Annotated in this window: 50 protein-coding genes and 1 tRNA gene (1 of these 51 running past the window's edge); 28 read left to right on the top strand and 23 right to left on the bottom strand. The window is 42.0% G+C overall.

Features of this window, described 5'->3' with window-relative positions:
• Window positions 1-428: 428 nt before the first annotated feature.
• Window positions 429-1,883, bottom strand: a complete 1,455-nt coding sequence (locus T530_RS0108520; protein WP_027728647.1) for a hypothetical protein — start codon at window positions 1,881-1,883, stop codon at window positions 429-431.
• Window positions 1,884-2,119: 236 nt separating this feature from the next.
• On the opposite strand from T530_RS0108520, the gene T530_RS13960 reads away from it, so the two are divergent.
• A complete protein-coding gene (locus T530_RS13960) occupies window positions 2,120-2,902 on the top strand; it encodes an Rpn family recombination-promoting nuclease/putative transposase (RefSeq protein ID WP_051537904.1) in 783 nt (260 codons plus the stop codon).
• Window positions 2,903-3,101: 199 nt separating this feature from the next.
• Here the strand turns inward: T530_RS13960 and T530_RS0108530 are convergent, their stop codons facing one another.
• Window positions 3,102-4,331, bottom strand: a complete 1,230-nt coding sequence (locus tag T530_RS0108530; protein WP_027728648.1) for a hypothetical protein — start codon at window positions 4,329-4,331, stop codon at window positions 3,102-3,104.
• A 171-nt stretch (window positions 4,332-4,502) separates the two neighbouring features.
• Between T530_RS0108530 and T530_RS0108535 the strand changes: the two genes are divergently transcribed.
• Window positions 4,503-6,254: a hypothetical protein gene (locus tag T530_RS0108535; protein WP_027728649.1), complete on the top strand. Its 1,752-nt coding sequence runs from the start codon at window positions 4,503-4,505 to the stop codon at window positions 6,252-6,254.
• Between the two features lie 157 nt (window positions 6,255-6,411).
• On the opposite strand, the gene guaA is transcribed toward T530_RS0108535, so the two are convergent.
• Window positions 6,412-8,289 (bottom strand): glutamine-hydrolyzing GMP synthase, encoded by a 1,878-nt coding sequence (gene guaA, locus T530_RS0108540; protein ID WP_027728650.1) that lies wholly within the window; start codon window positions 8,287-8,289, stop codon window positions 6,412-6,414.
• Window positions 8,290-8,447: 158 nt separating this feature from the next.
• On the opposite strand from guaA, the gene T530_RS0108545 reads away from it, so the two are divergent.
• The 6 genes from T530_RS0108545 (at window position 8,448) to T530_RS0108575 (ending at window position 14,292) form a co-directional block, all read left to right on the top strand.
• The gene (locus tag T530_RS0108545; protein ID WP_027728651.1) at window positions 8,448-9,395 is read left to right on the top strand and encodes an ABC transporter substrate-binding protein; all 948 of its coding nucleotides are present in this window, start codon (window positions 8,448-8,450) and stop codon (window positions 9,393-9,395) included.
• 96 nt (window positions 9,396-9,491) lie between these two features.
• Window positions 9,492-10,490, top strand: coding sequence for an ABC transporter permease (locus tag T530_RS0108550; RefSeq protein WP_027728652.1), 999 nt, complete (start codon window positions 9,492-9,494; stop codon window positions 10,488-10,490).
• A complete protein-coding gene (locus T530_RS0108555) occupies window positions 10,490-11,275 on the top strand; it encodes an ABC transporter ATP-binding protein (RefSeq protein ID WP_027728653.1) in 786 nt (261 codons plus the stop codon). The genes T530_RS0108550 and T530_RS0108555 overlap by 1 nt, the downstream gene beginning before the upstream one ends.
• Before the next feature lie 68 nt (window positions 11,276-11,343).
• Window positions 11,344-11,417 (top strand) — tRNA-Ala (locus tag T530_RS0108560).
• A gap of 592 nt (window positions 11,418-12,009) precedes the next feature.
• A complete protein-coding gene (locus tag T530_RS14800; RefSeq protein ID WP_051537905.1) occupies window positions 12,010-13,107 on the top strand; it encodes a hypothetical protein in 1,098 nt (365 codons plus the stop codon).
• Between the two features lie 30 nt (window positions 13,108-13,137).
• Window positions 13,138-14,292 carry a GGDEF domain-containing protein gene (locus T530_RS0108575; RefSeq protein ID WP_027728654.1) on the top strand — a complete coding sequence of 385 codons (1,155 nt, stop codon included), beginning with the start codon at window positions 13,138-13,140 and terminating at the stop codon, window positions 14,290-14,292.
• A gap of 57 nt (window positions 14,293-14,349) precedes the next feature.
• On the opposite strand, the gene T530_RS0108580 is transcribed toward T530_RS0108575, so the two are convergent.
• Window positions 14,350-15,435 (bottom strand): hypothetical protein, encoded by a 1,086-nt coding sequence (locus T530_RS0108580; protein WP_027728655.1) that lies wholly within the window; start codon window positions 15,433-15,435, stop codon window positions 14,350-14,352.
• Window positions 15,436-15,606: 171 nt separating this feature from the next.
• Here T530_RS0108580 and gpmI point away from each other — a divergent pair, with 171 nt between their 5' ends.
• The 3 genes from gpmI (at window position 15,607) to T530_RS0108595 (ending at window position 19,986) form a co-directional block, all read left to right on the top strand.
• Window positions 15,607-17,265, top strand: coding sequence for a 2,3-bisphosphoglycerate-independent phosphoglycerate mutase (gene gpmI, locus T530_RS0108585; RefSeq protein ID WP_027728656.1), 1,659 nt, complete (start codon window positions 15,607-15,609; stop codon window positions 17,263-17,265).
• 166 nt (window positions 17,266-17,431) lie between these two features.
• Window positions 17,432-18,022: a TMEM165/GDT1 family protein gene (locus T530_RS0108590; RefSeq protein ID WP_252507360.1), complete on the top strand. Its 591-nt coding sequence runs from the start codon at window positions 17,432-17,434 to the stop codon at window positions 18,020-18,022.
• 269 nt (window positions 18,023-18,291) lie between these two features.
• Window positions 18,292-19,986 carry a SulP family inorganic anion transporter gene (locus T530_RS0108595; protein WP_027728658.1) on the top strand — a complete coding sequence of 565 codons (1,695 nt, stop codon included), beginning with the start codon at window positions 18,292-18,294 and terminating at the stop codon, window positions 19,984-19,986.
• A gap of 269 nt (window positions 19,987-20,255) precedes the next feature.
• On the opposite strand, the gene T530_RS0108600 is transcribed toward T530_RS0108595, so the two are convergent.
• Together T530_RS0108600 and T530_RS0108605 are read right to left on the bottom strand one after the other, a co-directional pair.
• Complete coding sequence (locus T530_RS0108600; RefSeq protein ID WP_027728659.1) at window positions 20,256-21,635, bottom strand: sensor domain-containing diguanylate cyclase; 1,380 nt, start codon at window positions 21,633-21,635, stop codon at window positions 20,256-20,258.
• 204 nt (window positions 21,636-21,839) lie between these two features.
• Window positions 21,840-23,420 carry a glucose-6-phosphate isomerase gene (locus T530_RS0108605; protein ID WP_027728660.1) on the bottom strand — a complete coding sequence of 527 codons (1,581 nt, stop codon included), beginning with the start codon at window positions 23,418-23,420 and terminating at the stop codon, window positions 21,840-21,842.
• Between the two features lie 328 nt (window positions 23,421-23,748).
• On the opposite strand from T530_RS0108605, the gene T530_RS0108610 reads away from it, so the two are divergent.
• The 6 genes from T530_RS0108610 (at window position 23,749) to T530_RS0108635 (ending at window position 29,187) form a co-directional block, all read left to right on the top strand.
• A complete protein-coding gene (locus tag T530_RS0108610) occupies window positions 23,749-24,195 on the top strand; it encodes a PTS sugar transporter subunit IIA (protein WP_009103194.1) in 447 nt (148 codons plus the stop codon).
• 79 nt (window positions 24,196-24,274) lie between these two features.
• Window positions 24,275-24,766 carry a hypothetical protein gene (locus T530_RS0108615; RefSeq protein WP_027728661.1) on the top strand — a complete coding sequence of 164 codons (492 nt, stop codon included), beginning with the start codon at window positions 24,275-24,277 and terminating at the stop codon, window positions 24,764-24,766.
• 158 nt (window positions 24,767-24,924) lie between these two features.
• Complete coding sequence (locus T530_RS13970; protein ID WP_081773706.1) at window positions 24,925-25,704, top strand: transglycosylase SLT domain-containing protein; 780 nt, start codon at window positions 24,925-24,927, stop codon at window positions 25,702-25,704.
• 257 nt (window positions 25,705-25,961) lie between these two features.
• Window positions 25,962-26,582, top strand: coding sequence for a winged-helix domain-containing protein (locus T530_RS0108625; protein ID WP_051537907.1), 621 nt, complete (start codon window positions 25,962-25,964; stop codon window positions 26,580-26,582).
• A 154-nt stretch (window positions 26,583-26,736) separates the two neighbouring features.
• Complete coding sequence (gene serC / locus T530_RS0108630; protein ID WP_027728663.1) at window positions 26,737-27,873, top strand: 3-phosphoserine/phosphohydroxythreonine transaminase; 1,137 nt, start codon at window positions 26,737-26,739, stop codon at window positions 27,871-27,873.
• A gap of 96 nt (window positions 27,874-27,969) precedes the next feature.
• On the top strand, window positions 27,970-29,187 hold the full coding sequence (locus tag T530_RS0108635) for a 3-phosphoglycerate dehydrogenase family protein (protein ID WP_038074216.1): 1,218 nt from the start codon (window positions 27,970-27,972) through the stop codon (window positions 29,185-29,187).
• 137 nt (window positions 29,188-29,324) lie between these two features.
• Here the strand turns inward: T530_RS0108635 and T530_RS0108640 are convergent, their stop codons facing one another.
• Window positions 29,325-31,211, bottom strand: coding sequence for a methyl-accepting chemotaxis protein (locus tag T530_RS0108640; RefSeq protein WP_027728665.1), 1,887 nt, complete (start codon window positions 31,209-31,211; stop codon window positions 29,325-29,327).
• Between the two features lie 110 nt (window positions 31,212-31,321).
• Here T530_RS0108640 and T530_RS0108645 point away from each other — a divergent pair, with 110 nt between their 5' ends.
• The 3 genes from T530_RS0108645 (at window position 31,322) to rny (ending at window position 34,335) form a co-directional block, all read left to right on the top strand.
• The gene (locus T530_RS0108645; protein WP_197018261.1) at window positions 31,322-31,813 is read left to right on the top strand and encodes a dCMP deaminase family protein; all 492 of its coding nucleotides are present in this window, start codon (window positions 31,322-31,324) and stop codon (window positions 31,811-31,813) included.
• A 15-nt stretch (window positions 31,814-31,828) separates the two neighbouring features.
• On the top strand, window positions 31,829-32,680 hold the full coding sequence (locus T530_RS0108650; protein WP_027728667.1) for a YitT family protein: 852 nt from the start codon (window positions 31,829-31,831) through the stop codon (window positions 32,678-32,680).
• 122 nt (window positions 32,681-32,802) lie between these two features.
• Window positions 32,803-34,335 carry a ribonuclease Y gene (rny, locus tag T530_RS0108655; protein ID WP_027728668.1) on the top strand — a complete coding sequence of 511 codons (1,533 nt, stop codon included), beginning with the start codon at window positions 32,803-32,805 and terminating at the stop codon, window positions 34,333-34,335.
• A gap of 89 nt (window positions 34,336-34,424) precedes the next feature.
• Here rny and T530_RS0108660 read toward each other — a convergent pair whose 3' ends face one another.
• The 11 genes from T530_RS0108660 to T530_RS0108710 are packed head-to-tail and all read right to left on the bottom strand — an operon-like array spanning window position 34,425 to window position 45,386.
• Window positions 34,425-35,276 (bottom strand): 1-acyl-sn-glycerol-3-phosphate acyltransferase, encoded by an 852-nt coding sequence (locus T530_RS0108660; RefSeq protein WP_027728669.1) that lies wholly within the window; start codon window positions 35,274-35,276, stop codon window positions 34,425-34,427.
• 20 nt (window positions 35,277-35,296) lie between these two features.
• Window positions 35,297-35,872, bottom strand: coding sequence for a hypothetical protein (locus T530_RS0108665; RefSeq protein ID WP_027728670.1), 576 nt, complete (start codon window positions 35,870-35,872; stop codon window positions 35,297-35,299).
• A gap of 1 nt (window position 35,873) precedes the next feature.
• The gene (locus T530_RS0108670; RefSeq protein ID WP_027728671.1) at window positions 35,874-36,329 is read right to left on the bottom strand and encodes an ASCH domain-containing protein; all 456 of its coding nucleotides are present in this window, start codon (window positions 36,327-36,329) and stop codon (window positions 35,874-35,876) included.
• Between the two features lie 12 nt (window positions 36,330-36,341).
• Window positions 36,342-36,641, bottom strand: a complete 300-nt coding sequence (locus T530_RS0108675; RefSeq protein ID WP_027728672.1) for a hypothetical protein — start codon at window positions 36,639-36,641, stop codon at window positions 36,342-36,344.
• Window positions 36,642-36,654: 13 nt separating this feature from the next.
• On the bottom strand, window positions 36,655-37,443 hold the full coding sequence (locus T530_RS0108680; RefSeq protein WP_027728673.1) for a hypothetical protein: 789 nt from the start codon (window positions 37,441-37,443) through the stop codon (window positions 36,655-36,657).
• A gap of 9 nt (window positions 37,444-37,452) precedes the next feature.
• Window positions 37,453-38,505 carry a sugar ABC transporter substrate-binding protein gene (locus T530_RS13975; RefSeq protein ID WP_051537908.1) on the bottom strand — a complete coding sequence of 351 codons (1,053 nt, stop codon included), beginning with the start codon at window positions 38,503-38,505 and terminating at the stop codon, window positions 37,453-37,455.
• 39 nt (window positions 38,506-38,544) lie between these two features.
• A complete protein-coding gene (locus T530_RS0108690) occupies window positions 38,545-40,113 on the bottom strand; it encodes a response regulator (RefSeq protein WP_027728674.1) in 1,569 nt (522 codons plus the stop codon).
• Window positions 40,106-41,656, bottom strand: coding sequence for a sensor histidine kinase (locus T530_RS0108695; protein WP_027728675.1), 1,551 nt, complete (start codon window positions 41,654-41,656; stop codon window positions 40,106-40,108). Before T530_RS0108695 ends, T530_RS0108690 begins: the two co-directional genes overlap by 8 nt.
• Window positions 41,653-42,630, bottom strand: coding sequence for a substrate-binding domain-containing protein (locus T530_RS0108700; RefSeq protein WP_027728676.1), 978 nt, complete (start codon window positions 42,628-42,630; stop codon window positions 41,653-41,655). Before T530_RS0108700 ends, T530_RS0108695 begins: the two co-directional genes overlap by 4 nt.
• Window positions 42,631-42,642: 12 nt before the next feature.
• Entirely contained in the window at window positions 42,643-45,075 is a 2,433-nt protein-coding gene (locus T530_RS0108705) for an AAA family ATPase (RefSeq protein WP_051537909.1), read from the bottom strand.
• Window positions 45,075-45,386, bottom strand: a complete 312-nt coding sequence (locus tag T530_RS0108710) for an ATP-dependent Clp protease adaptor ClpS (RefSeq protein WP_252507361.1) — start codon at window positions 45,384-45,386, stop codon at window positions 45,075-45,077. Before T530_RS0108710 ends, T530_RS0108705 begins: the two co-directional genes overlap by 1 nt.
• Before the next feature lie 65 nt (window positions 45,387-45,451).
• Between T530_RS0108710 and T530_RS13980 the strand changes: the two genes are divergently transcribed.
• Genes T530_RS13980 through lptB form a run of 4 tightly spaced genes read left to right on the top strand, consistent with a single transcriptional unit; the run spans window position 45,452 to window position 48,231 of the window.
• Window positions 45,452-46,288 (top strand): rhomboid family intramembrane serine protease, encoded by an 837-nt coding sequence (locus T530_RS13980; protein WP_051537910.1) that lies wholly within the window; start codon window positions 45,452-45,454, stop codon window positions 46,286-46,288.
• Window position 46,289: 1 nt separating this feature from the next.
• The gene (lptC, locus tag T530_RS0108720; RefSeq protein ID WP_027728679.1) at window positions 46,290-46,841 is read left to right on the top strand and encodes an LPS export ABC transporter periplasmic protein LptC; all 552 of its coding nucleotides are present in this window, start codon (window positions 46,290-46,292) and stop codon (window positions 46,839-46,841) included.
• On the top strand, window positions 46,838-47,497 hold the full coding sequence (locus T530_RS13985; RefSeq protein ID WP_038074221.1) for an LptA/OstA family protein: 660 nt from the start codon (window positions 46,838-46,840) through the stop codon (window positions 47,495-47,497). Before lptC ends, T530_RS13985 begins: the two co-directional genes overlap by 4 nt.
• Complete coding sequence (gene lptB / locus T530_RS0108730; protein WP_027728680.1) at window positions 47,494-48,231, top strand: LPS export ABC transporter ATP-binding protein; 738 nt, start codon at window positions 47,494-47,496, stop codon at window positions 48,229-48,231. Before T530_RS13985 ends, lptB begins: the two co-directional genes overlap by 4 nt.
• A gap of 35 nt (window positions 48,232-48,266) precedes the next feature.
• On the opposite strand, the gene T530_RS15315 is transcribed toward lptB, so the two are convergent.
• Window positions 48,267-48,392 carry a hypothetical protein gene (locus T530_RS15315; protein WP_256380939.1) on the bottom strand — a complete coding sequence of 42 codons (126 nt, stop codon included), beginning with the start codon at window positions 48,390-48,392 and terminating at the stop codon, window positions 48,267-48,269.
• A 235-nt stretch (window positions 48,393-48,627) separates the two neighbouring features.
• Here T530_RS15315 and T530_RS13990 point away from each other — a divergent pair, with 235 nt between their 5' ends.
• The 3 genes from T530_RS13990 to T530_RS0108750 all read left to right on the top strand — a co-directional run bounded on the left by T530_RS13990 (window position 48,628) and on the right by T530_RS0108750 (window position 52,593).
• Window positions 48,628-50,073, top strand: a complete 1,446-nt coding sequence (locus T530_RS13990; RefSeq protein WP_051537911.1) for a hypothetical protein — start codon at window positions 48,628-48,630, stop codon at window positions 50,071-50,073.
• Between the two features lie 133 nt (window positions 50,074-50,206).
• Complete coding sequence (locus T530_RS0108745) at window positions 50,207-51,910, top strand: AMP-binding protein (RefSeq protein ID WP_038074281.1); 1,704 nt, start codon at window positions 50,207-50,209, stop codon at window positions 51,908-51,910.
• A gap of 2 nt (window positions 51,911-51,912) precedes the next feature.
• Entirely contained in the window at window positions 51,913-52,593 is a 681-nt protein-coding gene (locus T530_RS0108750) for a tRNA-uridine aminocarboxypropyltransferase (protein ID WP_027728682.1), read from the top strand.
• Between the two features lie 113 nt (window positions 52,594-52,706).
• On the opposite strand, the gene T530_RS0108760 is transcribed toward T530_RS0108750, so the two are convergent.
• The 3 genes from T530_RS0108760 to trxB are packed head-to-tail and all read right to left on the bottom strand — an operon-like array spanning window position 52,707 to window position 55,932.
• Complete coding sequence (locus T530_RS0108760; protein WP_027728683.1) at window positions 52,707-54,458, bottom strand: glycoside hydrolase family 3 protein; 1,752 nt, start codon at window positions 54,456-54,458, stop codon at window positions 52,707-52,709.
• On the bottom strand, window positions 54,445-55,008 hold the full coding sequence (locus T530_RS0108765) for a hypothetical protein (RefSeq protein WP_027728684.1): 564 nt from the start codon (window positions 55,006-55,008) through the stop codon (window positions 54,445-54,447). The genes T530_RS0108760 and T530_RS0108765 overlap by 14 nt, the downstream gene beginning before the upstream one ends.
• Window positions 55,009-55,017: 9 nt before the next feature.
• Window positions 55,018-55,932: a thioredoxin-disulfide reductase gene (gene trxB, locus T530_RS0108770; protein WP_027728685.1), complete on the bottom strand. Its 915-nt coding sequence runs from the start codon at window positions 55,930-55,932 to the stop codon at window positions 55,018-55,020.
• Window positions 55,933-56,092: 160 nt separating this feature from the next.
• On the opposite strand from trxB, the gene T530_RS0108775 reads away from it, so the two are divergent.
• On the top strand, window positions 56,093-56,590 hold the full coding sequence (locus tag T530_RS0108775) for a DUF2147 domain-containing protein (RefSeq protein ID WP_027728686.1): 498 nt from the start codon (window positions 56,093-56,095) through the stop codon (window positions 56,588-56,590).
• A gap of 275 nt (window positions 56,591-56,865) precedes the next feature.
• Here T530_RS0108775 and T530_RS0108780 read toward each other — a convergent pair whose 3' ends face one another.
• On the bottom strand, window positions 56,866-57,671 hold the 3' portion of the coding sequence (locus T530_RS0108780) for an MATE family efflux transporter (RefSeq protein WP_027728687.1). 538 nt of this gene lie beyond the right edge of the window; the window shows 806 of its 1,344 coding nt (coding positions 539-1,344); the start codon falls outside the window, past its right edge — the gene reads right to left on this strand; it ends in the stop codon at window positions 56,866-56,868.

The following is a 57,671-nucleotide window of genomic DNA, read 5'->3' on the forward strand; positions in this document are numbered from 1 at the left end:
AATTTTCTTTGCATTTTTCCTCCAAAAGTGTCCAACTTTTGGGGTTCAGTTCAAATTCGCAGTTCCCTAACGGTCAGTCGTCCGCTGCGCTCCCGACCGCTCCGCGCTGCTCATTTCTCGGCGCAGTGCAGTTTTACAGTTACTTGAATAATGGATGTGAAACTAAAAAAAAAGCTTCCGGTCGCGGGTCGCAGGTCAAAACCGCGCTATATAGCGCTACATGCTGGTTGTGGCAAAGAAACCATATAACGGGCCTGACTTCGTCAGACCCACCACAACCAGAATGTTTTTGCCCCGCGTCCCGCTCCCTTGCGCTTTTTTTTATCAGGCTCACTACAAAGTTATTCTATATCTTTTCATCGTCAATGCCCCTAATAAGTCTTCCCAAGTTAAAGCGAGCGGCCGGCGCTTCGCGCCGGCCGGGGAACTTAATTAGCACTTGGCAGTGGAATACGCTCATCTGTCAACCAAGTTGATAACTTTGATTTAAGTGATGTTGCCCCAAATGTTCCTTCTGCCGTAATATGACTATCTGGAGAAGAAGGGAAACTTTCATGATAAGTATCTACCCCGCTTAACCAATAACTATCTGATAATGTGCAAGGAAATGCTGTAAGAGCTCCATTTAAATCTTCCAAATCAAAATAATAATAATTAGTATAATTATTCATCATATCATATGCTCTTCCACTCCCCTGCCGCAATTCATATTTTGTTTCAGTACCATCTTTAGTAAGCACATAATTTGAACCACATGGATTATTAATTTTTTCAACTTTCCATCCATTTAAGTTTCTTAAGAATTTTAATGAATACTTAAAATTATCTTGATGTAATTCCGTCCAGCCGTTTTCTATTGCCTTCCATTTTACAAAATACCCTTCTGAATCAAAAAACATTAATCTCTTATTATTATCATTATCCTCCGAAGTATTTTCGTATTCACTATAAACAGAGCTATAGTCATTTGAATTTATATAAATTGATTTTTTTTCAATTTTATCCTCGTTTGGTTTATTTTCATACGCATAACCTTTTATTCCACTGGATGTTATTTTCATATCCCACCATTTAATAATATCCATATTAGAGTCTTGAAGTGGATTTCTAACACTCAGTTCTTTTTTTGTTTTTCCAGAAGAAGAGCAGTCAAATCTTACATAAGAATGTTCATTATTACCTCTTTTATGGCCTTCATCAGTATTTTTGTTTGTCATATAAAGCACTGTATCTAAAGTATCAATAGAATTTTTTGTACATTTCAAAACAGAATCATATACACCTTGGAAATGATTAGCATCGATTTGCATAGCATAAACTTCAACTCTAGAGAAAATATAGGCTATGTTTTCACTTGAATCGTAATCAACTTGAAATGCTTTAAGTAAAATTTTCATACCTACATTGTTTTCTATCTGATAAGTACCAATAACTTCATCAGTAAAAAGTTGCCCAAATCTTAAATTTCCAATTGCATCAGCTATTTCACCCTTAGTCATCTTAAGAATACACTGTGTTGTACTTACCTCACCAGAAAGGATTTTGTAAGTATATTCTTGCTCTCTATAGAAGCCTGCACCTGTAAAGCCATCATAATTACCATCAGTACTAGTAGGTACAGGAGTAAGAGCACTGGAATCAACTGTAACTGTATTATTCGTATCTATTGTAAGAGTATAATTGACAGGTACGGCGGTTCTTGCACTTTGATTACTAGAGATTTTTACATTTGTATCCAGAGCATTAATTACAGCTCTTGGACTCGCAAAAACATCAGTCTTGCTTCCTCCGCCCGCATCATCACTCATGTTAGCACAGCCGGCAAAAGAGAATAAAAAGGAAGAAATTAAAAGGATTGTTAAAAGGCAGGTTTTGTTTTTCATAAGACACCTCCGATGGTTTTAACCACAGTAAACGGGCTTGGCCCTAAAAAGCTGCAACGCAGCCTTCGCTCACTTTTTTGATTGAGATGTCGTTTCTATAGAGAATTATCTTTCCCAAATTTCATTCTGTCAAGAAATATTTTAATAAATTGTTATATTTTTTTTCGATTTTTTATCCTCTTCATTTCCGAAATTTCAAAGTCTGCGGATATATTAACTATAGAAAGGAGATTTTTATGGGAAATATTAAACCAGTTGAAGAATTAAAATTTTCGGATAACTTCATGTTTAATCAGGTTATGCAGGATGACAGTACTTGCATCGGACTTTTGGAACGGCTTTTGAAAATTAAAATTGATCACATTGAACGGGTTCAATTAGAAAAGGAGATAAAACCATATTACAGTTCAAAAAGTGTAAGGCTTGATGTCTATGTAAAGGATAGTGATAAAGTTTATGATATTGAGATGCAATCCAGAGATTACGAAGATCTTCCCAGAAGGTTGCGATATTATCAATCCATGCTGGATGCAAATGCCTTGGTAAAAGGACAGCGATATTCTGAACTGTATGACAGTTTTATTCTATTTATATGTAAAAATGACCCTGTTGGTGTTGGTTTTCCAGTATACACTTTTCTTGAAACATGCCAGCAAAATAAAAATATCCTTTTGGAGGATGGAACTCACAAATATTTCTTTAATGCTGATGCGGCTGAAAAGGAAAAAGATGTTGAAATCCGCAATTTTCTGAATTATATTAAAACAGATGATGCTTCTGATGAGTTTACCAGAAAGATTGATGATATGGTAAAACGTATAAAGCAGAATGAAGAATTCAAGGAGCAGTACATGTTTGAATCATTGGCGTTACAGGATGAACGCAGATGGCAAAAAATTCAAGACGCTGTCATAATTGTAAAAAAATATGGAGCAAGTCCTCTTGAAGCTGCTAAAGATTTAGATATAACAGAAAAAGAAGTTCTTAAGGCTCTTGAAAAAGAAAAGCAGAAAGCTTAATTTGTTCCCGTAAATGAATTGACTTGTTCCTGTATGTGACCTCGCGTACAGGAACAAGTCTCTTTAAATACAGCAATAAATGACTGTGCATACAGGAACAAATCTCTTCACACACGGCAATAAGAGAGCATAAATACAGCAACAAATTATCTTAGTCATACCCGTGCCCTCTGTTACAATTTCTACGAAATTATGAAGATTAAACAGGAAGATTAGGTAAGTTATTCTGCCAGAAAGTAAAGATTGAGTTTATCCATTTCCATAAGGAATTAAAAATTTCACCAAAATTATTTCTGACTTGAGAATTCAAAACAAAAGGAATAATAAATATCGTTCCCAAAAAGAATATAAGGCATTTCTTTTTTATTGTTTTTCTCTTGAAGCCTAAAGAAAATTGAAGTGTGAGCAGAAGTAATAAGGCTATAATCAGTAAGGAACCTATAAATATAATTTTATAGGTTTGGCTGGAAAGTGTTTTTGAGAATTCAATCAGAGGAATCACAATTGAGGTAATTATTAGAAGTAATAATGAAACTGATTTTTGAACATCTTTTTTTGAAAAAATAATGCATAGCTTAAGCATAAAGAATGCAAAAAAATAATCAAAAAATGAAAGTTTAAAAATCGCTTCTATTAACGCATATATAGAGTTTAAATTTTTATTTAATTCTTGATTAAAAGCAGGAATACTAATTTTTAATAAAATAACAATAGCAGTTAAAAGAGATAAATCTGCACATAAATCTATTGCATTACAGATAAAACTTAGGAGAATATTTTTTTTCTTTTCTTTAAGATTTGATGTTTCAGATTTTTTTTCATATTCTGCTTTTTCAGATTTATTTCCTTTCTTTGATGATGTAAAAAATTTTGTAATTTTGTTGGAAAAGTTTTTTAAACTGATTTCAAAATTATCTGTAAGGATTGAAAAAAAATCTGGAATATTCAGAAGTTTCAATATTAATTTATGTTCGTTTGCTCTTGTGACAAAATTCTGCTCATTAAAATATCCTGTAAAATAATCCCGGACAATTTTTTCGAGTTCAGCAATCTCTTCTTTTGGGAAATCTGTTGGAAAAAGAAAAATGTATTCTGTAAGTCCGGTTTTCAGATGTAATTCATTTGCAATTCCATCTGTTTTGGCAAATGCAAGCTTAAAATCTGTATTTGCCTTACTTAAAAAATTACAGTTACATTGAGAACGCTCAATATTTTCACCATCATTTCCGCTCACTTCAATAGTTGAAAAATTCCATGCAAAACCTTGTTTTGTAAACAGAAATCCTCTCTCCCGTACCGGAACAGAACATGCTCTTCCTGCCCATATTGCTAAAAGGATTTTATCATCAGAAGGAAGCTGATAATATTGTTTTATTACCTTCTCTGCATTATCTGAAAATTTTGTCTGAAAAATAAAATCATTCTTCATTATAGAACTTCCTCTTCTTAAAGACTTAAATAAAAATATCTGTTATATAAAATATATTAACCCGTATTTTTAGGGATTGCAAATAAAACTGCCGGCCCTTAAATCGCAAAATAAGTTGAAAACCAAGGCTTTCTGAACTATAATTTTACTATTACACGTTTGGAGAACTGAATGAGTGACGAATTAGATCCTGAGATTTCTGCTTTGCTGGGAAGTAGCGGTGGCGCGGCTTCTGATGCGGAGCCTGTTGAAGACCTGATTGAAGATGTAGAGACTCTTGACGATGACGTTGGTGCTGGCAGCAGTTTTGGTAGTGATTTTGGTAATATGTTTGGAGCAAGTTCCGGACAGGCAAGACCGGCTTCAGCTTCCAGCGGGCCTCGTACCATTCATGATGTTGACCTTAGTAAAACTGAATTCAATAAGCTGGAAAAGCTTGTAAATGATACTCCTTCCGACGTATACGACGATCCTAAATATTACAAAACCTGTCTGACAGGCGAAAATAATATGGCTCAGCGTGTTCATCAGCTTTTAACTAAGTATTTGACTACAACTGATCCTAAAGACCGTTCGGTTTTCCGTCAGCAGATTATTACAGCATACTGGGAACTTTTGCGCGGTATGGTTGGAAAAATGTCCAGCATGTCGACTCCGCTTCCTAAACGAATGCTTGTCCGCTACGGAATCATTCTGCCTTCCCTCTTTAAGCCGGAAAATAAAGAATTCTTTTCTAAGATGATTCTGGAAAACGTAACTGGCGAGCCTGTTTTATACGTTGATGAATGGTTTAAGGAAATCGCTGCCGGCCGTATGTCAAATTCGGCAACTGATGAAGCTAAAAAGCCTCGCGCGCCTGAAAATTCTGAGGCTGCAAGCAAGGAAGAGAAGGCCCGATTGCAGCAGTTGAAGTCAAAGAACTCCGGCCGCCTTCAGAGCGCTGAAAATATTCTTAACATCAAGGAAAATGAGCGTAAGGCTATCGAAAATGAGCTTATCCGCGATATCCAGCAGATTTGTACTCATGCCGCCCTTTACGGAATGGAGCCTCATACTGCAGAACTGAATGAAGAGCAGAGAAAACTCTTCCCTGTAATTGCTGATTTGATGCGCCGTCTTTCCCGCAATGATAAGGAATTTTCTAAGGCATTTGCAGAATATAAAGAAGCAAAGGGCACTTACGAAAGCGTTGCAAGTAAAGTTCAGGCTGCGGGGGGTGAAGACGAAGAATCTAACGATACAGAAGCAGTTAAGCTTGAATTTGAAACTTACCGCCAGATGGCAAAGATGACTGTAGGTCGCCGCGGTAATCAGTTCCCTCTCTTTACCCGCGAATTCTTCCATTGTACAGAAAACGGAACCGGTATGCGCGAAAACGTAATTGAAGTTTTGCGCTGGATTGAATCGCTTGATCCGGGTGTTTTCGTTCGTATGCATAAGAATGTTGGTAACCGCATTGTGCCTTATGTTCTTCTTGCGCCAACTTACGGTGACCGCGGCTTCTGCTGGGAACCTTTTGACCGCTACAACCGCGTAACAAGCCGAGGCCGTATCGTTGTTCCTATGTACCCTCGTGATTTGAAGATTGCAGTTCTTACAGCAGTTGCAGATTTGCGCTGGCAGGTTGCAAAGGAAAAGGCTTCTTACTACTGGATGGAGGAAGGTCTTACCGGTCAGTATTACCAGCACGTTGAGCAGCTTAAGCTTAAGGGTGATTTGAAGGAATTCTTTATTGAAGATTATATCCTATGGATGACAAAGGAAAGTACTGGTGTTCAGCGTCTTGATAAGGACGTTCGCGGTATTTTCTGGCGAAACATGCCTTTCCCGAAAGAGCTTAAGGAAGATTTGCGTAAACGAAGTCTTGTTTATGATGAATTGTGCAAGAAAGACCTGAACCGCGAGATGTCTGACGGTTATTAGCCGATAATAAAAGCGAGCTTTTGGCTCGCTTTTTTTTATGCAGTTCGGAGAAGTGTTGGAGCCGGCTGCGCTAGTCTTGCCGGCGAGCGGTTCTATCGATGAACCTAAAGCGACCCGCTGTCGCAGCTCGCTTTTTAACGGTTCTTCGATTTTACGCTTATTCCCACCCGAAAGTTGCAGGCGGCTTGTTTGTGGCGTCAAAGTAGAGGGCATCTACAAACGGAAGTTCTGCAATCTTATGAACAATGGCGTTCATTACTTCTTTTGGCAGAAGTGCAAAGCGGGCTGTCATTACGTCTTCGCTGATTACCGGACGCAGAACGAATGTTGCGTGCTCGGCGCTGCTTGCGTATGGAAGGTCGATTGTTAAGTGCTGGAAAATCTTGTTGTACCAGCCTGAATTATGAAGTTCTGTAAGAACGATGTTATCAACCTCGCGAAGCTGGTCTAGGCGGCGGCGGTCGCAGTAGCCTTCCTGAAGTTTAAGATCGCTGTCTGCAAGACCGGGACGCTGGAAAAGCTTGATACAGGTGCGGTTGATGTATTTTGCGCTGTTTGTAATGGAAGAAGAACATGCTTCAACCTTTTCGCGCTTGTCCGGCAGGTGGTAGAAGCCGTCGCCTTCATCAGCAAATGTAAGAAGAGCCGGGAAGCGGTAAGTTCGGAAGTCGCCCTGAACACCAACAGAGCGCACTGGAAGAACTGCTCGCTTAAGCTCTTTTGTGCAGTTTGGACAGAACATGTCCAAGGTAACGCTTTCAAGTTCCCTGGTTGCTGCGAGCAGTTCTTCATCATCTTTTTTAGACCATGATTTTCCGTCGTTACACAAAACGTTGATGGAAAGTCCAGGTCCCGGGAAAGGATGACGCATAACAAGCTCGTCAGAAAGACCGAGTTTTTTACCGATATTGCGGACTTCGTCCTTGTACAAATCGCGGATTGGCTCAATAATCAGGCCTTTTGCAATCAGCTCCTGAATTCCTGCAACGCGGTTATGGTGAGTTTTGATTGTGTGAGAGTTTTTAGTTCCGCCCGACTCGATGATATCCGGGTACAAAGTTCCCTGTGCAAGCAGCCAGCTGTCATCAAGATTCTGGCGGGCTGTAACTTCGTTGCGGACAGTGATGAAGTTTTCGCCGACTGCCATACGTTTTTTCTGAGGATCAGTAAGACCTGAAATTGCATTAAGGAAGCTTTCGCTTGCGTCTTCTACGATGAAGTTTGTAAATCCGAACTTGCGGTAAGCTTCTGCTACCTTGTGGCTTTCGTTTTTGCGCATAAAGCCGTTATCAATGTGAAGGCCGAGAACTCTGTTCTGACCGAGGGCTTTATTCAAAAGTGCAAATGTGATTGTTGAGTCAACGCCGCCGCTGAGGAAGAGAAGAACGTTACGGCCGTCAGCATCTTTTTTGATGTTTTCAAGAATTACCTGAAGAACAGTGTCCTGATCCCAGTTCTTTTCCATGCCGCAGAAGTGAGCAAAGTTTTCAAAAATCTGATTTCCGCAAGGAGTATCTTTTACTTCGCAGTGGCACTGAAGGCTGAAGCGTTTTTTACTAAGATTCTGAAGGGCTGCGTAAGGACAGTCTTTTGTTGTTCCGACAACTTCAAAACCCTCGCCCGGCTGCAAAACTCCGTCCTGATGGCTCATCCAAACCTGCTGGCTTGGCTCAATTCCTTCAAAAAGCGGTGATTTTACACCGTCTTTAAGATTAAGCTGGGCAAAACCAAACTCGCCTACATCAGCCTTTCCAACTTTTCCGCCGTAAGATTTTGCCATAAGCTGATGACCGTAGCACAAGCCAAGAATAGGCAAGTCCAGTGATAAAATTTCTTCATTAAATTCTGGAACATTTTCTTCATAAACAGAAGAAGGTCCGCCACTCATAATCACGCCCTTTGCGTTTTCAAAAACGTCCAGGCTTGCAGACGGAAGTGCGATTTCTGAATAGTAGCCCAGCATACGGAATCTTTTTGCAATCAAGTGCGCATACTGGCTTCCAAAGTCTAAAACAACGATTTTTTCGCGAGCCATAAATGTCCCCTGTGAATAAAATTATCCTATTGTAGCAAAAAACAAAATTCTTTACAAAGTAAATTTTCAGGATTTTCAGGCTGCAAAATATGAGAATACATTGTCGTAACTTTAGTAATACTGTATAGTTTAAGTAAAATTTCATTTGGAGGAAAAGAATGAAAAAAATCGTTTTGACAGCTCTTGCAGCAGCACTTTGCCTTTCTTCATTGAGCGCAGCAAAAGCTAAAAAAGAAAAGTTAATTAAAATCGGCGTAATTCAGCTGGTAGAACACTCAGCTTTGGACGCAAACTACAAAGGATTCGTAGACGGTCTTGCAGAAGCAGGATATGTTGACGGCCAGAACATTAAAATCGACTATCAGAATGCTCAGGGTGAACAGGCAAACTGCGTTACAATCGCAGAAAAACTCATCAACAACCGCAGCGACTTGATTTTTGCAATCGCAACTCCAGCTGCACAGGCTGTTGCAAACCTTACATCTTCTATCCCTATCCTTGTTTCTTCAGTTACAGACCCTGAATCTGCTAAACTCGTAAAATCAAACAAGGCTCCTGGAACAAACGTTTCCGGAACTTCTGACCTTACTCCATGCGCTGCTCAGATTACCCTTCTTAAAAAGCTTGTTCCATCTGCAAAAAAAGTTGGAATTCTCTTCTGCTCTAACGAACAGAACTCTTACTTTCAGGCAAAACTGGCAGAAGATGCCTGCAAGAAAAACGGTCTTGATTTTGTAGAAGCTACAGTTTCTAACTCAAACGAAATCCAGCAGGTAACACAGAACCTCTGCGGAAAAGTTGACGCAATTTACTGTCCAACTGACAACATGATGGCAGCCGGTATGACACTTGTAAGCCAGATTGCAACTGATAACAAGGTTCCTACAATCGTTGGTGAAGAAGGTATGGTAAAAAACGGTGCTCTTGCAACTTACGGTATCAACTACTATGAGCTTGGAAAACAGACTGCAAAAATGGCAGTTGAAGTTCTCCGCGACGGAAAGAAGCCTGCTGACATGCCAATCCAGTATCTGGACAAGTGCGACCTTTCTGTAAATGAAGCAACTGCAAAAAAACTTGGAATTACAGTTCCAGCTGATTTATAATTTTTAGATTTTATTCTATAATGTCGGGCGGATGTTCTGCTTTATAATAACAGCAGGCTTCCGCCTTATTCATTTTAAAAGTAAAAGGAAAAATCTATGCCAATATTGTTTGCTATGGAAGGCGCAGTTTCCCAGGGTATTTTGTGGGGACTGATGACTTTGGGTGTTTACCTTACCTTCAGAATTTTGAATGTTGCCGACATGACCGTTGACGGAAGTTTTGCGGCGGGCGGTGCGGTTACAGCAGTTCTTATCATCAAGGGAATGAATCCTGTTCTGACTTTGCTTTTTGTTTTTATTGTTGGATGTATCTGCGGTCTTGCAACAGGTTTTATGAATACAAAGCTTAAAATCAACATTCTTCTTGCAAGTATTCTTACTCAGATTGCCCTTTATTCTATTAATATACGCATTATGGGAAAGGCCAATACTCCGCTTTTGGGAAGCCCTACTATGATGTCAGGCCTTCGTGATTTGACTGGCGGCGCCTTGAACAATACCCGTTCTTCTTTGATTATCGGTATTGTCGTAATTGCCGCTATCATCGCGCTCATGTACTGGTTCTTTGGAACTGAATACGGAAGTGCAATCCGCGCAACTGGTTCTAACGAGCACATGGTTCGCGCAATGGGTGTAAACACAAACAATACAAAAATCGCAGGCCTGATGATTTCTAACGGTATGGTTGCAATGAGCGGAGCCCTTGTTGCTCAGAGCCAGGGCTATGCTGACGTTGGAATGGGAACCGGTACAATCGTAGTTGGTCTTGCCAGCATCATCATCGGTGAGGTGATTTTCGGAGCTCACTTCGGTTTCTGGTACACTCTCCTTTCTGTTGTATTCGGTTCTGTTATTTACAGAATTGTAATTGCTGTTGTTCTTCAACTTGGTTTGAAATCAACAGACCTTAAGCTTTTGACAGCCCTGATTGTTGCAATTGCACTTTCCGTTCCAGTTATAAAGACAAAAATTGACCGTCGCCGCCGTTCTCTTCCGGGCATGAATCTTGAAGATGAAGCAAATACCCGCCACAAAGACGAAGATTTAAGACGTGCAGAAGATGATACTTCTAAACTTATTCCGGAGGTAAAATAATGCTTAAGCTTTTTAATGTTTCAAAAACTTTTAATCCGGGAACTGTTACAGAAAAAAAGGCTCTCCGCGGTATCAACCTTGAACTTGAAGACGGTGATTTTGTAACCGTAATCGGAGGAAACGGAGCCGGAAAATCTACTCTTTTAAATCTGATTGCAGGCGTTCACTACACAGACACTGGTTCTATCTTCCTTGACGGAATGGATTTGACAGGAAAGCCTGAATACTTCCGCGCAAAATATCTTGGCCGCGTTTTCCAGGACCCTATGCTGGGAACTGCAGCTAACATGGAAATTCAAGAAAACCTGGCAATGGCAATGCGCCGTGGTAAAAAACGCGGTCTTGCATGGCACATTCAGAACTCAGAAAAAGAGCTCTACCGCGAAAAGCTCGCTTTGCTCGACCTTGGTCTTGAAAACCGCCTTACAGCAAAAGTAGGACTTCTTTCGGGCGGTCAGCGCCAGGCCCTTACACTCTTGATGTCTACTTTGCAGAAGCCAAAGGTTCTTCTTCTGGACGAGCACACTGCTGCCCTTGACCCTAAAACTGCAAAAAAGGTTCTTGAGCTTACAGAAGAGTTCGTTCAGAAAGATCACCTTACAACCTTCATGGTAACCCACAACATGAAAGACGCCCTCCGCTACGGAAACCGCCTTATCATGATGATGGAAGGTCAGATTGTATTCGACGTCCGCGGTGAAGAAAAGAAAAAGCTGACAGTTGAGGATTTGCTTGCCAAGTTCAACACCAGCGGCCAGGTAAGCGACAAATTAGTTTTAGGCTAATTTTTTCAAAAATCCGCTCCAGACCTCTTGATTAATTCCCCAAGATTTTATATATTAATTTCACCTTCGGGGAATTAGCTCAGTTGGCTAGAGCGTCGGCTTTGCAAGCCGAATGTCAGGGGTTCAAATCCCCTATTCTCCAGATAGATTTTTAAAGGGACACTTGAATTAAGCAAGTGTCCCTTTTAGTTTTTAAATCCACTTACATGAACCAGGCTGGAGAATAGGGGATTTGAAGCGGAATGAGCGCCGAGCAGGTGCGAGGAAGAGGCGCCATGGATGGCGCCGGAAGCGAATGGAGACGGCGTGGAAGGAGCAGCCGGGAGGGCTGCGACTATAACGCCAAATCCCCTATTCTCCAACTAAATATTTTAAGAAGCACCTGCAAATGACTGCGGGTGCTTTTTTAATTTTAAAATCCACTTACATAAGGGACAAATCGCAAGCATAGCTTGCTCCGAGCGTTTTTATCGTAAATCCTAAAACAGCCCGCTGCCGCAGCCTGTTTTTTAACGGATTTTCTATTTTATGCTGGATTTGAAGCGGAGTGAGCGCGCCGACAGGCGAAAAGCTGCCATGGATGGACGCGGAAGCGAACGCAGACGGCGTGGAGGAAGCAAACACGATGTTTGCGACCGTAACGCCAAATCCCCTTATAAACAATCCTTTTCCCCCTACATACCATAACAAAGAATTCTATTCAAAGCGCCTCATACTATGCTATACTTTTCTAAATGCCAAAGTTTCCTGTAAAGCGACTTTTCAAATTAGAATACATCCTCATCTTCTTTTCTTTTATAACCTGCCTTACTACAGAGATTTTCAAACACAACACATTGGAAAGCTTTACAAAAATTGATAACGATATCAGGGAACTTCAGATTTTATATAACGATCCAAGTAAATCATCAGCCTACAAAGACGAACTTTACTCCAAGATTATGGATGAATGCCTTCCTTATATCTATTTTTCAACAGAATCAAAACACAAATTAATAAGAATACTTGAGCTTTTCAAATACGACGCAGTTTCATGGAACACAAACCATCAGAATGCAAAATATTTTACAAATCTTGTCGTAGCCTTTCATGCTGATATAAAAAATACCCAAAGAGCAATCCTTTTCGGCTTTGACAGCATGCTTTTCTGCTCTGTTTTTCTTTTATTCCTGGCAACAATTGTACTTATTTCAAAACGTTCAGAAGCAAAGACTCTTCCAAACCAGGAGCCTTATCAGGATTATTCAAAAAAATCCCTCTCATCAAAGCAGATTGTTGCTTACGCGCTTTTTACAGCATTCGCCATAGGCTTTAATTATCTGACATCCTTTATCCCAAGAAATGTTTCTGTGCCGCTTTATCTAGACTCAACAATGACAATGGCTGTTTCAGCCCTCTGCGGAATATCTTTCGGAATAATCTGCGCAATCATTTCAAACGTAATTCTTTTCCTTTCAAATTCAGTCTTAATTCCATTTGTCCTATGCCACATCCTTACTGCAGTGCTTGCAGGACTGACCTTCCGCCATCGCAGAAACAGAACTCAAAACGCAAGACTCACTTTTGATGTTTTTTTGTGGGCCGGAGTCTGGAGCGCAATCACCAACGGCCTTTTAGGTGATATCATGGCAAATCACATGTTTGACACATCAACAGCCTCTCCAATTCTGGACGGTTCGGTTTTAGGACTTTACGTAGTTTTCAACAATCTTACAATTGCAACATATTTAAGCGGACTTTTCACAAACATTTCTGATAAATTATTCAGCGCGTCAATCAGTTTCATCATCTACGCATTAATCAGTAAAAAAAATAAAAATATTTTTAGATAATTCCATAATTAATGTTATAATTAACTTACTGTGGATTACGCGTGGATTATTCAAATTAACAGTTTAAATCTTGTTACTCTGGGAATTATTTTATACAGTGTCTGCAAAAATTATGACCGCCAGATTCGCCAGCGATATTTTATTAATGCGCTTGTAATCGCAATGATTTCCTTTTCTGCTGATATAAACTGGGGCTTAATCGAAGGAAAATTCATCAACGAACCAAGGATTGCCAACTTCCTTACAAATTCCACTTACCTGATTTCTACAATCATTTTGAGCTACTGCTGGTTCTGCTACGTTGAATACGCTCTTGGCGCCTCTTTTATGAACAACAAACTTGTTCGCAAAATTATCACAATTCCAGTTATCATCATCGTAATCGGGGTAATTCTTTCATATTTCAACGGTTTCTTCTTTTATATTGATGAAAATAATATTTACAGACGCGGAAATTTCATCATCCTTCATACAGCCTTCTGCCACATCTACACAATTTTTACGACAATCCACGCTGTAATCCGTTCGGTAAAGTGTAAAATCTATCTTAAGGCAATCGAATATCGAATTCTTGCAATGTTCCTCTTCTTCCCTTTTGGAATCGGCATTATTCAGATTTTATTGCCCAATATTCCGACTGTAAGCTCTGGAATCACGCTTTCTTTCCTTTATATTTACATCGATTTGCAAAACCTTTTGATTTCGGTTGATACACTTTCCGGCCTGAATAACCGCACCCAGCTTTTGCGCTACCTTGGAGCCCGCCTTAAATCAAATCCTCTGGAAGGCAAGCTTTACGTTTTTATGCTTGATGTAAACAAGTTTAAGAAGATTAATGATACTTACGGTCACGTTGAAGGTGATAACGCCCTTATCCACTGTTCGAATGCCCTCAAAAAGGCAAACAAAGACAGCAACAATTTTATTGGTCGTTATGGCGGTGATGAATTTATCATTATTGCAGATCTTCAGAGTGACTTTGATGCTGATTTAATCTGCGAAAAAATCCGCAATGAGCTTGCTAAAATCTGTAAGGAAGAAAAAATCCCTTACGACCTTTCTTTAAGTTTTGGCTATGCCTACTACAAAAAGGAAATGCACACCATGCAGAGTTTTATTGCCGCTGCCGATGAAAAGCTCTACGAAGCAAAGAAAGCCCGCGACTTAGCAGTAAAGCACTCATAAAAAAAGGCATTGCCAGAATAATCCAGCAATGCCCTTAATCAATCCTTCAAACCTTAATTAAAGAACCTTCAGTTTATACTTCCATACAAACGGAATAGTAAAGCCTTTGTAACCTCCATTCTTGCTAAGATAGAAGCGAGCACCAGCTGTAAATGTTCCAACTTCTGTCTTGAAATCAAAGTTCGGATAAATAATAAATGAGTGACTATTTTTTATCGTTTTACGAGTTTTGTCAGCGTTATAAGCAATTCCTCTACACGAAATTGTGAGCTTATCATTTACATCATATCCGGCAAAAAGAACCGCACAATATGAATTGTATTTATCTCCATCAACATCTTTCTGCTCAACAAATTCTTCTGTTGTAGAATTGTAAGACTTACCTGTAATATCATATAAAGCATCAGCAGCAATAAAAAGACCAAAATCAGCAAATTTATAGCCCACTGATAAAATTGCAACATGCTCACAGTTAGGAAGATAATCATAAGCCATGAAATTATATGAGTAACCAGCATTTAGAGTAAGATTTTCAACCGCAAGAAGTCCTACATAAGCACTGATAGAACGATTATTGTTAGTAGTATCTTGTGAAGTTACTCCAATAGCAAAGACATTCGGAAGTGTATATGAAGCACCAAGATTTAAATCTAAATATGATTCATACCCCGTTCCTGCAGAAAGCTGAAATCCAGCCATATTAAAAAGGACAGCTGCTCCGTTATTGCCGCAAAGTTTTGAACTTACATGATTATCATCTAAAGCCTGCAAATATCCGTGTTTCATTGCCCATTTTGTAAAAAAGGCATTTCCAAGCATAAAGTTCAGAGGCTGAACAGGACGAAAATCAACATATCCACGTGTTTGAATTGCGCTATTTTTTCCATCCTTATTTCCGCTTCCGTTAAAATCAAGTCTCACTCGAGAATCAATATATTTCGAAGTAACATCAAGCTGCAGTCTGTCTGATATATGGGTATCTTCTTTATCTCCCGATCTGTCAAAAATAAGGAAATCATCACCACTCAAACTGTCCGTATTTCCTCCAAAGCTGTTTGTAACACTTACACTTTGAGCTGTAACAGAGAAGGTCATTACTGCAAATATTACGACCGATGAAATTAATTTTGTTAGTTTTTTCATATTATCTCCTGTTTGAGCAGGTTCTATGCCCGCTAGAGTGAAATATAACAATATTTTATCATACCTTTTTGGAATTACCAGTATTTTTTTTCACTAATTGTAAAAGCCCCCCGTTTTCATTAAAATTGTTTTGTTTTAATAAGAGTAAAGATTATTAAGGAGATATTTTTTATGGCAGACACAATGCATGCTTTGGAAAAAAATCCAAACTGGAAAGGTCGTCGTGGTCCTGTTGTCCTGGTAATTATGGACGGCGTTGGATATGGTAAATATGAAGAAGGTGATGCAGTAAAGGCTTCTAAGATGAAGTATCTGGACTGGTTCACAAAAAACTGCCCTCACACAAAACTTAAAGCTCACGGAACTGCTGTTGGTCTTCCAACTGATGATGATATGGGTAACTCTGAGGTTGGTCACAATGCTATGGGTTGTGGCCGCGTTTTTGCTCAGGGTGCTAAGCTTGTTGGTGAATCAATTAAATCTGGCAGCATGTTCGAAGGTGCTGTATGGAAGAAGCTTGTAAAGAATGTTCAGGATAAAAACTCTACATTCCACCTGATTGGTCTTGTTTCTGACGGAAACGTTCACTCTCACATTGATCACCTTAAGGCTATGATTACTCAGGCTCACAAAGAGGGTGTTAAGACTCTCCGCGTACATGCACTTTTGGACGGACGTGATGTTCCTCCTACAAGCGCTCTTGAATATTTTGAACCACTTGAAAAATTTCTTGCTGAATTCAGCGATGTAGACTATCAGATTGCTTCTGGTGGTGGACGTATGTACATCACTATGGACCGCTACGGTGCAGACTGGAGCATGGTAGAGCGCGGATGGCACGCTCACGTTCTGGCTGACGGCCGTCAGTTTGCAAGCGCAACAGAAGCTATCAACACATACCGCAATGAAAACGCCGGCCTCCTCGACCAGGATATGCACGAGTTTGTAATCGCAAAAGACGGAAAGCCTGTTGGTCCAATCGTTGACGGCGACAGCGTAATCTTCTTCAACTTCCGTGGTGACCGCTCTCTTGAAATTACTGCTGCATTCGAAGAGGATAACTTCCCTCACTTTGACCGCGTACGCCGCCCTGCTGTTGAATATGCAGGTATGATGGAATACGATGGTGATAACCACAAGCCGGCTCAGTTCCTGGTAAACCCACCAAGCATTGACCGCACAATGGGTGAATATCTTACAAAGTCTGGTGTTCATCTTATGGCAATTTCTGAAACTCAGAAATATGGTCACGTTACTTACTTCTTCAACGGTAACCGCCCTGGTGAATTCGACAAGAATCTTGAAACATACGTTGAAGTTCCATCAGATGTTGTTCCTTTCGAGCAGCGCCCATGGATGAAATGTGCAGAAATTACTGACAAGGTAATCGAAGCAATCGAAAGCGGAAAATATGACCACATTCGTCTTAACTACCCTAACGGCGATATGGTTGGACACACTGGTGTATTCAACGCTGTTGTATGTTCTATGGAAGGTATGGACCTTCAGCTTGGCCGTCTTAAGGCAGCAATTGAAAAGGCAGGCGGTATCCTCTGTCTTACAGCTGACCACGGAAACTCAGACGATATGTACGAGCACAAGAAGGACGGTTCAGTTGCTATGGGCGCTGACGGCGAACCAAAGCCAAAGACAAGCCACTCATTGAACCCAGTTCCAGGTATCATCTACGACCCAGAGTACAAGGGAGAATATGATACAGAAAAACTCAATGAAGGTTTAGGAATCTCTTCTTGGCCTGCAACATTGATGACTTTGATGGGCTTTGTTCCACCTACAGATTATGACAAGTCTATCATCAACTTGAAGTAGACGATAATCGAAGAACCTAAACTTAACTGCAACAGTGGTTCGTAAGTTCGAAGAACTTATTAAGCTGCTTGCAGCGACGTTTAGGTTCATCGATAAAACGTCTCAAGCGGCGAGACTAGCGAGCCGCACCCACTCCCCACCTGGCATATTATTAGTTATTATGGAAATGGCAATTTTATTTTTTTCTGTACTGGCAACAGAATTTATTGCAGAAATGGGCGACAAAACCCAGCTCATGCTGATTGGACTAACTTCAAAATATAAAATCCACGACATTACAATCGGAACTCTTGCGGCAATCCTCATCCTGAACGCGCTTGCAGTTTTAGCGGGCGGCTTTCTGAATCAGATTTTAAATCAATGGCTTTGGGCAGTAAAGTTTGCAGCCGCCCTTGCCTTTTTATATTTTGCCTTCAGCACTCTCCTAAAAAAAGAAGATGAGGAGGAAGAAGGCGGCGAGTCAAAAATCCGATTTGCCCCCCTTGCAGTTTTCTGCACCTTCTTTATGGCAGAACTGGGAGACAAAACTCAGCTGACCGCCGTAACTTTCGGCGCCAACTACGGCCTTGCCCGCGCCTCTATCGTATGGCTTGCCTGTTCGATTGGATTTTTCCTTGCAGACTTCCTTGGCATGCTGGCAGGCCTGCTGCTGAAGAAAAAGTCCCCGGAGAAGGCACTGAAATTTATCTCCTTCGCCCTCTTCTTCGTATTTGGTATTTTGACCGCCTGGGAAGGCATTCTTTTGTTAATGAAATAATAGCCACAGATGGGACACAGATTTGCAATGGTTAAAAACTTATTCTTCAACTTCCAAATCCTCTCAACCATTGCTTAACTTGCGCAGGGCGCAAGTTGTAGGATAATCCGTGTCCTATCTGTGTGTATCTGTGGCTAATTTTACAACAAGCTGTATTCCCGCATTCTCGGCGGAGCAAATTACGGTTCTGCCCGAAAGCACACACTAGCATTTGTAAACATTTCCTGTCTATTGTCAAAAACATCAAAAAACATCATATTATTCCTACTATGTACAAACCAGAACTATTAAATTCACTTAAATCTTACAGTGGCAAACAGTTCCTTACCGACTTCATCGCCGGTATCATCGTAGGAATCGTTGCTTTGCCGCTCTCAATCGCATTTGCAATCGCAAGCGGCTGCAGCCCTGAAACAGGACTGTACACAGCCATCATCGCAGGTTTCTGTATTGCAGCCTTTGGCGGAACCCGCGTTCAGATTGGAGGACCAACAGGTGCCTTCACAGTAATCATCTATGCAATCGTAAACAATCCGCAGCTTGGAATCACAGGACTAGCAACCGCAACCGTTCTTGCCGGCATCATGCTGATTTTGCTGGGCGCCTTCAAAATGGGCGGTCTTGTAAAATTCATTCCATATACAATCGTAGTTGGTTTCACAGCCGGAATCGCAGTAACAATTGCCAGCGGACAGATCGGCGACTTCTTCGGCATGAGCCCTAACTTCCCTATGAACGTTCTCGGAAAAGAATATCTTAAAATGCCTGGAACCTTCGCCGGAAAAATCAGTGTTTACGCCGCTTCTATCGGCACAATCAATCCATATTCAATGTGTATGGCAATCATCAGCCTTGTAGCCCTCTTTTTGTGGCCAAAGGTAACAAAAAAGATTCCGGGCTCACTGATTGTAATCATCGCAGCCACTGTAATTCACGTAATTTTGAACAAAAGCTTCGGCTTCGAAACAGTTTTGATTGGTGACCGCTATAAGATTCCTTCAGGACTTCCAACTCCTGCCCTGCCTTCCCTCAGCCTTTCAACAATTCAGACTGTATTCCCGACAGCAGTTTCAATCGCAGTTCTTGCCGCAATCGAATCGCTCCTTTCGGCAGTAGTTGCAGACGGTATGATTGGTACAAAGCACGACTCTAACAACGAACTTATCGGCCAGGGAATTGCAAACGTTCTCAGTCCTCTTTTCGGAGGACTTCCGGCAACCGGTGCAATCGCCCGAACAGCAACAAACATCAACAACGGCGGACGCACACCAGTAGCAGGCATGATTCACGCAGTCGTTCTTCTTTTGATTATGGTTTGCTTTGGAAAATACGTTGAATACATTCCGATGGCAGCCCTTGCAGCAGTTTTGATTCAGGTTGCATGGAACATGGCAGGAATTCCTGCAATCCGCGCCCTTATTAAAGGACAGAAATCAGACATCACAGTTTTGACAGTAACTTTCTTAATCACAGTTTTCGTAGACCTTACTTATGCAATCGGCGTAGGCCTCATCTTCGCTGCCTTCTTCTTCATCAAGAAAATGATTGACCTTTCAGAAGTTCAGAGCGGAAACCGCACCGTTGTAACAGGAATCCTTGGCGACGGCTCTACAGAGCAGATTGAACTTCCAAAAGGTGTTCTCGTTTACGAAGTTGACGGTTCACTTTTCTTTGGAACAGTCCGCAAGTTCGAATATGCAACAGAACGCGCCGGTTCAGACTGCAAGGTTTTGATTCTCCGTATGCGCAACACAATTTACATCGATGCCGGCGGTCTCCGTGCCCTTGAACAGTGCAAACAGGCCTGCGACCGCAAAGGAATCACAATCATCCTTTCGGGCATCCACACCCAGCCATACATGCTCTGCGAAAAAACCGGCATGGCAGACAAAATCGGCCGCGAAAACATTTTCGACAACATCAACGCCGCCCTTGAACGAGCAAAAGCAATCGTTGGAGCTTAGGAATATTGCAGGTGTCAGTTTTGCTTGTCAAAACTGATGTTCGGGCTGGAAAAACCGCAATTGCAAAGTTCATTTTTAGCCCGAACAGGCCAGTCTTAACACCAAGTCGCAATTCGCAGTTCCCTAACGGTCAGTTGCGGCAAAAATTGCCGCAACCGCTTCGCGCTGCTCATTTCTCCGACCAGGTGACTATTTAAAATAAAAAATCCGCGCTCCCAGGTTCTTACAACACGGGTAAACGCGGATTCTCAATAAAAATCAGCATCATTTCAGCATCTTCTTGCTACTTCATTATGAGTCTTGTAGAATTTATCCTTATCATCATACATAGCTTCATCAGCAAGATGCATTGCCATGCGGAGCTTGCCTGCATCCTCTGTCCAGTGAGAACCGATTGCAAAGCAGACATCATTACCATAAGAAGATTTTTTCTTGATTTCCGAAACCTTCTTTTCAAAATCAGCTTTTTCCGCACCCGGAACAATTACAACAAATTCATCACCGCCGGCACGATAAATCTCATCATCCGGGAAAACTTCCTTAAGGAGATTAGCAGCATTCTTCAAAAGCTTATCGCCCTCTTCGTGACCGTAATTATCGTTACAGGTTTTAAGGCCGTTCAAATCGGCAAAAATAATTCCAAAAGGAGTGCGAACCTGCATTTTATGGGAAATATGCCAGTCAACCCGGGCATTCATTGCATTTCGGTTTTTAATTCCTGTCAGAATATCAATATTGCTCATATATTCCAGCTTTTCCAGCATCAGATTGTTGGAAATCTCTGCAGAAAGGAAGAAGGCCGTAAGAGTTATGAATTCCTTAATTTCAACGAATTTTTCAACATCAAAATTAGTAGCAAAAAGCACACCGATAATCTTTTTTCCCTGCATTAATGGAACAAGAACAACACTTTTTACTTCAGCCCCCCTGAGACTTTTTGCCCAGACAGGATTTATTTTTTCAAGCTCCTCAAGATCATGCTCATCTTTTACAAAAATAGAATCACGATCTTTAAGCATTCTTACCCAGGAATAAACAACATCCTTACTAAGATACTTCATAAAGTCGTCAATAGTAGCTTCATCATTGCGGTATTTAGAACACAAAGGAGCTACCTTATCTGCTTCTTCATCAATCATAAAAATAACGGAGCAGAAGGAATCAGTTTTCTCCTGAATATCGGCAATAACCTTGTTCATTGCTTCAATAAAATTGTCAGCACCACGAAGATTTATACAAGTCTGTACGACAAAGTTTGCAGATTCCATAGAAAGGTCAGACATAAGCTGGGCATCAGGATTTTTTGTAAAGTAAAATGTAAAAACCATGTAGCTCAACCTGTCAGTGTCAACAGAAGAATCAAGCGGAATGTAAGTGCCGTCTACCCAGGTATCCATGGATTTTGTATCAACATAGGCATGCAGATGCTGCTTCAAAACAGCACAGCGATAACAGAAGGCTTCATAATTGGGTTCTTTTGGAATAATATCAGAGTAAATTGCATTATCATAAAAATTCGGTTGAAGAGCTTTATATCCAGAATTACCGGCAACAAAGCGGATATCGCCATACTTACCTTCTTCTTTTTTTTCTACCGAAATAACAACTGCAGCCTGAGAAAAACTGTCTACTAAAGCTTGAAAATCCATATTACTATTATTATAGTCCCATTTTTCAAATCTATCAAAAAAAATTATTTCAAAAAAAAATGGGCGAGATACCTCACCCATTCGCTATTCGGAGTTTGCTAGCGCGCAGTCGTCCGCTTACGCGTCCGACCGGCTTCGCCGCTCCTCATATCTCGCGCCAGCTGCCTCTTAAATATGACAGCCAGACACTCCTATTTGTTTTACTTAAATCAGCAATCTTGCGTAAGCCTTAAGAGCACCATCCATCTGACCGCTCAAAACAGTCTTAGCAAGCTTCTTACCAAGCTGCACACCTTCCTGATCAAAACTATTGATATTCCATACAAAGCCCTGGAACATTACTTTGTTTTCATAGTGAGCAAGCAAAGCTCCAAGAGATTTTGGATTCAAATCTTCACCGTAAATCAAGCTTGATGGGCGTTCACCGGCAAAAGCCTTGTTAGGGTTTTCATCGGTTTTTCCACATGCAAATGCGATAATCTGAGCAGTTACGTTAGCGCAGAGTTTTACCTGGCTTGTAGAACCTTCGATTACAACATCATCACCTGTCTGATTCTTCTTGAATGCAATGAACTGCAAAGGAATAATGTCAGTTCCCTGGTGTAAGAGCTGGTAGAATGAGTGCTGACCGTTTGTTCCAGGTTCACCAAAAATTACAGGACCTGTTACATAGTTAATCTTCTCACCAAAGCGGTTTACAGATTTTCCGTTTGATTCCATATCAAGCTGCTGAAGGTGTGCAGGGAAGCGGCTGAGAGCCTGTGAATATGGAAGAATTGCTGTTGAAGGGAAGTTCTGAACATTGCGCTCGTAAACACCAATCAAAGCGTCGAGCAAAGCTGCGTTCTTTGTGATGTCTTTATTCAAAGCAAGTTTATCTTCTTCTGCAGCACCATCAAGGAATTCCTGGAATACTTTTGGACCAAAGGCAAGGCTCAAAACAGCTCCACCTACTCCAGAAGTTGAAGAATAGCGGCCTCCAATGTAATCATCCATATAGAAAGCTGCCATGTAGTCTGGGTTGTGAGCCAAAGGAGATGTTTCAGAAGTAACGGCAATCATGTGCTTTGATGTATCAAGACCAGCTTTTTTCAGGTAATCTTTTACAAAGCTTTCGTTTGTAAGGGTTTCAAGAGTTGTTCCTGATTTAGAAACAAGAATGAAAATTGTCTTAGACAAATCAAGTGATTTTGCAACAGCAGAAGCATCATCAGGGTCAACGTTAGAAATGAAGTGAGCTTCCATTTTGAAAGTGCCGTTTTTCTTTGCCCAGTTTTCAAGAGCAAGGTACATAGCACGTGGACCAAGGTCAGAACCACCGATACCAATCTGACAAACTGTTGTATATTTTTCGCCTTTTTCGTTTACAAGTTTTCCTGAGTGAACGTCATTAGCAAAATCAGCAATACGTTTTACTTCGTTGATATAGAACTCACGTTTGTTTACACCGTCAGCAACAACGTCTTTTCCAAGCTGTCCGCGTGTAAGCTGGTGGAGAACCATGCGTTTTTCGCCAGTGTTGATTACAGAACCGTTAAGCAAATCCTGATACTTTTCTACAAGCTGAGCTTCGTCTGCAAGTTCTGCAAGAGTTTTAAGGATCTGTTCGTTAACCTGTTTAGCAGCATAATTATAAGTAAGACCGCCGCCCATCTTTACAGAATAGTCAGCAACGCGTTTTGCTGCATCAGAAGATGAAAGTTCTTTTGCAACAGAAACCATACCTTTAAGTGACTGAAGTTTTTTCCAGGCAGAAAGTGAATCTGCATTTGTCCAATTAATCATATATTGCCTCTAAATAAATAATGATTTGTCGAGAAAAACTCGTAAGTAAAAGTAATATATAGGAAATATTAAGAAAATTCTACATTTTGGAAGAAAAAATGGCGCGAGTGAAGGCGTGAATTCGGACTGCATTGCAGGGTGCGAGCGAAGCGAGTCAGATTCCTTATACCCTGCACCCGCAGTCCGCAAGACACACCGTAACGGGAGCCATTTTTGTTCTAAAACTTGGTAAAAGACATTTTATATAACAATTATTTTTAATTTAATTCATATATTTTTAACCCGTTTTTTCTTGACAACTTCACTATCTAGAAATACTATTAAAGGTATGGATTTGAGAACAGTATTAACAACAGACACAGTAAACCTTCACCTGAAGGGAACAACTAAAGAAGAAATTGTAGACGAGATGCTTGAAGTGCTTTATAAGGCAGGAAAAGTAACAGATAAAAACGCTGCACGCGAATGTGTACTTGACCGTGAACGCAAAATGTCTACAGGAATGAAACATGGAATCGCAATTCCACACGGAAAGACAGATACTGTTACAGACTTGGTTGCCTGCATCGGTATTTCTGATAATCCTGTTGATTTCGATTCATTGGATCAGGAGCCATGCCGCATTTTCATCATGACACTCTCTCCTGTAAATAAGACAGGTCCACACCTTCAGTTCCTTGCTGAAGTAAGCCTTTTGTTCAAGAGCCCTGAAAAACGTCAGGAAATCTTGAATACTCAGGATAAAGCTGAAGTTATCAGAATTCTTACTGAATAGTTTTCAGCCATTTTGAATATGAATTTCACAAGCCTTTGCGTATTTGCGCAAAGGCTTTTTTTTTGCTATACTCCTGCGCATGAAACTGGAAGCCTTATTTAACGTAAGTAACAATAAACTCTTTTGGATTAAGGACAATTCTCCTGCCGACTCTGACTCTTTTGAAAAAATCAGCATTAAATGGTCACAGGTAGAACTTGATGATGAAGTTTACAACGAAGAATTCCTTGCAAACCTCCGCGACCAGCTTAAGGCCCTGGATGAAGCAAACAAATTTGCAATCCTGATTCCAGAAATTGACCGGCCATATGAGACTCCAGTTCAGAAAGAAGCTTTTACTAACGCGATGAACCATGCAGCCCGCCGCGTAAAAGACTGCGTAAGCGTTGCAGGCTTTTTACTCCCTGAAGCTTTACTAAAAGACGGACTTTCTGCCGGAAAAGCAGCTGCAGATTTTATGGAAACTCTGGCTGTAAAACACGCGCAGTATGTTTATTTTACAAAATCAGATGACATCAAAGCTCTCAATCTGGCAGAAGATATTTCAAAATCAAACGTTGTAGTACTATAAAACTACATTATTTGCGAAATATTACACTATTTGCAAATATATTCCAAAAAAAATATAAAAAAAACGAAATTTTCACTAAAATTCACTTGATTTCTTTTTGCGAATATGGCAATATATAAATCGTTCTGACGAAGAACACCAATTAAGAAAGGTAACTGATGATGTACGGAAACGATGATTCAAACTTTAAAGTTTCTTCAATGTTTGCCGCTTCTTTAGGACTTATCCTGGTTGTTGCAGCACTTCTCGTTTATTTCCTCTTACCAGCGGATAAAAATAACGAAGCAGAGGAAACAATAACTCTTGCTAATCTTTCGGAAGAAACCGAAGACGAGCTTACACTAGCGTTTCAGGATTATTTTTCTGAATACACAGTTAAAAAGCTCAACGATAATACTGATAACGGTTTGATTTTGTACCGTCAGCCGCTTTCAAAAGCTGCAGTAGAATGGTTCTACTATCAGATTACCGGAAATAAAGTTGTAGCTAATGCTATACTTTCTCAGGCCGAAGCAAATGATATTCCACTTTCACTGGCTTTTGCTTTAGCTCATACAGAAAGTTCATATAACGTAAAAGCTATCAATCGTAACGCTAACAGTTCGATTGACCGCGGGTTGTTCCAGCTGAACAGTAATTCGTTCCCTGGACTTACAGAAAGCGACTTTTACGATGCAGAAAAAAGCGCCTACTACGGACTTTCACACTTGAAGTTCTGTTTGGGTTCTGCAGGAAATGAAGTTTCGGCTTTGGCAATGTACAATGCCGGAACAAACAGAGTGCGATCTAATAAGACTCCGCTCTCTACATTAAATTATATCGGCAAAATTCTGGCGTATCAGAAAATGCTTGAGCAGCTTTTTGAAGAACAGGTGACACCTTATTTTGAAAATCAGATTTCACCTAATCTGACTGTAGCATACGTTGGAAAGAAATAAGCGGGAAACCGCAAAAAGAAACTCCAGAGCTCCGGTAACGGACTATCTGAAGTTTCTATAAGACAGCCTCCTAATTTTAAGCAAGACCGTTTTTTTAGTTTTTTTTCGGTCTTGCTTTTTTTTTGTCTTCAGCTTATTTTTATTCTGTTAAATATTTAACAATAACTATCAAATTCCGCTAAATTCAGCCTTATTTAAGCCAAATTCGCTGAATTTATCATTAAAAATTATTGTCCCTGACAGAGGAGATACCTATAATGCAGTCATCACAATCACAAGTTCCAGAAATTGTGAAAAAAAGAATGATTCAGCTTTGTACGCTGCTTGAATCTTTTTCAAAGGAAAAAATCACTTCGCAGGAGATTAAGGCTCTTACGGGGTGGACGGATTCTACTATCAGACATGACTTCTGGCTGATGGATTTGAAAAAAGGTGTATCAAACGGCTACTTTACGGCTGAACTCAAGGCAGAGCTGGAAGAAAAGCTTGAACTTAAAGCTGATGAAGAAAGCCCTAAGAAAAACCTCTGCATTGTGGGATTAAACAGGCTGGGAGCAGCCCTGCTGGATGAAAATATGTTTTCTGACAGCGGTTTTGCGATTAAGGCGGGATTTGACACCAACCTTTACAGGGTTGAAATCCTGCGCTCATCTTTCCCCCTCTACCCTGCAAGCCAGATGGACTTTGTGATAAAAAAAGAAAAGATTGAGTACGCAGTTCTGACAGTTGATTCTAAGAACGCGCAGTCAATGGCAGAAAAACTTTCAAAGGCGGGAGTCCGTGGCATTGTGAACATGACGGATACAGTTTTGAAAGTACCTGACAATGTAAAAGTGGAAAACGTGTCCGTACTAACGGCACTTAAAATAGTAAGTTAGATTTAAAGGTACTAGGTTCTAGGTTACAGGTTCTAGACCGGGGCGTTGCGGGGTGTCCCCGCAGAAGGGGTAGCGAGCAACGAAGTGCGAGCGAGGGGAAGGCTTTCCCCTCCTTCCTGGAACCTAAAACCTAATACCTAAAAAGGAGAAAACGATGTCAAGAGTGTACAACTTTAGCGCAGGTCCTAGCTGCCTGCCGGAAGAAGTTCTGAACGAATGTGCAAAAGAAATGCTGGATTACAATGGAACAGGCCAGTCGGTAATGGAAATGAGCCACCGTTCAAAGGCTTATGAACCGATTATTGAAGATGCTGAGGCTATGGTTCGCAAGCTGATGAAGGTGCCTGACAACTACAAGGTTCTTTTTGTTCAGGGCGGCGGTTCTACACAGTTCGCTATGGTTGCAGAAAATCTTGGCATTAAGCATAAAAAGGCTGCTTACATCGAAACTGGAGTTTGGGCAAAGAAAGCTGCAGCAGAAGCTAAAAAACTTGGAATTGAAGTTGATGTAATCGCATCAAGCAAGGACAAGAACTATTCTTATATTCCACGCGTTGAAAAAATCAGCGGTGACTACGACTACGCTTACATCTGTTTTAACAACACAATCATGGGAACTCACTACGAGTACATTCCTGACACAGGAGATATTCCTCTAGTAGCTGATATTTCTTCCTGCGTTTTGAGCGAGCCTCTGGACGTAACAAAATTCGGTCTGCTTTTTGCAGGCGCTCAGAAAAACCTTGCTCCAGCCGGTGTTACTCTTGTAATCATCCGTGAAGATTTGATTCCGGAACCTGAAAACTGCCTGCCTGGCACTCCAACCATGCTTGCTTACAAGACTCACGCTGACAACGGTTCTATGTACAATACTCCACCTTGCTACACAATCTACGTTCTTGGAAAGGTTTTGCACTGGATTGAAGCTAACGGCGGTGCTGAAGGTATGCTTAAACGCAACAAGGAAAAGGCAGATTACCTTTACAACTACCTGGACAGCAACGAAGGAAACTTCTACCACGCAACAGCTCAGACTGGAAGCCGCTCTTTGATGAACGTTCCTTTCCTTACAAAATACTCTGACCACGCCGCAGATGATGAAGCCGCTGCCGCAAAAGAAAAGGAAATCAACGACAAGTTTGTTAAGGCTGCAAGTGCCGCTGGTCTTGTAAACCTTAAAGGTCACCGCCTTGTTGGTGGTATGCGCGCTTCTATCTACAATGCAATGACACTTGACGGTGTAAAGGCATTGGTTGACTTTATGAAGAAATTCGCAGAAGAAAATAAATAAAAATAGCCGCAGATAAACACAGATAAGACACAGATAAAAAAAAATATCTGTGAAAATCTGTGTCCCATCTGTGGCTAATAAATTAAGGAAACTATTATGTTTAAGATTCAGACTTTAAATAAAATTGCGGCAGTTGGTCTTAACCAGCTGGAAAGAGACGTTTACGAAATCGCATCTGACATCAATAATCCGGATGCAATTCTTGTTCGCTCGGCTGACATGCACTCTATGGAAATTTCTGACAGCGTAAAGGCAGTTGCACGCGCAGGGGCTGGAACAAACAATATCCCAATTCCTGAACTTACAGAAAAGGGCGTTGTTGTATTCAACACTCCTGGTGCTAATGCAAACGCCGTAAAAGAGCTTGTAATCCTCGGTCTTTTGCTTGCAAGCCGTCCAGCTATCAGCGCTAACGCATGGGCAAAGGGACTTACAGGAAAAGGTGATGAAATCCCTGATCTTGCTGAAAAAGGAAAATCACAGTTTGTTGGTCCTGAGCTTAAGGGCAAAACACTTGGTGTAATCGGTCTTGGTGCAATTGGTGCTATGGTTGCTAACCTTGCGCTTAAATTCGGAATGGAAGTTATCGGTTATGATCCTTTCCTTTCTGTAAAAGCTGCTTTGAGCCTTGATCACAATGTAAAAATCGCTGAAACACTGGATACTGTATTTGCAAAATCTGACTACATCACCATCCATGTTCCTCAGACAAATGATACAAAGGGCATGATTAATGCTACTACAATCAAGACTATGAAGGACGGTGTCCGCATTTTAAACATTGCCCGCGGCGGTCTTGTAAACAATGCTGATATTCTTGCCGCTTTGGACAGCGGAAAAGTTGCAGCATTCGTAAGCGACTTCTGTGCAGAAGAGCTTTTGAATCATCCAAAGGTAATCTGTCTGCCACACCTTGGCGCTTCTACTCCAGAGGCAGAAGACAACTGTGCCGTTATGGCAGCAGCTCAGCTTAAGGACTTCCTTGAGTTCGGAAATATCGTAAACTCTGTAAACTTCCCTAAGACTGTTACAGACAACCCTATTCCACAGGGCGGAACTCGTCTTTGTATCAGCCATAAAAACATTCCTGATACAATTTCTAAGTTCACAACAATCCTTGGTGAAGCAAAGCTCAACATTGCATCATTCATCAACCAGGCTCGCGGTGACGTTGCATACAACATCATCGACGTAGACGGAAAAGTTACAGATGACATCATCGCAAAACTCGCTGCCTGCGACACTGTAAACCGCGTAAGACCAATCTTCGCAGACCAGACTGTTCATCACGAAGCTACGAGTGATGATGATTAAAATCGAAGAACCGTTAAAAAACGAGCTGCGACAGCGGGTCGTTTTAGGTTCATCGATAGAAGATCTCGGTGCGAGACTAGCGAGCTCCGTTCTATAAAATTAAAGGCTGCCCTAAAACTCAGGCAGCCTCTTTCATTTTAAACCTTAAACATACTTATCTGCGAGTTGATTCCTTCAATCGCGTCGCGCACTTCGGAAGAGTTCTTGGCAAGAACTGAACCGCTTTCACCAATCTGGTGGGCGCCGCCTGAAATCTCTTCAACGCCAACCTTCATGCTTTCTGTTGACGTTCTCAGCTTCTGCATTTCACCAAGAATAAGTTCATTTCGGCCTGCAATATCCTTTGAAGCGTTACGAACTTCGCCGGTACTGTCATTCATGCCGCGCAGGGCATTGCTTATCTGCATGGAACCTTCGTTCTGCTCCTGCATTGCATTTTTAATATGAGTTACAAGCTGCTCTGTTTCTGTAATCTTTTCAGATACGACAGAGAAGGCTTCACTAGCCTCTGTAGAAGCAACTACTACGCTGGAAATTGAATCCTTAATATTATTAAGCTGCTGTCCGATTGTCTTAGACTGAGCGCTTGAAGTTTCAGAAAGCTTACGGATTTCATCAGCAACAACCGCAAAGCCTTTTCCTGCCTCTCCCGCATGAGCCGCTTCAATAGCCGCATTCATTGCAAGAAGGTTTGTCTGGCTGGCAATATTTGCAATCGCAATGTTTGCATCGTGAAGCATCTTACTCTGCTCTTCAATCTGCTGGATTCGGGCATTTACATCCTGCTGCTTTGTAACACCAGTGTCGGTATTTTTTGCAAGAAGGGTAAAGGAACCTGCCATCTTATCAACAGAATTGTTTACAGAGGCGATATTACCAATCATCTCTTCAACGGCGCTTGAAGCATCAGTTACGCTTGAATACTGGCGCTCAATCATGCTGTCCAGCTGGGTGATGTTTGTCGCAATTGTATCAACGGCATCTGCAGCCTGATGAACACCATTGCTCTGCTCAGTAATCTGACCGTTAATATTATCAATATTAGAAATAATCTGAGTAATTGCGCTGGCTGTACCTGCAGCATTCTGGGCAAGAGATTCACCAAGAGAATGCATGCCTTCAGCCTGAGTTTTAATGTGTGAAATTGTCGCGCGAAGTTTTTCAATCGTGCGGTTGAAATATTCACTCAGGCGGGCAATTTCATCATTGCCGGAAACCGGCAGTTTGGCGGTCAAATCACCTTCACCTTCTGAAATGTCCTTAAAGTTTTCTGTAATACGTGAAATAGGACGTACAAAAATGATTACGACTACAAGAACAAAAATAATGCAGGCAATTACAATTACGACAACGCCCATTAAAATCTGCTTAATAAGGATAACATTAAACAAACCTTCCTGCTCTTTGTGCTCAGCGGCAATTGCAATATCAATATCATCAATATAATTACCAGTACCGATTACCCACTTGTAAGGCTTGTAAGGCGCCGTATAAGAACGCTTAGGCTCCGGCTTATCACTTCCAAGCTTTGGGAATTTAAAATCTGTAAAACCGCCCGCATCTGATTTTCCACATTCAATAAAATCAGCAACCATGTGCTTGCCGTCTTCATCAGTCCAGTCAAGGCGGTTTGTACCCTCGGTAGCGGGTTTTGGCGGAAGCAGGACGTTCACACCGTCAAAAGTATCAATCCAGAAGTAGCCGTCTGTTCCGTAACGAACCCCGCGCATAATTTCCTTTACGCGAGCCTGTCGCTCTTCAAGAGAAAGTCCTTCCTTTTGATAGATTTCATCGTAAGTTTTGATTACAGTGATGGCATTCTGAACCTGCCACTGAATCTTTTCGTCGTACGCGCTGAGCATAAGTGACTGCTGCTTTTGAAGCGTATACTTTTGAAGTGACATAATAGTCCGCAAGGCAACAACGGTATAGGTAACGGCAACCGCAAGCAAAATGATTACCGAAAATCCGCCAACTTTTACCTTCAAACTTCCAAAAAAGCCGTGATTCTTAACATCAGCCATAAAACTAAGCCTCCTGATTCTGCTGCACCCTTCCCACTAACTTTTTTGCATAAAATAAATTATAACACAGAATTATTAACAGTAAAGTTTTTTAATGCTATAATGATTTCATGATTACACCAAAAAGAGCTGATTACATTTCATGGGACGAATATTTTATGGGAGTTGCAAAGCTTTCCGGCCTGCGCTCAAAAGATCCTAACACTCCGGTAGGGGCCTGCATTGTTTCGGCAGACAATAAAATCCTTTCTATGGGCTATAACGGATTCCCACGCGGCTGCAGTGATGATGAATTTCCCTGGTCACGCGAAGATGAAAATCCCCTCAATACAAAATACATTTACGTTACTCACAGCGAATTAAACGCAATTTTAAACTACAGGGGCGGAAGTCTTGAAGGTGCAAAAATCTACGTTTCACTTTTTCCCTGCAACGAATGCGCAAAGGCAATCATTCAGTGCGGAATTAAAACTGTAATCTATGATGACAATAAATACGACGGGACTCCAAGTGTAATTGCATCAAAAAAAATGTTTGATGCGGCCGGCGTAAAATATATCCACTATGAAAGCAGCGGAAGGGAAATTAAAATCACCCTGTAAAAAAGGCGGCAGAAGATGAAGCTGTTTTTGCGTTTTTTAGTAGTTTCGCTGGCGGCTGCCCTGATGGCAGTAAATATCAAGACTTTCGTTCACACTGGCGGACTGCTGCCGGGCGGATTTACGGGTATTACGCTTTTGCTTCAGGAAATTTTTATGAAATTTGCCGGCATAAAAATTCCTTTTACAGTTTTTTACTGGGGGCTCAACCTTGTTCCGGCAATAATCTGTTTTAAATATGTAGGAAAATGGTTCACACTTCTTTCTATATGGATGATTATTCTTTCGGGTATCCTTACAGACCTTATTCCAGACATTACGGTTGTGATGACTGATGATACTATCCTCTGTTCGATATTCGGCGGCCTCTTAAACGGTTTTGCCATCACACTTTGTCTTCTTGCAGGGGCAACAAGCGGCGGAACTGATTTTATTTCGATTTACGTTTCAGAAAAGACCGGAAGAAGTATCTGGAACATGATTTTGATTTTTAATGTAGCAGTTCTGGGAGTTTTCGGCCTGCTTTTCGGCTGGGAACGAGCACTTTATTCTATAGTATTTCAGTTTGCAACAACCCAGCTTTTGAATGCCCTTTACAAACGCTATCAAAAATCCACGCTTTTTATTATTTCTGACCACACTGATGAGTTGATTCACGTAATCCGCGACGTTACAGGCCACGACGCCACCCTCTTTACGGGAATCGGCTGCTATAAGGGAGCTGAAAGAAAAATGCTCTACACTGTAATTTCCAGCGATGAAGAGTTTAAGCTTGTACGTTCTATAAAAGAAGCAGACCCAGGTGCCTTTGTAAACACTCTTCAGACAAAAATGCTCAAGGGCAACTTCATCATGAAAAAACAGGATTAGCCTCAGACTAACATTTTTTTATATTTTTTCTTCACTTATACTTAAAAAGCCTTTGCATTTTCTTCTATTGTACGTTATTATTAATAAGAACATTCTAAAAAATTTATGCTAGGAGAAAAAGTATGCCAAATGTAGTTTGGTTCGTTTCTCTCCCTGTTGTTGGAATTGTTCTTGGATGGATTATTCGCTGGATTTATGCCAGATTTCAATTAACTGCTTCTGAACAAAAAGCAGAACGTGTTAAGCAGGAAGCAATTCGCGAAGCTGAAGCACAGAAAAAAGAAATTTTGTTAAATGCAAAAGATGAGCTCATTCGGGAAAGAAATCAGCAGGAAAGAGAAAATCGTGAACGCAGAGCAGATGTTCAGCGTTACGAAGCTAAAGTAAACAAGAAAGAAGAACTTCTTGATCAGCGCGCTCAGGAATTTGAAAAGGCTGAAAAAGAACTGACAGACAGAAAAGCAGCAATGACAAGACGGGAGGAGGCACTTTCTAAGCAGGAAGAGCACTATCGTCAGGAACTGGAACGCATTTCAGGTCTTTCAGCAGCAGAAGCAAAAGAACTCATTATCAAAAATCTTGAAAATGAGGCTCGTCACGACGCACAGGCTTTAATCAACAAAATTGAACAGGAAGCCCAGCTCACAGCCGAAAAAAAAGCAAAAGATGTACTCATTACAACTATTCAGCGCATTGCACCGGAAACAACTGGCGACATTACAGTTGCAACAGTTTCACTTCCAAGCGATGAAATGAAGGGACGTATCATCGGTCGTGAAGGACGCAACATCAGAACTCTGGAAACATTGACTGGTGTTGATATTATCATCGACGATACACCTGAAGCAGTTGTAATTTCATGTTTTGACCCTGTTCGCAAGGAAATTGCAAAAGAATCACTTGAACGCCTCATTTCTGACGGACGTATTCATCCGGCAAGAATTGAAGAAATCGTTCAGAAAGTTACTCATGAAGTTCAGAACAAGATTTACGAAGAAGGTGAAAAAGCCCTCTTTGATCTTGGTATCCACAACATGAATACAGACGGCATCCGCGCTCTTGGACGCCTCTACTTCCGTACAAGCTACGGACAGAACGTACTCAACCACTCTAAGGAGGTTGCAAAGGCAGCAGCAATGCTGGCAGCAGAAATCGGCGCAGACCGTGAACTTGCTAAACGCGCAGCTATCCTTCACGATATTGGTAAGGGTGCAGAAAACGACAGCGACCAGAACCATGCAGAAGTTGGTGCAGAAATTGCCCGCAAGATGGGTGAAGATGCCCGCGTAGTAAATGCAATCGGCGCTCACCATAACGATATTCCTGCAGAAACAATTGAAGCAGTTATCGTTCAGATTGCCGATGCTATTTCAGCTGCTCGTCCTGGCGCACGCCGCGAAACAATTGACAACTACGTTAAACGCCTTGAAAACCTTGAAGCAATTGCAGAAGGATTTGCAGGCGTTGAAAAGGCATATGCTATTCAGGCAGGCCGTGAGCTTCGAATCCTTGTTAATAATGAGAAGATTCCTGACAGCGATGTAAAAGACCTTGCAAGAAGCATTGCAAAGCAGATCGAAACAGATTTGCGTTACCCTGGAAGAATCAGACTTACAATGATTCGAGAAACACGTATCGTCGAATACGCTCGCTAGAGCGTATGAGATTAGCGAAGCGACTTGAGTACGCAAGATAAAAAAAAGAGGCTGTCCGCTTGGACAGCCTTCTTTATTTAACAAAACTCTTAGTAATTATTGTATGTCTGGTATGAATGTGTTTTTGGATATTCAGCGCCGGCTGTACGGATAAGGCTTTCCATCTTTTCTGTTACGTGCTTTGCAGCGATTGGTTCTGAAAGTTCCTTGTATTCTGCAATATTGATTTCTGGAAGAACCTGAATGTCATAAACATAGCGTTCTACAGGGTTGTAAGAAAAGAGCGGATCTTTTTTTCCAAGACCGTATTTATCTGTACCGCCGATAAAGAGCGGAAGAACGTTAGCATTTGAATAAAGTGCTATTCTGGCAGCCCCCTTCTTATAATTATTCTGGCCGTGACGAGGAGAACGGGTTCCTTCAGGGAAGATAATTACGTTGTTTCCCTTATCAATTGTTTCCTTGCAGAGCTTGCACAAATCATCAAATTCAGTTGTATTTGTAATATAAGCCTGCTTAATTACGCCTGCAAGAGGAGTTTTTGTAAGGCCGCCGCGAACGATACAGTTTGAATTAGGCACAAGAGACATAATGTAAACAAAATCCAGAAGTGAAGGATGATTTGCAACAATCACCTTTCCGTGAATGTTTTTGAAGTATTCCCTGTCCTGTACGATTACTTTTGAACCGCCGAAAAATGAAAGCTGGGCAAGAAAATCGCGGAAAGTACGCGAAACATAAGCTCTGGCAACTACGCCAAAATCCTTATTATGGGCATAAATGCGCAGGAAAGGAAAAACAACAATTGCAAGAACCATTGCGCCAACACCAAAATAAATCAAAAAGATTATTTTTAGAAGAACATTAAAAGAATAGGAAAAAATGTTTTTGATTTTAGGAAGCCCTTCACGGCTGTACTTTGCTTTTTCTTCAGCTGTCATAGTTTTTTTAACCTCAAAATCTAGAAATTTGCCATAATGTAGGCACAAATCATATTATCAAAATCGTGATTACCGCGCGGCAAGATTTTCCAGAACAAACCAAGTGTCGGATAATATCGCGATTTTCCATCGTGAGCAAAATTATATTCAGCAAGAAGCTTGATGCCGTTTCCCCAGGAAGAAGTAGTTCCGTTTGCTGTGTAAGTAGCAGTTTCTACAAAGTCTGTGCGGGCGCCAAGAACATAGGCAAGACCTGCGCAAAAGCCTGCAAGATTAGGGAAAACTTTTAATCCAAGTGAAAAATCATAGTTCAAATGATTTGCGTGGGCTTCTGAGCCGTGCCAGATAAAATCGCAGAGAAGGTCACTTCCCAAAAAGAAGGTTGCATTATCAGAAACATTAAAGTGAATATCTGCAAGGGTTCCGATAATTATGCGGCTCTGATCTGAAACATCATTATTCCAGTCGCGTACCTCAGGAGTTCCGTAAAAAGGAATTCCCGACATAAGCCCAATAGAAGCGCCAAAAAAGTTCTGGTAGGCAAAAACCGAGTTTGCGGCAAAAATCATGGCTAAAACAATCAAAAATCTTTTCATATTATCCTCTGTATATTACCTTAAATGTCTGAAATACAAGTTTTATATCTGGGGTAAATTCAAAACCGACAACTGCGGCTTCATCTTCAAGGGCATCCTGCTGGCGTTCCTTCCAGGCGCCAAGGTTTTCATCCTCCCCTTCCTGTCGGGCCATTTCCCAGGTAACTTCATTGAATGGAACAATTTCAACGCTTTCAAGCTCTATTACACAGCGGGGATTGTTTGCCCGGTCAACGACAATGTACAATTCCCCTGAAACAGGAAGCGGTTCCATATCTATAGAAAATGTCGGCCAGCTTGCAAAAAAGGCTGTTTTCTGTCCGCCAAGCACAAGGGCAACCTTTTCATCACCGACAAAGCCTTTAGCTTCAAAGTTCAAATCACCAGCGCATTTATCATCTTCGCTGCGGCCAGTATCACTTATAAATTTATTCCAGTATTCATCAAGTTCTGTCATAATTTTCCCTTTTTAAGCCTGATTATTTTTTGAAAGCATTATTATAAATCCGATTATAAAAAACAATGCAGGAAGGCATAGATTTAATAACGAAGAAAGCGGGATTCCAAAAAGGAAGACGCCGCATTCAGAAAGGATTCCAAGTTCAATCAAAATCCCGTAAACGGTTCCTGCATATGAACACAAAAAGCCGCAGATTATGCTCATCCAGGCAGCAGAACGCATTCTGGACAATAGAAGGATTGCAAAAAATGTTACAAGTCCGTTTACTGCAAGCTTTATTATGTAAAATAAAATTTCAGGGTTCATCATTTAATTTTCGGAATTAAAAAGCAAAAGGTGAGTTTTTAATTTGCGAAAAATTTCCTTTATCAACCTGATAAGGCACATAAGAAGTTCCCTCATAATGAGGATTGATGATGATATGGTGATCAAGGCAGTAGAGCACGAATTCATCATATTTTTCTTTCGGCACTTTGGCTGTAAGGTGACAGCCGCTACGCTCGAAATAATTATGAAGGAAAGTGTCGTAAATAAACCAGTCTTTTTCCTGGCGGATTTTTTCTTCTTCCATATAATCATAAACAGCTCGGGTAACGGCAGTCAGAAGAGGGAAAGAAAGATGTGTTTCTTCCGGCAGGAGCTTTACAGTATCTTCATCGCAGAGTTCTTCTTTTACAGAAAGGAGCCAGAAGGAATTTGTCCAGCCAAAAGGAGGAGCAATAACTACACTGTCAAAATCTGAATAATTGATTTTTGAAAATGGCTTCCAGACAATTGTTTTTTCCTTAGAAAACATAAGGCTTGCTTTGACTGCTGTCTGCTTTGAAGAGAAGGAAAAGGCACGTCGTTTAGCACCGCCCAAAAGAAGACAGAGAGATTTTTCCAGGCGGCAGTTTTTTTCGCACTTAAAACTTCCGCTTATTCCGCGCGAAAGCATATTCTTAAAATGTAAAAGCGCATTTCCCGCACGCCAGCCTAAAATTGCCCGTCCGTCCTCCAGATACATATCTGTAAGGCGAACTCCTTTTTTAGTGTATAAAAAATATCCGCGGGCACGGGTAACCTCGCCGTATCGATTAAAAATTTCCTGGGAAAGTTCTTCTACAGTCATTTTATTTTCCTATTGGTAAATCTCAGATTTTGAATGGAAACCTGAATTTATAATTATCTCTTCAATATTAGTTTTGTCAACAAGAGTCGGCTCAAGCCAGAAAACAGGAACATCTTTTTCACCGTTGTTGATTTTTTCTGAAACGCCGGGAAGTGATGCCGCATCTTTGCTTCTTCCAAGCTGAACGGCAAGCTCTGCAGCGTTTGCGGCAAGATCAGTAATCGGTTTGAAAATCGTAAAATCCTGAGTGCCTTTTAAAACATTCTGGCAGCCCGCAATATCCGCATCCTGACCGCAAATAGGCACGTGATAGTTTATTCCGTATTCACGCATTGCCTGAAGCACGCTGGAAGCAATTGCGTCGTTTCCGCAGAGAATTACTTCCGGAACTTTTTTTGACGCAAGCAGGTTCTGCATATACTGATAGGAAAGGTCGTAGTTCCAGTTATCAGTGTAAAAGACATTTTCAATATTGATATTCTGTCCCAAAAGCGCCTGTCTGAGACCAGTTGTAAGCATTGTCATATTAAAATCTTCTTTTGCGCCAAGAATACAGTGCCATCTGCGCTTTGAAGTACGTTCCATAAGCCCCCTTGCCATAAGGCGTCCAACCTCGTAGCAGTCTACGGTGATGTATAAATCTACATCGCAGTTTCTGATAAGGCGGTCGTAGCTGACAACAGAAATATTTTTTGACTTAAGATACTGAATTGATGTTGTAAGCTTGTCTGCCTCTTTTGGAACGATAACTACAACATCAACATCTTTTTCACCCAGGTAATGAATCTGGCGGTTCTGTTCATCAATATTGTTGCCGGCATTCTGAACGATAACTTCAGCGCCAAGTTCGTTTGCCTTGTTCATAAAAACATCAACGTCGCGCTGCCAGCGTTCCATTGCAAGGGTATCAATTGAAAAGCCGATTTTTATTCTGTGAGGACGACTTACGTTCTTTTCGGCGGCCTTCTGATTTAATGAGAGCTGGGGTCGCTTGGAACACGAGTTAAGACTTAAGAGAAGTGAGAAGATAAGACCTGCGTAAATCAATTTTTTAACTTTCATAATTTTCCCTTTTTCAGATTTGGATGCATAAAGTTCATCCTAATTATTTCGGAATTCCGAAGGCGAAAGTCCGAACTTATTTTTGAACAGACGGCTGAAATAATTCTGGTCGTTATAGCCGGTGAAGGCTGTAATTTCCTTGATGGAATATTTCGTCTCGCTCAAAAGCTGGCGGGCACGGTCAAGGCGCTTGTTTGTAACAAAGTTGATGATATTTTCGCTCTTTTCTTCCTTAAAAAGCTTGCTCAGATAGAAGGTGCTGACGTCGGCAACATTTGCAAGAACTTCCAGCGAAAGATCCTTGTCCAGATTTTCGTCGATGTAGCGGCAGACTTTTTCGATAGTCGGATTTTCCTTCTGACTCTTTACGTTTGAAATTGCAGAAACAAGGTCTGTAATCAGCTGATTAACAAAATCCTTGAGGGAGCCGGGATTGTCTTCAGCGGCAAAATATGAAAAGAGGTCTTCGAATTTTGAATTGGAATAGGAAGGAACCACTTCCAGAGTGATATTTTTAGCATTGATAAGAAATTCAATGAGCGAAGACTTGAGTTTTGTCTGATTCTGGCAGGACTTTTCAAGGCTCTTGAAGTACTGGTCAAAGAGGGAACGGGCACCGGCAGAATCTCCGATTTTAAGACGGCTGTAAAGCTTTTTCTGCAGCTCGGCAGTGCAGACAGTTGAATCACATTCGCCTGCAACACCTGCCACGGAAGGCATTTCCTCACCGGAAAAGGCAATGCCGCCATCGTGAGGAACCTTGCTTAAAGTCTGAAGGGAATCGTTATAAGCCGCAATGATTTTGTTCTTGTCATTTTCAATGCCGCTTACCCCCATGCGGATCCCGGTTCCGATTTTATTACACAAAATCTGATAGATGCGGCGGACTTCGGTCTTGAAAATTTCAGGATCAGAAAGCTCGGTTGGAATAGGAAAGAAAACGGCAATTCTATTGATTACAAAAGAACTTACCAGAAAGCGGTGCTGCTCGTTGAGAACTGTGCGGAGATTCATATATGTATCGTGCTGGTTGTTTTTAGTAACCCGGGGCACTTCAAGCGTAAAAAAGCTCCAGACAGGATTTTCGATGTTAAAATATTCAAGATAACTTGAAAGGTCTGTATTAACCTCGTTGCTGAAAATTACCGAATACATAAAATCGTTTTCTATCATCGGGGAAAACATGTCCATTTTGCGCTGCAGGGCAACTTCGTCAAAAATCTGTCCCCGCTTATTGTCTACGATGTTCATTGATTCCCGCACCGTCTGAATGATTACGTTTCGGTTTACAGGCTTAGTGATATATTTGTAAACGCCGAGGTTCATTGCCTCCTGGGCGTACTGAAAGCGGTCGAAGGCACTTATTATGATGATTACAGTATCGGGCTTGAGCTTGTTAATGCAGCTTACAGTATCAAGACCTGTCAGGCCCGGCATATTAATGTCCATAAAAACAATATCAATTTCTTCCTGATTGATAATCTGCAGGGCATCTGTTCCCGACTGGGCCGTAAAAAGCTTTACGTTGGAATCAAAATTCTTTGAGATGATAAATTTCAGCGAGTCGATTGCAATCTGTTCGTCATCAGTTATAAGAATATTATACATTTGCCGGTATCCTTATTATGAATTTTGTTCCCTGACCTTCATCATTCTGGGTAATATCAAAAACATCATCACGATGATAAAAGAGTTTGAGGCGCATGAATACGTTTATAAGGCCTGTTCCGTTGCTGCCTTCTTCGCGTTTAACGGCATTGGAATCAAGCGAAACAAGTATGTTCTGAAGTCCGTCCTTATCAGTTTTCTGGATGGCAGCAAAAATATCCTCTCGGATTTTCTCAGGGAAGCCCGAACCGTTATCAGAAATGGAAATCTGAATTGTCTTATCAAGCTCTTCAATTTTAAGCACTACCCTGCCGACTGAATTTTTAAGTCCGTGCTTGATGCAGTTTTCTACAAGAGGCTGGAGTGTCATCACAGGAATTTGCTGGGAAAACTGAACTTCCGGAATCTGCTTTTCAAAGACGAGGCGGTTTCCAAAACGCACGCTCATTATATATACAAAATTATCAATTAATTTAAGTTCTTCGTCAATTGAAACGCTTTTTTCCTTCTGCTGGATATTGTAGCGGAAGAAATCTGCAGTCTGCTCGATAAAGAAGCAGGTTTTGTCGGCACCTTCCATCATGGCAAGCTGGGCGCCGGTGTTCAAAGTATTAAAGAGGAAGTGAGGATTAATCTGATTTTGCAGGGCTCGCAGCTGGGCATCGGCATAAAGAGCCTGCATTTCAACTTCCTTTTCCTTGAGTTCGGCTTCGGTAACGGCCTTTTCCCAGATGGCGTCGATGTATTCGCGGATGCTGATAATCATGCGGTCAAAGGCATCGCAGATGTTTCCGATTTCGTCGTGAGTTTTGGCATAAAAAAGCGGAACATTAAAATCGCGCTGGGAAATTTTATGGGCAACGTTAGAAATCTGCTTGAGAGGCTTAACAATCTTTGTAACGGAAAAATACATTACCGAAACTATGATTGAAGAAACCATTATAAACAGAAGAAAAGAGATTTTATAAAGCGAATTGAGCTGTTCCAGGTTCTGATTGTAATTTGTCGCGTTCTGCTGTAAAAGCAGGGAACTGAGCTCGGAAAGCTGCTTCATCAGCATATTGTAGCAGGAAATGGTTTTTGCATAGTAATAGTTTACAGCATTAAAGTCGTTGGCACGGCGGGCATAAATTGCCTTTCCGCTGAATAAAAGGAAGTTCTGGGCAAACTGAGACACAAGATATTCCTTTTGCAGAACTAAATCCTGGGAAGGTCGTATCTGCATGTTTTCCATGTATTCTGAAACCTTGGTGCGGGCACTGTAATAGGTGTCGATACTGTCAAAGGTGTGGAAGTTTACGTAATTTTCTACCGCTTTTTCTGTAAGATTCAGGGAATCTGAAAAAGCGGTAAGTTCCATGTTGGATTTGTAGGCACCGCCAATCAGCCTTACAGAATGATATTCAATTCTATAAACCGAAATCAGAGTAACCATAAGAATAAAAATCGAAATGAAAATTGAGAGCATGATTCGCCAGCGGAGACTCTTGCCCTGAAAATATCGTAAAGCTCTTAAAAAAAGAAAAGGCAGGCTTCGTATCATTTTTCAGCCTTCCTTATCTGTAGTTCTGCGGTAATATAATTGTTTGAATGACGAAGGGCAAGATACTCAAAAATTTCTTTCAATGCTGAAATTCCGATTTTTTCTGGATCTACCGAAATAATTTCAGAAATTGCGTGGCGCTCAAAAAGGCTTTCAGTAATTTCACTGTTACCGACACAGATTATATCTGTGTGAATTGAAGTATAGGCAGAAAGAATCTGTGAAGCCTGAACCGCAGACATTTCATTAAGAGTGATAAAAACAACTCTGTCATTTTCTTTTAAGTTATAATTCTGAATAAGCTCCTGTTCGTGAGGAACCTGATCAACTACGTGAACTGCACGAACAGAAGTTTCCTCTTTTGAAAAAGCAGAAGAAAAAGAGTTCAAAAAGTTTGAATTCTGGCTCACACTTCCAACTTCGCCCTGCAGTAAAAAGACCTGTCCATCTTTTCCGGCAAAGGCAGTGGCTTCTTCTGCAGTTTTCTTTCCCATTTCTGAATAATTAATTCCTATGTAAGCAACCTGAGGAATCTGAGGATGATAGGTTCCGATTGTGATAAGGGGAATGGGAATTGAATCCTTTTTTGTGGGAATAACAATGTCATCAAGGTCTTCGTTCTGCGAAAAAAATGCGATAACGGCATCAGCATTGGCAAAAGAAGCGTAGTCAAAAAGTTCCTGAAGGGAAACGTTCTGGGCATAAGACTGGGGAACGTAAAGTTCTACTATTGAATTGTAATCAGAGCTGATGGATTCAGCGCCTTCAAAAACCTGTCGCAAAAAAAGCTGATTTTCGTAGTCACCGGTTACAAGAATATGATAGTTGCGGTCTTCAAGATAATTTTCGAACTCAAGGTTTCTCTGCTTGATGTAGGCGCAGAAACTGAAACAGAAAAGCACAACCGAAACAAAGGTGATGGACAGAAAGAGAACTGAAAAAAAACTGACTTTTTTTACTTTTACGGTTTTCACAATCTTACCGCTTTAATTTATGCTGAAAGTAAATTCTTTAGACTCTTTATCATAATCGGCGAAACACTTTCCGCCTTTTTCGAGTTTTCCAAAAAGAACTTCATCAACAAGAGAATCTGCAATTTTATCTTCTACCGTGCGGGCAATATTTCTGGCGCCAAATTCCTTTGAATAGCCAAGCTGAGTAAGCTGGGTAACAGCCTGGTCAGAAACAGTGAGTTCGACCTTCTTTTCCTTCATGCGGACTGCAAGCCGGGCAATTTCCTTGCGGCAGACTTTTTCTGCAACGTCCATATCCAGGTAACCGAATGGAATTACGGCATCAAGGCGGTTACGGAACTCAGGCGGGAATTCCTTATTTACGGCTTCTTTCAGGGAAGCTTCAAGGTTGTCGTTATTTTCTGAGCCGAAGCCGATTCCCTGCTTTTCAAGGTCACGGGCGCCGGCGTTACTTGTCATAATAATTATGCAGTTGCGGAAATCTGCCTTGCGTCCCTGGTTATCGGTAAGGCTTCCGTAATCAAGCACCTGAAGAAGAATATTATAAATGTCTTCGTTGGCCTTTTCGATTTCATCAAAGAGAACTACGGCCTTTGGATTTTTGCGGATGTCTTTTGTAAGCTGACCGCCTTCTTCAAAACCAACGTATCCCGGTGGAGAACCGACAAGACGGCTTACGCTGTGCTTTTCCTGATACTCACTCATATCGTAGCGCAAAAGAGGCTCATTCAGGATTTTTGCAAGAGTTCTGGCAAGTTCAGTTTTACCGCAGCCTGTAGGACCAACAAAAAGGAAGCAGGCTTCAGGCTTATCGGGATTTCGGAAACCGGCACGGGAACGCTTAACAGACCTTGCAAGGGCAAGAACTGCCTTTTCCTGACCGTAGATTTCCTTACTCATTGAAGCTTCAATCTGGCGAAGGGCATCTTTATTTTCACCCTGAACGGAATCTATAGGAAGCTTTGCAATTTTTGCAGTTACCTTGCGGATAAGGGCCGGTGTAACAAGAGGTGAAGGTGCCGGCACCTGTCGCTCAGTCATTGCAAGCTCGTCGTAACCTGAAATTGTAACGACAGTTTTATCTTTTGAAATTTTTGAGCCGCCATTAAAGCCGCCGCTTTTTGTTATGTGAAGGTAAGCGCCCGCTTCATCAATAATGTCGATTGCCTTATCCGGCAGACGGCGTTCAGGCAGATACTGAAGGGAAAGCTTTACGGCATCTTCAATTGCGGCAGGAGCGAAACGTACGTGATGATAAGCCTCATATTTTTTTACAAGGCCTTTAAGAATCTTAACGGTTTCTTCCGCTGTAGGTTCTGAAATATCGATTTTCTGAAAGCGACGGGCAAGTGCCCGGTCTTTTTCAAAGTTTTTGGCATACTCTTCAAAAGTTGTAGAACCGATGAATTTTACTTCGCCGGTTGCAAGCACAGGCTTCAAGAGATTTGCCGCATCCATCTGGGAAGAACCGTTTGAGCCGGCTCCCATAATCATATGGATTTCGTCTATAAAAAGGATAACCTTCTTTTTCTGCTTGAGTTCATCAATAATTGAATGAAGGCGCTCTTCAAAATCACCGCGGAATTTAGAGCCCGCCAGCAAAAGCCCGATATCAAGCGAATAAATAGTAAAGTCTTTAAGGTCTTCAGGAACCCGGCCCTGAACGATTCTCTGCGCCAGTCCCTGTGTCAGCGCCGTCTTACCAACGCCCGCGTCTCCGACATGCAGCGGATTATTCTTGGTTCGTCTGCAGAGCACCTGAATTGTACGTTCCAGTTCTTCTTCACGGCCGATAAGTTCATCAAAAAGGCCTTTTTTGGCAAGTTCAGTAAGGTTGGTTGCAAATCGCTCAAGGCCGCCTGTATTGTTGGACATAAATTCCGGATAGCCGTTCTGATTCTGCTGGCGGGCCCTCTGGGCATTTGCATTGCCGCCTGCCCCACCTGCGGCATCCTTAATATAAGGACGGTTTCGGCTGATATTTTCCAGAAGCTTGAGCCTGTCCACGCCGCTTGTTTTCAAAAAATAAGAGCAGTAGTTACGGCTTTCATCATACATGCTGACAAGAACGTCAGTAATATCAATTACATCACTGGCGCTTGAAACGCAGTAGAAAACCGCCTTATTCATCATATTCTGAAAACCCGCAGATTCAACCGGGCCTTTTACAAATTCAGAATTGGCTTCGTCCGAAACTACCGGCATTTTTGTATTGAGATAATCGTGAAGATGATTTTTTAAATTTTCAGAGTCTGCTCCGCTGTCTGCAAGCAGGTTAATTACAAATTCATTTCTTATGGCCGCCGCAAGCACGTGCTCGGGCGTAAAAAACTGATGATGAGACTGTTTTGCATTTAAGAGGGATTCTGACAGAATCTTTGTAAGCATAGGGCTTACCTTCATCTGGCGCACCATTCCCCTTTGTAAATCATCATTTTTTGCCATTACTCAACTTCTACCCTAAGAGGAAAGCCGTTTTTTCGCGCAATCTGTTTTGTAAGATTTGCCCGGGAAACGGCAATATCAAAAGTATATACTCCCACTACAGAAGAACCTTCCTGATGCACAGCCTGCATGAGGTTTTCTGCTTCATCGTGAGTTTTATTATAAATTGATACAAGAACGTCTACCACAAAATCCATTGTGGTAAAATCATCATTATAGAAAACTACCTTGCGTTCCGGCGGAAGTTCGATGCCAGTTTCTTCTGCAAAATCGCTTCCGGAATTTTCCATCTGACTATTATATTCGCTCATAGACATTAATATAACACAAAACAAGAAAGTAGAAAATAAAAAAATATCCATATATAATAGAAAGTATGGCAAATAAAAAATCGTTCTTTGGACTTAAATTTATATATGATGCGCCTGCAACTTTGACTTTTGCACTGGCCTGCATAATCCTTTTTGCTCTGGATTCCCTTGTTTTTAAGCAGAAACTTACATCCCTGATTTTAACTTCGCCGATTGCAGGAGGCAGCGGCGGGGCGGCAGGAAGCGCCTTGGGAGTGGCAGGGGCCGCTGCAAGCAATCTGGCTTTTTCGGCATCTAATCCGCTTTCTTATCTGCGCTTATTTTTATATGCCCTGGGTGCCGCTTCCGGTGAAATCCTTGTCTGCAATATGATTTTTGTGCTTTTGCTAGGCCCTTCAATGGAAGAACGCTACGGGACAGTGGTAATTGGAATTATGATTTTTGTTTCAGCCCTTTTTTCTGGAGTTTTGAATGCCTGCTTCTGTAAGACCCCTCTGAACGGCTGTGAAGCAATTATTTTTATGATGATTTTCTTAAATTCCTTTGTTTCCCTTTCCAAAAAGAAAATCCCCCTCAGCTTTGTTTTTGTTTTCATTCTTTTTGTATTAAGGGGAATTCTTTCGGCAGACTTTAAGGCAGACTCTTCAGCCGTAATTCAGATTATTATTAACGTTGCAGGCGGACTTTGCGGAAGCCTTTTTGCCTTCCTTACTTCGCCTAAAGCTAAGGCTGCAAAGAAAAGTGAAAAGTCGGAAGGGGGCCTTTTGAACCGGGCAGAAAGCTATCGTGAAAGCCAGAAGCCTAAAAAATCACTTTTCGGAAAGAAAAAAGAAGATGATACAGTCCAGCAGAACTACGCCGGCGATGAAACAGTTATCAGCAGCATGAGGTTTGACGATTAAGATGACAGGAAAAATTATCGTTCCGGCATTAGCTTTAGTTTTTCTCACCGCAGCATCCTGTTCACTGAAATATTCCGATACTCTGGACGTGGACGACAGCGTGCCAGAACTTTATTTTACCAAGGCAAAAATCACCCGCTATGAAAACGACCGGGTTACTGTAGAAATGGCAGCCGACAAGCTTGAACAGTACAAGGATTCCTCGGAAAGTTACGCCAGAAAGCTGACTTTTACAGTCTACGATGACGAAAATCAGGTTTCGACTGAGGGCAGCTGCGGCTATCTTTTTGCAGACACCTCAAAAGACCTTTACGAACTTTACGAAGGCATTGAACTTTACAATCATTCTGATAAGACCAACTTTTTTGCAGACATTCTCCGCTGGAATAAAAAAAACGAGCAGCTTACAAGCGGACTTAATTCAGAGGTTCGCGTTGAAAAAGAAGATACCGTGATGACGGGGACCGGATTTTCTGCAAGCGGAATCAGCAAGACTTTCACTTTTTCTGGCGGCGTAAAGGGCGAAATTGAGACTTCGGAGGCTGAAGAATGAAGAAGGCCTTGGGTATTATCATCTTATTAACGCTTCTGTCACTACCCGCAGCGGCAGAAAAAATCACATTTTCGGCAGATTCCATGAGCGGGCAGGCAGGAAACTCAAATACGACTACTACGATGAGCGGAAATGCCACAGTTTCTACAAATTCAATAGAAATAAAGGCAGACTCCCTGCAGCTTTCTGGCGAAGAATACCGCAACATTTCTGCAAACGGCAATATTTCTGGCAAGAACCTTGAAACAAATATGGAATTCAGCTGCGACGAACTGAACTACGACCGCATCACAAAAAAAATCATCCTTAAGGGAAACGTAAAGCTTGTAGATGTGGAAAACAATGTAACCTGCGGCGCTCAGATTATTGAATACGACCAGGACAAAGACATTGCAATCATGCAGATTCAAATTTCGCTTACCCAAAAAGACAATGTCTGTTCGGGCGCCTACGCCGTTTACTATAAAGAGCAGCAGCTTCTGGAAATTTCAGGTAACGCTCAGGTAAAGCAGAAGGACGACACTTTCCGAGCCCAGTTTATCACTCTTGATCTGGACACTCAGAATATTACTCTTGGCGGAAACGTAAAGGGAACTGTTACCGACACAAAGGAAAAGAAAGAAAGTGAAAGCAGCGAAGAAGAGGGAGCTGAATAATGGCAGAAAATCACACATTACGAGTTTCAAGTTTATATAAAGCTTTTGGCCGCAAGGAAGTTGTACGCGGAGTTGAATTTTCAATGCAGGTGGGAGAAGTTCTGGGACTTCTTGGCCCTAACGGAGCGGGAAAAACTACAACCTTTTACATGGTAGTAGGTTTTTACAAGCCGACAGCGGGCGAAGTTTTTCTTGATGACATGTGCATTACAAATCTTCCTATGTACAAGCGGGCCCGCCTTGGAATCGCCTATCTTCCCCAGGAACCTTCAGTTTTCAGAAAGTTTACGGTTGAAGAAAACATCTGGTCGATTCTGGAAACAAGAAAAGATTTAACAACCGGCGAAAAACGTGACCGACTTGAACGCTTAATAGACGAATTTTCAATAGGGCGAATCCGCAAGCAGAAGGCCTTTACCCTTTCGGGTGGTGAACGACGCCGAACAGAAATTGCCCGCTCGCTTGCCATGGAACCTAAATTTCTTCTGCTGGACGAGCCTTTTGCAGGAATTGACCCTATTGCCGTTGCCGACATCAAGGGAATGATTCATCTTCTGGCTGAGCGGGGAATCGGAATTTTGATTACCGACCACAACGTCCGCGATACTCTGGAAATTACAGACCGGGCCATAATCATAAACCAGGGTACAATCATTACCCAGGGCAGCAAGGATGACATTCTGAACTCTGAAATTGCAAGAGAGATTTATCTTGGAAAAGATTTCTCAATGTAGGGAAATGCGGCTTTTTCAGTTTTACCTGCCAATTTTTAAGGAGCTTCAGTCAGCATCTGCATGCCGATTTTCTGAGCAAGATTTACAACGCTGGAAAGAATTGGCTGAGTTTTCTTATTTTCCGAAAACTGACTCAAAAATTTCATGTCAATTTTCATCATGTCAAAAATCGGAGAAGCAAGTTCAAAATCCAGGCGGGAAAAATTAATTGAGGCAGGAATTACAGCCTCGTGATTTTTGATGCAGCACTCTTTATAAAATTCATCAACTTAGATTATAAACCCAGCTTAAAAGAAAGACAAAATAATTATAAGACTATGCTTAATAACACTTTTTTCCAGTAACGATTAACCTCACGCCTTGTGTTTTTTATAAATCAATTTTTCGAGGTGATTTATGAAAAGATGTATTTTTGTGATTACAGGATTTTTACTTGTTTTGGGGCTTTATGCCGTTCAGAATAAAGCGATATCAGGAAAGGCTCCAAAAGGTATGCCGCCAAAGGATTTTGCAGACGGGGAACTGCCACCGCCGCCGCCAGAAGGACTGCCGCCAGAGGAAATGCCGGGCGAATTCGGACATATTCCTGATGAAAAGGAGCCTGAACTTACTGCGACAATAATTGTAAGTGATGAAGAAAAAAAGATTTCGGAGGGAGAATACACTTGCGAAGAAGGAGATAAAAGCGTACTTCTTGCTCAGAAGGGGGCAAAAGTCAGCGTAAGTGATGCAGTTTTTGCTAAAAATGCCGGTGACACTTCCAGCGGCGGACAGAGCAATTTCTTTGGACTTAATGCGGCTGTAATTGCCAAGGGAGAAAGCAGCGTAAACCTTAAAAACGTGACTGTCACTTCTGATGCAGACGGCTCAAACGCAGTTTTTGCGACCGGTGAAGGCACTGTAATTGAGGCAGAAAACATTAAAATCCGCACAGAGCAGAATTCTTCACGAGGTCTTGATGCAACCTACGGCGGAAAAATCCTTGCAAAAAATGTTGATATTGAAACTCAGGGGGCACATTCAGCAGCCTTTGCAACCGACCGCGGGGAAGGCGACGTAATTGTAAACGGCGGAAAAGCTCTTACTAACGGAGAAGGTTCTCCTGTAATTTATTCGACCGGTAATATCTGCGTAAAAAATCTGGAAGGCCAGGCAAATGCTTCTGAAATTGCCGTTATTGAAGGAAAGAACTCAATAACAATAGAAAATTCAAAACTTTCTGGCGGCACAAAAGCAGCGGATGCAAAGCATCATAAGGAAGCGGCAAAGGCAATTATGCTTTACCAGAGTATGAGCGGGGACGCAGACCAGGGAACAAGCGTGTTTACTGCAAAGGATTCCACCCTGACAAGCAGATCTGACGGAGCTTTCTTCTATATTACAAATACCCACGGAATCATTAATCTGGAAAATACAGAGATTGAAAATCCAGGAGATGTTCTTTTGCAGGCGGAAGGAAACGAATCAGAGCGCGGCTGGGGACGCAAGGGCAAAAACGGCGGCATGGTAACTGTAAATACAAAAAATCAGCTGCTTAAGGGTGATATTTTTGCAGATGAAATCAGTTTTGTAATTTTGAACTTTGGCCAAGGAAGTGAATACACAGGGGCAATCAACAAAAAGATAAAATCAACTCACGTAAACCTGAAGCTTGATAAAAAAGCGACTGTAACTTTGACAGCAGATTCATATGTGGAAGTTTTTGAAAACGGCGATAAAAAATGCACAAATATCGTTTCAAACGGACATACACTTTATTACAATAAAAAATCTCCTGACAACAAATGGCTGAAGGGTAAGACCATTAAACTTAAGGACGGAGGAGAAATAAGAGGCATATAACAGGGGCGTTGCGGGTACTCCCGCTGGAAGGGGTAGCGGAAAACGCCGAAGGCGGTTGAAGCGAGGGGAAGGCTTTCCCCCTTCCCCTTTTTTGCGTTTGCTCATCGTTTGCAAAAATGCTATGATAAAGGTTATGGAACTTTCACATGAATTTTTAGTTGAAGACAGAGAATTTAAAGATTACGACGATTTTAAGGCTCACTGCCGATTGAAGACTATTCCCGACTTCAACTTTGCATACGACATTGTTGACCGCTACGCAAAGGACTGCCCGGGAAAACGCGCCCTTGTATGGATTGACGATAATAACGACGAAGAAACCTTCACTTTTGATGATATTTCACGCGAATCAAAACGCGCCGCTTACTGGCTGACTTCCAGGGGAATCAAAAAGGGCGACACTGTAATGCTGATTTTGCGCCGCCGCTATGAATGGTGGATTTTGATGCCGGCTCTTCACAGAATCGGTGCCATTGTAATTCCTGCTACCGACCAGCTTTTGCAGAGCGATATTGAATACCGCACAAACGCTGCCGACGTAAAGATGATTATCACCTACAACAACCCTAACATCATGGGCGAAATTGAAAAATCAATGCCTAAGTCGCCTAGCGTAAAATACCTTGTAACTGTAGGGGAGCCTCACGGCGACTGGATCAGCTTCCACGAGGAATATGAGCGATTGCCGGCAGAATTCCCTCGCCCTGTAGGTGAAGCCGCAACTCACAACGATGACCCGATGCTTCTTTACTTTACTTCGGGAACTTCGGGCTATCCTAAGATGGTTTTGCAGAATTTTGACTACCCTATCGGACACATCATCACTGCAAAATACTGGCACGGCGTTCTTGATGACGGGCTCCACCTTTCGATTGCAGAAACCGGCTGGGCAAAGGCTACCTGGGGTAAGCTTTACGGTCAGTGGATTTGCGGAACAGCTCAGTTTGTTTACGATATGAATATGTTCAAGCCTGCAAAAATGCTTGAAATGATTTCTAAATACGGCCTCACAACCTTCTGTGCGCCTCCTACCGTTTACCGCTTCCTGGTTCGTCAGGATCTGGACAAATACGATTTGAGTAAGTGCGTGCGCTTCAGTACTGCGGGTGAAGCTTTGAACGACGAAGTTTTCAACAAGTGGCTTGAAAAAACAGGAAAGAAGATTTTTGAAGGCTACGGACAGACTGAATCAACAATCATCTGCGGCAACTTTATGGAATACTCACCAATTAAGCCGGGTTCAATGGGACGCCCTAACCCGCTTTATGATGTAGCAATTCTTAATGAAAACAACAAGCCTGTTCCGACAGGAGAAGTCGGCGAACTTTGTATTCACGTTGAAGACGGACATCCTTTCGGACTCCTCGTTGGTTATTACCGCGACGTTGTTCTTACTGCAGACGCTTTTGACGGCGGCTGGTATCACACAGGCGATAACGTTTACATGGACGAAGAAGGCTATGTAATGTTCGTTGGCCGCAAGGATGATATCATTAAGACTGCCGGTTACCGCGTAAGTCCTTTTGAAGTTGAATCTATCTTGCAGAAGCACCCTGCAGTTATGGAATGTGCGGTTACAGGCGTAGATGACCCTAAACGAGGAATGGCAATCAAGGCTACAATCGTGCTTTCTCCGGGCTATGATTCAAAAGATCCTGCTGATATGGAGCGCGAGCTTTCTACCTTTGCAAAAGAAAACACAGCTATGTATAAATGTCCCCGCATCTTTGAGTTTGTAAAAGAACTTCCAAAGACAATTTCGGGAAAAATCCGCCGTGTAGAAATCCGCGAAAAAGACAAGGGTAAAGATACTCAGAACATCAAGCAGGATTTCTAGCCGTGAGCGAACGCTGCTACAAATGCTTTAAACCAGCCTCAAACTGCTTGTGCCGCTTCACAAAAGAACTGGACCCGGGCGTAAAGTTTGTTTTTTTAATGCATCCAAAAGAAGCGAAACGCAACCGAACGGGAACAGGCCAGCTTGCCCACATTTCTCTAAAAGACTCAGAAATCATACAGGGTCTGGATTTTAGCCAGAATACAAGACTTCAGGAATTACTCCACGACCCAAAATATTTTCCAATGATGATGTATCCGGGCAATGAAGCCTGGAACGCAAAAAAGGAAGGCTTTAAGGAAGCCGTAGGCGACCGTATCCCGCTGATTATAATTCTTGACGCCACCTGGTTCTGCGCCAAAAAGATGATTGATCACAATCCCTTTTTGCTGGAATATCCGAGACTCAGCTTTTCCGGTGATTACCGTTCGATTTTCACCTTCAAGCACGAACCAAAACCTGAATATATCAGCACAATCGAAAGCTGCTACTACATGATAAAGGAATTACAGACCTGCGGCCTTGCAAACGCCGAAGTAAATCCCGAGCCCCTTATGGACGTATTCAAGGAAATGATTAAGTTCCAGCTGACCGCCGAAAACGAGCGCATTATGGGACTTCGACCGAGCACCCATGATTACGATGCGAAGTATAATAAGTTGAGAATTATTCCTACATTTTAAAATGCGCAAAGCGGGTCCCAGCGACGGCGAAAATCAAGGTATCACCCCGCACTGCGGACAAATGCTTTATACCGTCGCATTTGTCCTTAATTTCCGCCTGCGTCCCACTTTGCTCACCTTCCAATATAAGGTTTCTCACCTATTGCTTCGAACTCGCCGGCCAGGGCGCCTACCATGGCAGTAAGGGAATAATCACAGCGCCAGCTGTAGCCCAAAAGAACAGTGTCTGCCCAGTCAAGGCGTTCTCCCAAAGTCGGTGACATGGTGTTCAGAATTATAATACGCTTTCCGCTGCGCTTGAAATATTCAGCAACCTTGGCGTGATTTTCGCTTGAAACACAGATTATTAAAGTGTCGTAGCCGGCAGCAAGAGGCGGCAGGTTGTCTAAAACCCACTGGGTGCCGTTAGGGCCCAAATCATAGTCAAAACGGAAGAAGCCTGCTTCAGGCCAGCGTTTTTTTGCCTCGGAGAAAAAGTTTGGAAGGCTTCCGCACAAAAGAATGCGGCCGCCGTTGGCACTGGTGAGGGGCATAGTTCCCTTTTTTTCTATTGTAATTGAGCGGCAGGCCTGTTCAAGGAAGAATTTCTCGCCTTCACGGTCAGGCACATATTCGTCAATTGTTTCCGGATTCGGATAAAGAGGCGCCGGATTTTCGCTCTTAAAGTAATCAAGTTTTGCCTTAATTACACGACGGGCAGCATCCTTTACGCGGTTTCGGAAGGCATCGTCCCTGTCCATCAAATCAAGGTTTTTAACCCAGAGCTGCTCGTTCAAAAGCGGAGTTGATGAAGAAAGGATAATGTCGTTTCCGGCTTCCAGCGCCATCTTAAAGGCGGCAGAAAGGGAACCTGCATAACTTGTAGCTCCGACCATGGCCATATCGTCAGTGATGATAAGTCCTTCATAGCCCATCTGATTGCGAAGGATTTCTGTAAGGAAGTATTTTGAAAGGCTGGCAGGGGCGCCGCTTTTTTCGATTAAAGGGAAGCTCAAATGACCGGACATAAGGGCCGGGCAGCCTTCCTTAAAAAGATACATGTAAGGCACAAGCTCGCGTTTTTTAAGGGTTTCAAAATCAACATTGATTACAGGAAGCTTTCCGTGAGAGTCCAGGCTTGTGTCGCCGTGCCCCGGAAAATGTTTAACCGTCGGGATAACGCCGGCAGCCTGGCTTCCAGAAAGGAAAGCGCTTCCCAAAATACCCGCCTTGTCCGGGTCGTCGCCAAAGGCGCGGGTTCCGATAATCGTTGAATCGTGATTTGTAAAAAGATCAACAGTCGGAGCAAAGTTCATGTTGATGCCAAGGATTTTGATTTCCCGGCAGATGTAGTAGGCGCTGTACCAGGAATCAATAGGATAACCAGAGGCGCCGATTGCCATGTTTCCCGGCGCAATTGTAGTATCGCCCTTTACATGGCGAACCCAGCCGCCCTCCTGGTCTGTTGCAACAAAAAGAGGAATCTGAAAGCGTCCCTCTGCCGATTTATGCTGCATGGTCGCAACCGATTTTGCAACCGTATGAATATCATCAGTGTTCCAGCCAAAAACCTTAATGCTTCCAAGTCCGCGCTCAACCCACCAGTGCAAAAGAAGAGGAGGCTCAGCACCCGCCCAGCCGAACATAAAGGTCTGGCTCAAAAGCTCGGAATTAGTCATCTGGTCAGTAATCAGGCGCGAAAGCTCGTCACTGGGAATATCCGACCAGAAGGTGACATTGCTGGAAGAGGAAATTTCGCCGGATTTTTCCTGCACTTTGTCATCATTTAAGAGATTAAAGGTCTGAGCAAAAAATAAGCCGCCTGCGCCAAGCCCAAGAAGCAGGGTAAAAATTGCAGTTTTAACCAAGAAGCTATATTTTTTCATCTATTTTTCCGCCTGTCTGATTCAAAGTTTTTAATACATTGAGGATTGCATTTTCCTCGTAGTCGTAATGTTTAGTTTCGGCAGGAATAAATTCCAAAAAACGCTCGCCGGAATTAAACTTATATATAGATGGAATCCATTCTTTTTCGCCATGAAAGGTCTGAAGCCAGTAAGTAAGATAAATCAGATTTTTGCCGTAAACATAATCATTTTTCTGGCATATAGGAGATTTAAAATTGATTTCGTGGATGGAAGTCGGCTTTTCCTTTTTTTGAGAGATTTCAGTCTGCTCTGCAAGTTTAGCGGCCTTGAAAATCCGGAGTGCAGATAAAACCGACTCTTCATCTTCTTCAACTTCCTTGGAAACAGGATTTACGTATTTTTCGTATTGAGCCTTAATTCTTGCAATCTTTTCTTCTTCTGTCAGATTGATTTTTTTCTGAAGGGGAGCGTCCTTGCTGACAGGCTTGATAAATTCCTTATCTTCTGCCTCTTCAAAGCGGGAAAGTTTTTTAGAAAAATTTGAAAGCGCGTCGGTAATATTTTTCATTTTCACCCCTTACTTTTCCAAAAATTTCTGTGCCGCGTGAGCCGCAATTGCACCGTCATTCACAGCCGTTACAATCTGGCGGAAAGGCTTTGAGCGGACATCACCCGCAACAAAAAGCCCAGGCATTGCAGTCATCATATTTTCATCAGTTATGATATAGCCGGCGTCATCCTTTGGAAGCATATCGACAAGAGAAGTCTTTGGCACCATTCCGGTAAAAATGAAAAGGGCGTCGGCAGGAACTTCTGTCACCTTGCCAGTTTTCAAATCTTCCAGCATGAGCCATTCAAGCTTATTTTCACCAAGAACTTCGCGAACGACAGTATCATAAAGAGGCTTAACACCGGCATTCAGCATTTTTTCCACAACAGCCTTCTGGGCGCGGAAGGAATCACGACGGTGAATAATCGTTACGTCATCAGAAATATTTGTCAGGAAGGTTGCCTCGCTGCAGGCTGAATCACCGCCGCCGACTACAAAGATTTTCTTGCCTGCAAAAAAAGGTCCGTCACAAACTGCGCAGTAAGAGACTCCCCGCCCCTGGAATTTCTCCTCACCGGGAATTCCCAGCTCTGTATGAACGGCGCCTGTTGCAATACAAAGGGCCTTCGCGTAATAAATTGTCTTTCTTGTAGTTACGATAAAGGTGTCATCTTTTTTATCGATTGAAGAAACAAAAGCTTCAACAATCTCGGCTCCAAAGGCTTCAGCCTGCTCCTTCATTTTCTGCATAAAGTCGGAACCGTTCTGAGAAGGAAAAAGTCCCGGATAATTTTCGAGATCAGAAATCTGTCCAACCTGCCCGCCTGACATTGAGGCATCGAGTACTACGCATAAGAGGCCGCCACGCGCAGCATATTGAGCAGAAGCAAGTCCCGCAGGCCCCGCTCCAATAATAACATAATCGAAAATCCGAGTATCCATACTTAAATTATATACAATTTTCCTCCCTTAATCTTAAAAAAACTAAGAAATTTGCAAAAAAAACTTGCAATTATATGATAGTTATCCTATACTACTGATAGTAAGACTATCACTAAAGAAGAGCAAACTTCCCAGAAAAAGCTTAGGAGGCTTTGGACAAATGAAAAAAATTACTGCAATTATTGCTGCATTATTTATCGGTTCTGTATTCGCTTTTGCAGACCCAGCAGAAGGCTACTGGATTTCTTATGATGAAAAGACCAACGAGGCTACAGCCGGCTGGTACATCTATGAAAAAGACGGAAAATTGTTTGGTACTATGACTGCCGTTCACGGTGAGCCACAGGATCAGGTTGCTTACGGAGCTAAGAAAGCAACTCCAAAAGATTTCCCAAAACAGGGACCTTTGTGCGAAATGGTAATGGTTGGTACAGACTGGATTTACAACCTGGAAAAACTTTCTGAAGGCGTTTGGGGCAAAGGAAGCATCGTTGACCCGGGCGACGGAAGCAAATATACATGTAAAATTACATACCATGCCGCAGACGGCAAAAAGTATGAAGTAGAAACACTGGAAATGCGCGGTTCTATCGGACCAATCGGCCGCAGCCAGTATTGGAAGAAAGCAACTGAGGAAGAGGCAAGAGCTATCCGCTAATGCAACTTCCAGCCATAATTTAGCTCCTTTTTTTTAGATATATTTATAGCCGTCCGTGAGTTTTTCATAGTTTCTTGCGGGCGGCTGCCTTTTTTAACATGTAAGTGAAGATTTTAATGCGGATGCGCGCAGCGCAGACGGCAGGTAGCGTCGCGGCACTTGTACCTGTAGCTAACATTTTTACGCTACCGAGTATTGGCGTGGTCGTAATCTTAACACCAACTTCCAGATGCCCGTAACCACGCCTTAACTTGCGCAAGCACAAGTTGTAGGACTTACCGAGTGATATCTCTGAGCCAGCCTTTTTTAAAGTAATGAATTACGCTTGGCGGCATTTTAACGAACTCATCCAGGAAGAGGATGAAGTATACGGTGAGAGGCGGAAGCTTGAGCACGAATGCGCAGATAAGGCCGACAGGAACGGCAACGCCCCACATAAAGCAGGCATCCAGGATAAAACCGAACTTTGAATCGCCGCCGGCACGGAAGATTCCGCAAATCAAAACGGTGTTAATTGTTGCACCGACTATCGAGTAAGAGTTGATGAACAAAAGAATGTTTCTGTAATGAGCGGCAGTTTCGGAAAGATGTGCGAGAAGAGGCATAATCGGGTACATACAGATCATGGCAAGGCCCCCTAAAAGCCCCGCAGCAATCGTACTTCGCACAAGGCGGGAACCGTTACGTTCGGCAAGGGCCATGTCGCCGGCACCGATTGTTTTACCCAGAAGAATTGCTCCACCGTAAGCCATACCAAAGCAGATAATTGTCGCAAGGTTTCGGACAACGTTTACAACGGAATTTGCGGCAACAATATCTTCGCCAAGATGTCCAAGAATTACCGAATACATTGAAAAAGCGGCTCCCCAGACAAGCTCGTTTCCAAGAGCAGGCAGCGAATACTTAAAAAAGTCGTGGGTGAGTTCCTTACTGCGGCGGAAAAGCACTGTCATTGTAAGGCGAAGTTCCTGCTGGCGGGCAGCATAAACAAGACAGATAGCAAGTTCAAGCGCGCGGGAAATTGAAGTTGCAATTCCAACGCCCATAATTCCAAGCTTTGGAACGCCGAAAAGTCCGTAAA

Source organism: Treponema sp. C6A8, assembly GCF_000619925.1.
GTDB lineage: Bacteria > Spirochaetota > Spirochaetia > Treponematales > Treponemataceae > Treponema_D.

What these genes read in the sequence shown, in the direction of transcription:
- T530_RS0108520 (WP_027728647.1), bottom strand. Translation starts at nt 1,883, where the DNA reads ATGAAAAACAAAACCTGCCTTTTAACAATCCTTTTAATTTCTTCCTTT.
- T530_RS13960 (WP_051537904.1), top strand. Translation starts at nt 2,120, where the DNA reads ATGGGAAATATTAAACCAGTTGAAGAATTAAAATTTTCGGATAACTTC.
- T530_RS0108530 (WP_027728648.1), bottom strand. Translation starts at nt 4,331, where the DNA reads ATGAAGAATGATTTTATTTTTCAGACAAAATTTTCAGATAATGCAGAG.
- T530_RS0108535 (WP_027728649.1), top strand. Translation starts at nt 4,503, where the DNA reads ATGAGTGACGAATTAGATCCTGAGATTTCTGCTTTGCTGGGAAGTAGC.
- guaA (WP_027728650.1), bottom strand. Translation starts at nt 8,289, where the DNA reads ATGGCTCGCGAAAAAATCGTTGTTTTAGACTTTGGAAGCCAGTATGCG.
- T530_RS0108545 (WP_027728651.1), top strand. Translation starts at nt 8,448, where the DNA reads ATGAAAAAAATCGTTTTGACAGCTCTTGCAGCAGCACTTTGCCTTTCT.
- T530_RS0108550 (WP_027728652.1), top strand. Translation starts at nt 9,492, where the DNA reads ATGCCAATATTGTTTGCTATGGAAGGCGCAGTTTCCCAGGGTATTTTG.
- T530_RS0108555 (WP_027728653.1), top strand. Translation starts at nt 10,490, where the DNA reads ATGCTTAAGCTTTTTAATGTTTCAAAAACTTTTAATCCGGGAACTGTT.
- T530_RS14800 (WP_051537905.1), top strand. Translation starts at nt 12,010, where the DNA reads ATGCCAAAGTTTCCTGTAAAGCGACTTTTCAAATTAGAATACATCCTC.
- T530_RS0108580 (WP_027728655.1), bottom strand. Translation starts at nt 15,435, where the DNA reads ATGAAAAAACTAACAAAATTAATTTCATCGGTCGTAATATTTGCAGTA.
- gpmI (WP_027728656.1), top strand. Translation starts at nt 15,607, where the DNA reads ATGGCAGACACAATGCATGCTTTGGAAAAAAATCCAAACTGGAAAGGT.
- T530_RS0108590 (WP_252507360.1), top strand. Translation starts at nt 17,432, where the DNA reads ATGGCAATTTTATTTTTTTCTGTACTGGCAACAGAATTTATTGCAGAA.
- T530_RS0108595 (WP_027728658.1), top strand. Translation starts at nt 18,292, where the DNA reads ATGTACAAACCAGAACTATTAAATTCACTTAAATCTTACAGTGGCAAA.
- T530_RS0108600 (WP_027728659.1), bottom strand. Translation starts at nt 21,635, where the DNA reads ATGGATTTTCAAGCTTTAGTAGACAGTTTTTCTCAGGCTGCAGTTGTT.
- T530_RS0108605 (WP_027728660.1), bottom strand. Translation starts at nt 23,420, where the DNA reads ATGATTAATTGGACAAATGCAGATTCACTTTCTGCCTGGAAAAAACTT.
- T530_RS0108610 (WP_009103194.1), top strand. Translation starts at nt 23,749, where the DNA reads ATGGATTTGAGAACAGTATTAACAACAGACACAGTAAACCTTCACCTG.
- T530_RS0108615 (WP_027728661.1), top strand. Translation starts at nt 24,275, where the DNA reads ATGAAACTGGAAGCCTTATTTAACGTAAGTAACAATAAACTCTTTTGG.
- T530_RS13970 (WP_081773706.1), top strand. Translation starts at nt 24,925, where the DNA reads ATGATGTACGGAAACGATGATTCAAACTTTAAAGTTTCTTCAATGTTT.
- T530_RS0108625 (WP_051537907.1), top strand. Translation starts at nt 25,962, where the DNA reads ATGCAGTCATCACAATCACAAGTTCCAGAAATTGTGAAAAAAAGAATG.
- serC (WP_027728663.1), top strand. Translation starts at nt 26,737, where the DNA reads ATGTCAAGAGTGTACAACTTTAGCGCAGGTCCTAGCTGCCTGCCGGAA.
- T530_RS0108635 (WP_038074216.1), top strand. Translation starts at nt 27,970, where the DNA reads ATGTTTAAGATTCAGACTTTAAATAAAATTGCGGCAGTTGGTCTTAAC.
- T530_RS0108640 (WP_027728665.1), bottom strand. Translation starts at nt 31,211, where the DNA reads ATGGCTGATGTTAAGAATCACGGCTTTTTTGGAAGTTTGAAGGTAAAA.
- T530_RS0108645 (WP_197018261.1), top strand. Translation starts at nt 31,322, where the DNA reads ATGATTACACCAAAAAGAGCTGATTACATTTCATGGGACGAATATTTT.
- T530_RS0108650 (WP_027728667.1), top strand. Translation starts at nt 31,829, where the DNA reads ATGAAGCTGTTTTTGCGTTTTTTAGTAGTTTCGCTGGCGGCTGCCCTG.
- rny (WP_027728668.1), top strand. Translation starts at nt 32,803, where the DNA reads ATGCCAAATGTAGTTTGGTTCGTTTCTCTCCCTGTTGTTGGAATTGTT.
- T530_RS0108660 (WP_027728669.1), bottom strand. Translation starts at nt 35,276, where the DNA reads ATGACAGCTGAAGAAAAAGCAAAGTACAGCCGTGAAGGGCTTCCTAAA.
- T530_RS0108665 (WP_027728670.1), bottom strand. Translation starts at nt 35,872, where the DNA reads ATGAAAAGATTTTTGATTGTTTTAGCCATGATTTTTGCCGCAAACTCG.
- T530_RS0108670 (WP_027728671.1), bottom strand. Translation starts at nt 36,329, where the DNA reads ATGACAGAACTTGATGAATACTGGAATAAATTTATAAGTGATACTGGC.
- T530_RS0108675 (WP_027728672.1), bottom strand. Translation starts at nt 36,641, where the DNA reads ATGATGAACCCTGAAATTTTATTTTACATAATAAAGCTTGCAGTAAAC.
- T530_RS0108680 (WP_027728673.1), bottom strand. Translation starts at nt 37,443, where the DNA reads ATGACTGTAGAAGAACTTTCCCAGGAAATTTTTAATCGATACGGCGAG.
- T530_RS13975 (WP_051537908.1), bottom strand. Translation starts at nt 38,505, where the DNA reads ATGAAAGTTAAAAAATTGATTTACGCAGGTCTTATCTTCTCACTTCTC.
- T530_RS0108690 (WP_027728674.1), bottom strand. Translation starts at nt 40,113, where the DNA reads ATGTATAATATTCTTATAACTGATGACGAACAGATTGCAATCGACTCG.
- T530_RS0108695 (WP_027728675.1), bottom strand. Translation starts at nt 41,656, where the DNA reads ATGATACGAAGCCTGCCTTTTCTTTTTTTAAGAGCTTTACGATATTTT.
- T530_RS0108705 (WP_051537909.1), bottom strand. Translation starts at nt 45,075, where the DNA reads ATGGCAAAAAATGATGATTTACAAAGGGGAATGGTGCGCCAGATGAAG.
- T530_RS0108710 (WP_252507361.1), bottom strand. Translation starts at nt 45,386, where the DNA reads ATGAGCGAATATAATAGTCAGATGGAAAATTCCGGAAGCGATTTTGCA.
- T530_RS13980 (WP_051537910.1), top strand. Translation starts at nt 45,452, where the DNA reads ATGGCAAATAAAAAATCGTTCTTTGGACTTAAATTTATATATGATGCG.
- lptC (WP_027728679.1), top strand. Translation starts at nt 46,290, where the DNA reads ATGACAGGAAAAATTATCGTTCCGGCATTAGCTTTAGTTTTTCTCACC.
- T530_RS13985 (WP_038074221.1), top strand. Translation starts at nt 46,838, where the DNA reads ATGAAGAAGGCCTTGGGTATTATCATCTTATTAACGCTTCTGTCACTA.
- T530_RS15315 (WP_256380939.1), bottom strand. Translation starts at nt 48,392, where the DNA reads ATGATGAAAATTGACATGAAATTTTTGAGTCAGTTTTCGGAAAATAAG.
- T530_RS13990 (WP_051537911.1), top strand. Translation starts at nt 48,628, where the DNA reads ATGAAAAGATGTATTTTTGTGATTACAGGATTTTTACTTGTTTTGGGG.
- T530_RS0108745 (WP_038074281.1), top strand. Translation starts at nt 50,207, where the DNA reads ATGGAACTTTCACATGAATTTTTAGTTGAAGACAGAGAATTTAAAGAT.
- T530_RS0108760 (WP_027728683.1), bottom strand. Translation starts at nt 54,458, where the DNA reads ATGAAAAAATATAGCTTCTTGGTTAAAACTGCAATTTTTACCCTGCTT.
- T530_RS0108765 (WP_027728684.1), bottom strand. Translation starts at nt 55,008, where the DNA reads ATGAAAAATATTACCGACGCGCTTTCAAATTTTTCTAAAAAACTTTCC.
- trxB (WP_027728685.1), bottom strand. Translation starts at nt 55,932, where the DNA reads ATGGATACTCGGATTTTCGATTATGTTATTATTGGAGCGGGGCCTGCG.
- T530_RS0108775 (WP_027728686.1), top strand. Translation starts at nt 56,093, where the DNA reads ATGAAAAAAATTACTGCAATTATTGCTGCATTATTTATCGGTTCTGTA.